The organism is Bradyrhizobium jicamae (genome assembly GCF_018130215.1).
GTDB classification, from domain to species: domain Bacteria; phylum Pseudomonadota; class Alphaproteobacteria; order Rhizobiales; family Xanthobacteraceae; genus Bradyrhizobium; species Bradyrhizobium jicamae_A.
In genome coordinates this window covers 54932-110445 of record NZ_JAFCKQ010000013.1, presented here as the reverse complement: position 1 = coordinate 110445, position 55514 = coordinate 54932, and the positions used below count along the sequence as shown (strand labels likewise).

General features: G+C 64.8%; 56 protein-coding genes (2 of these 56 running past the window's edge). 36 read left to right on the top strand and 20 right to left on the bottom strand.

Features of this window, described 5'->3' with window-relative positions:
* Window positions 1-619, bottom strand: partial view of a thioredoxin family protein gene (locus JQ586_RS16960; RefSeq protein ID WP_212395740.1) — the 5' portion only. The gene continues 143 nt to the left of window position 1, outside the view; only the first 619 of its 762 coding nucleotides appear in the window; the start codon lies at window positions 617-619; its stop codon lies off the left edge, out of view.
* A 160-nt stretch (window positions 620-779) separates the two neighbouring features.
* A complete protein-coding gene (acnA, locus tag JQ586_RS16955; RefSeq protein ID WP_212395739.1) occupies window positions 780-3500 on the bottom strand; it encodes an aconitate hydratase AcnA in 2721 nt (906 codons plus the stop codon).
* A 238-nt stretch (window positions 3501-3738) separates the two neighbouring features.
* Here acnA and ccmA point away from each other — a divergent pair, with 238 nt between their 5' ends.
* The 5 genes from ccmA (at window position 3739) to JQ586_RS16930 (ending at window position 6648) form a co-directional block, all read left to right on the top strand.
* Window positions 3739-4341 carry a heme ABC exporter ATP-binding protein CcmA gene (gene ccmA, locus JQ586_RS16950; RefSeq protein WP_212395738.1) on the top strand — a complete coding sequence of 201 codons (603 nt, stop codon included), beginning with the start codon at window positions 3739-3741 and terminating at the stop codon, window positions 4339-4341.
* Window positions 4338-5006: a heme exporter protein CcmB gene (gene ccmB / locus JQ586_RS16945; RefSeq protein ID WP_212395737.1), complete on the top strand. Its 669-nt coding sequence runs from the start codon at window positions 4338-4340 to the stop codon at window positions 5004-5006. The genes ccmA and ccmB overlap by 4 nt, the downstream gene beginning before the upstream one ends.
* A gap of 76 nt (window positions 5007-5082) precedes the next feature.
* A complete protein-coding gene (locus JQ586_RS16940; RefSeq protein WP_212395736.1) occupies window positions 5083-5874 on the top strand; it encodes a heme ABC transporter permease in 792 nt (263 codons plus the stop codon).
* 4 nt (window positions 5875-5878) lie between these two features.
* Complete coding sequence (gene ccmD / locus JQ586_RS16935) at window positions 5879-6058, top strand: heme exporter protein CcmD (protein WP_212395735.1); 180 nt, start codon at window positions 5879-5881, stop codon at window positions 6056-6058.
* Complete coding sequence (locus JQ586_RS16930; RefSeq protein WP_212395734.1) at window positions 6055-6648, top strand: DsbE family thiol:disulfide interchange protein; 594 nt, start codon at window positions 6055-6057, stop codon at window positions 6646-6648. Before ccmD ends, JQ586_RS16930 begins: the two co-directional genes overlap by 4 nt.
* Here JQ586_RS16930 and JQ586_RS16925 read toward each other — a convergent pair.
* Window positions 6645-7247, bottom strand: coding sequence for a septation protein A (locus JQ586_RS16925; RefSeq protein ID WP_212395733.1), 603 nt, complete (start codon window positions 7245-7247; stop codon window positions 6645-6647). The genes JQ586_RS16930 and JQ586_RS16925 overlap by 4 nt on opposite strands.
* Window positions 7247-8194, bottom strand: a complete 948-nt coding sequence (gene ftsY / locus JQ586_RS16920) for a signal recognition particle-docking protein FtsY (RefSeq protein WP_212395732.1) — start codon at window positions 8192-8194, stop codon at window positions 7247-7249. The genes JQ586_RS16925 and ftsY overlap by 1 nt, the downstream gene beginning before the upstream one ends.
* 49 nt (window positions 8195-8243) lie before the next feature.
* On the opposite strand from ftsY, the gene JQ586_RS16915 reads away from it, so the two are divergent.
* From JQ586_RS16915 to JQ586_RS16905, 3 genes are all read left to right on the top strand, one after another.
* Window positions 8244-8945 carry an RluA family pseudouridine synthase gene (locus tag JQ586_RS16915; protein WP_212395731.1) on the top strand — a complete coding sequence of 234 codons (702 nt, stop codon included), beginning with the start codon at window positions 8244-8246 and terminating at the stop codon, window positions 8943-8945.
* A 111-nt stretch (window positions 8946-9056) separates the two neighbouring features.
* The gene (locus tag JQ586_RS16910) at window positions 9057-10196 is read left to right on the top strand and encodes a DUF2336 domain-containing protein (protein ID WP_212395730.1); all 1140 of its coding nucleotides are present in this window, start codon (window positions 9057-9059) and stop codon (window positions 10194-10196) included.
* A gap of 908 nt (window positions 10197-11104) precedes the next feature.
* Window positions 11105-12400 carry an MFS transporter gene (locus JQ586_RS16905; protein ID WP_212395729.1) on the top strand — a complete coding sequence of 432 codons (1296 nt, stop codon included), beginning with the start codon at window positions 11105-11107 and terminating at the stop codon, window positions 12398-12400.
* 230 nt (window positions 12401-12630) lie between these two features.
* On the opposite strand, the gene JQ586_RS16900 is transcribed toward JQ586_RS16905, so the two are convergent.
* From JQ586_RS16900 to dapF, 3 genes are all read right to left on the bottom strand, one after another.
* Window positions 12631-12948, bottom strand: a complete 318-nt coding sequence (locus tag JQ586_RS16900; RefSeq protein WP_212395728.1) for a hypothetical protein — start codon at window positions 12946-12948, stop codon at window positions 12631-12633.
* Between the two features lie 144 nt (window positions 12949-13092).
* Window positions 13093-14358 carry a tRNA (N(6)-L-threonylcarbamoyladenosine(37)-C(2))-methylthiotransferase MtaB gene (gene mtaB / locus JQ586_RS16895; protein WP_212395727.1) on the bottom strand — a complete coding sequence of 422 codons (1266 nt, stop codon included), beginning with the start codon at window positions 14356-14358 and terminating at the stop codon, window positions 13093-13095.
* A 5-nt stretch (window positions 14359-14363) separates the two neighbouring features.
* Window positions 14364-15248 carry a diaminopimelate epimerase gene (gene dapF / locus JQ586_RS16890; RefSeq protein WP_212395726.1) on the bottom strand — a complete coding sequence of 295 codons (885 nt, stop codon included), beginning with the start codon at window positions 15246-15248 and terminating at the stop codon, window positions 14364-14366.
* Window positions 15249-15431: 183 nt separating this feature from the next.
* On the opposite strand from dapF, the gene JQ586_RS16885 reads away from it, so the two are divergent.
* Together JQ586_RS16885 and JQ586_RS16880 are read left to right on the top strand one after the other, a co-directional pair.
* Complete coding sequence (locus tag JQ586_RS16885; RefSeq protein ID WP_212395725.1) at window positions 15432-16142, top strand: GyrI-like domain-containing protein; 711 nt, start codon at window positions 15432-15434, stop codon at window positions 16140-16142.
* Window positions 16143-16147: 5 nt separating this feature from the next.
* Window positions 16148-16912: an SIMPL domain-containing protein gene (locus JQ586_RS16880; protein WP_212395724.1), complete on the top strand. Its 765-nt coding sequence runs from the start codon at window positions 16148-16150 to the stop codon at window positions 16910-16912.
* Between the two features lie 145 nt (window positions 16913-17057).
* Here JQ586_RS16880 and JQ586_RS16875 read toward each other — a convergent pair whose 3' ends face one another.
* A complete protein-coding gene (locus tag JQ586_RS16875; RefSeq protein WP_249147682.1) occupies window positions 17058-18038 on the bottom strand; it encodes an MBL fold metallo-hydrolase in 981 nt (326 codons plus the stop codon).
* Between JQ586_RS16875 and JQ586_RS40515 the strand changes: the two genes are divergently transcribed.
* The 4 genes from JQ586_RS40515 to rimM all read left to right on the top strand — a co-directional run bounded on the left by JQ586_RS40515 (window position 18037) and on the right by rimM (window position 20994).
* Window positions 18037-18201, top strand: a complete 165-nt coding sequence (locus JQ586_RS40515; RefSeq protein WP_249147681.1) for a hypothetical protein — start codon at window positions 18037-18039, stop codon at window positions 18199-18201. The genes JQ586_RS16875 and JQ586_RS40515 overlap by 2 nt on opposite strands.
* Window positions 18202-18489: 288 nt before the next feature.
* Window positions 18490-20037, top strand: coding sequence for a signal recognition particle protein (gene ffh / locus JQ586_RS16870; protein WP_212395722.1), 1548 nt, complete (start codon window positions 18490-18492; stop codon window positions 20035-20037).
* A gap of 85 nt (window positions 20038-20122) precedes the next feature.
* Complete coding sequence (rpsP, locus tag JQ586_RS16865) at window positions 20123-20455, top strand: 30S ribosomal protein S16 (protein ID WP_212395721.1); 333 nt, start codon at window positions 20123-20125, stop codon at window positions 20453-20455.
* A gap of 17 nt (window positions 20456-20472) precedes the next feature.
* A complete protein-coding gene (rimM, locus tag JQ586_RS16860) occupies window positions 20473-20994 on the top strand; it encodes a ribosome maturation factor RimM (protein ID WP_212395720.1) in 522 nt (173 codons plus the stop codon).
* Window positions 20995-21001: 7 nt separating this feature from the next.
* Here rimM and gcvA read toward each other — a convergent pair whose 3' ends face one another.
* Entirely contained in the window at window positions 21002-21913 is a 912-nt protein-coding gene (gcvA, locus tag JQ586_RS16855) for a transcriptional regulator GcvA (protein WP_212395719.1), read from the bottom strand.
* A gap of 169 nt (window positions 21914-22082) precedes the next feature.
* Here gcvA and JQ586_RS16850 point away from each other — a divergent pair, with 169 nt between their 5' ends.
* From JQ586_RS16850 to JQ586_RS16815, 8 genes are all read left to right on the top strand, one after another.
* A complete protein-coding gene (locus JQ586_RS16850) occupies window positions 22083-23285 on the top strand; it encodes an MFS transporter (protein WP_212395718.1) in 1203 nt (400 codons plus the stop codon).
* Window positions 23286-23420: 135 nt separating this feature from the next.
* Window positions 23421-24503 carry a zinc-binding alcohol dehydrogenase family protein gene (locus JQ586_RS16845; RefSeq protein ID WP_212395717.1) on the top strand — a complete coding sequence of 361 codons (1083 nt, stop codon included), beginning with the start codon at window positions 23421-23423 and terminating at the stop codon, window positions 24501-24503.
* Between the two features lie 9 nt (window positions 24504-24512).
* On the top strand, window positions 24513-25256 hold the full coding sequence (trmD, locus tag JQ586_RS16840; RefSeq protein ID WP_212395716.1) for a tRNA (guanosine(37)-N1)-methyltransferase TrmD: 744 nt from the start codon (window positions 24513-24515) through the stop codon (window positions 25254-25256).
* 109 nt (window positions 25257-25365) lie between these two features.
* Window positions 25366-25746 carry a 50S ribosomal protein L19 gene (gene rplS, locus JQ586_RS16835; RefSeq protein WP_212395715.1) on the top strand — a complete coding sequence of 127 codons (381 nt, stop codon included), beginning with the start codon at window positions 25366-25368 and terminating at the stop codon, window positions 25744-25746.
* Window positions 25747-26113: 367 nt separating this feature from the next.
* Window positions 26114-27520 carry a 3-isopropylmalate dehydratase large subunit gene (gene leuC, locus JQ586_RS16830; protein ID WP_212395714.1) on the top strand — a complete coding sequence of 469 codons (1407 nt, stop codon included), beginning with the start codon at window positions 26114-26116 and terminating at the stop codon, window positions 27518-27520.
* 201 nt (window positions 27521-27721) lie between these two features.
* Window positions 27722-27931 (top strand): hypothetical protein, encoded by a 210-nt coding sequence (locus tag JQ586_RS16825; protein ID WP_212395713.1) that lies wholly within the window; start codon window positions 27722-27724, stop codon window positions 27929-27931.
* Window positions 27932-28061: 130 nt separating this feature from the next.
* Entirely contained in the window at window positions 28062-28355 is a 294-nt protein-coding gene (locus tag JQ586_RS16820) for a DUF1330 domain-containing protein (protein ID WP_212395788.1), read from the top strand.
* Window positions 28356-28567: 212 nt separating this feature from the next.
* Window positions 28568-30265: a methyl-accepting chemotaxis protein gene (locus tag JQ586_RS16815; protein WP_212395712.1), complete on the top strand. Its 1698-nt coding sequence runs from the start codon at window positions 28568-28570 to the stop codon at window positions 30263-30265.
* Between the two features lie 65 nt (window positions 30266-30330).
* Here the strand turns inward: JQ586_RS16815 and JQ586_RS16810 are convergent, their stop codons facing one another.
* Entirely contained in the window at window positions 30331-30660 is a 330-nt protein-coding gene (locus JQ586_RS16810; protein ID WP_212395711.1) for a hypothetical protein, read from the bottom strand.
* A 102-nt stretch (window positions 30661-30762) separates the two neighbouring features.
* On the opposite strand from JQ586_RS16810, the gene JQ586_RS16805 reads away from it, so the two are divergent.
* From JQ586_RS16805 to JQ586_RS16795, 3 genes are all read left to right on the top strand, one after another.
* Window positions 30763-31164, top strand: coding sequence for a metallopeptidase family protein (locus tag JQ586_RS16805; RefSeq protein WP_212395710.1), 402 nt, complete (start codon window positions 30763-30765; stop codon window positions 31162-31164).
* Window positions 31165-31387: 223 nt separating this feature from the next.
* Window positions 31388-31990: a 3-isopropylmalate dehydratase small subunit gene (leuD, locus tag JQ586_RS16800; RefSeq protein ID WP_212395709.1), complete on the top strand. Its 603-nt coding sequence runs from the start codon at window positions 31388-31390 to the stop codon at window positions 31988-31990.
* A 96-nt stretch (window positions 31991-32086) separates the two neighbouring features.
* Entirely contained in the window at window positions 32087-32875 is a 789-nt protein-coding gene (locus JQ586_RS16795) for a hypothetical protein (RefSeq protein ID WP_212395708.1), read from the top strand.
* 39 nt (window positions 32876-32914) lie between these two features.
* Here JQ586_RS16795 and JQ586_RS16790 read toward each other — a convergent pair whose 3' ends face one another.
* A complete protein-coding gene (locus tag JQ586_RS16790) occupies window positions 32915-33787 on the bottom strand; it encodes a CoA ester lyase (RefSeq protein ID WP_212395707.1) in 873 nt (290 codons plus the stop codon).
* A gap of 140 nt (window positions 33788-33927) precedes the next feature.
* Here JQ586_RS16790 and JQ586_RS16785 point away from each other — a divergent pair, with 140 nt between their 5' ends.
* On the top strand, window positions 33928-34593 hold the full coding sequence (locus tag JQ586_RS16785) for a carbonic anhydrase (RefSeq protein WP_212395706.1): 666 nt from the start codon (window positions 33928-33930) through the stop codon (window positions 34591-34593).
* A gap of 43 nt (window positions 34594-34636) precedes the next feature.
* Here the strand turns inward: JQ586_RS16785 and JQ586_RS16780 are convergent, their stop codons facing one another.
* Together JQ586_RS16780 and JQ586_RS16775 are read right to left on the bottom strand one after the other, a co-directional pair.
* On the bottom strand, window positions 34637-35185 hold the full coding sequence (locus JQ586_RS16780; protein ID WP_212395705.1) for a TIGR00645 family protein: 549 nt from the start codon (window positions 35183-35185) through the stop codon (window positions 34637-34639).
* 22 nt (window positions 35186-35207) lie between these two features.
* Window positions 35208-36242, bottom strand: a complete 1035-nt coding sequence (locus JQ586_RS16775; RefSeq protein ID WP_212395704.1) for an aspartate-semialdehyde dehydrogenase — start codon at window positions 36240-36242, stop codon at window positions 35208-35210.
* A 115-nt stretch (window positions 36243-36357) separates the two neighbouring features.
* Between JQ586_RS16775 and JQ586_RS16770 the strand changes: the two genes are divergently transcribed.
* Complete coding sequence (locus JQ586_RS16770) at window positions 36358-37149, top strand: hypothetical protein (RefSeq protein WP_212395703.1); 792 nt, start codon at window positions 36358-36360, stop codon at window positions 37147-37149.
* A 175-nt stretch (window positions 37150-37324) separates the two neighbouring features.
* Window positions 37325-37729 carry a hypothetical protein gene (locus JQ586_RS16765; RefSeq protein ID WP_212395702.1) on the top strand — a complete coding sequence of 135 codons (405 nt, stop codon included), beginning with the start codon at window positions 37325-37327 and terminating at the stop codon, window positions 37727-37729.
* Window positions 37730-37884: 155 nt separating this feature from the next.
* On the opposite strand, the gene leuB is transcribed toward JQ586_RS16765, so the two are convergent.
* Entirely contained in the window at window positions 37885-38997 is a 1113-nt protein-coding gene (leuB, locus tag JQ586_RS16760) for a 3-isopropylmalate dehydrogenase (RefSeq protein WP_212395701.1), read from the bottom strand.
* 159 nt (window positions 38998-39156) lie between these two features.
* Between leuB and JQ586_RS16755 the strand changes: the two genes are divergently transcribed.
* Window positions 39157-40020 (top strand): EamA family transporter, encoded by an 864-nt coding sequence (locus JQ586_RS16755; RefSeq protein WP_212395700.1) that lies wholly within the window; start codon window positions 39157-39159, stop codon window positions 40018-40020.
* Window positions 40021-40137: 117 nt separating this feature from the next.
* Window positions 40138-41316, top strand: a complete 1179-nt coding sequence (locus JQ586_RS16750) for a YbfB/YjiJ family MFS transporter (protein ID WP_212395699.1) — start codon at window positions 40138-40140, stop codon at window positions 41314-41316.
* Window positions 41317-41384: 68 nt separating this feature from the next.
* Here the strand turns inward: JQ586_RS16750 and JQ586_RS16745 are convergent, their stop codons facing one another.
* The 3 genes from JQ586_RS16745 to JQ586_RS16735 all read right to left on the bottom strand — a co-directional run bounded on the left by JQ586_RS16745 (window position 41385) and on the right by JQ586_RS16735 (window position 43549).
* Window positions 41385-42170 (bottom strand): molybdopterin-dependent oxidoreductase, encoded by a 786-nt coding sequence (locus JQ586_RS16745; RefSeq protein WP_212395698.1) that lies wholly within the window; start codon window positions 42168-42170, stop codon window positions 41385-41387.
* Between the two features lie 11 nt (window positions 42171-42181).
* Window positions 42182-42814 carry a cytochrome b/b6 domain-containing protein gene (locus JQ586_RS16740; protein WP_212395697.1) on the bottom strand — a complete coding sequence of 211 codons (633 nt, stop codon included), beginning with the start codon at window positions 42812-42814 and terminating at the stop codon, window positions 42182-42184.
* A 180-nt stretch (window positions 42815-42994) separates the two neighbouring features.
* Entirely contained in the window at window positions 42995-43549 is a 555-nt protein-coding gene (locus JQ586_RS16735) for a fasciclin domain-containing protein (RefSeq protein WP_212395696.1), read from the bottom strand.
* A 320-nt stretch (window positions 43550-43869) separates the two neighbouring features.
* On the opposite strand from JQ586_RS16735, the gene JQ586_RS16730 reads away from it, so the two are divergent.
* Window positions 43870-45270 (top strand): MFS transporter, encoded by a 1401-nt coding sequence (locus JQ586_RS16730; RefSeq protein ID WP_212395695.1) that lies wholly within the window; start codon window positions 43870-43872, stop codon window positions 45268-45270.
* Window positions 45271-45372: 102 nt separating this feature from the next.
* Here the strand turns inward: JQ586_RS16730 and JQ586_RS16725 are convergent, their stop codons facing one another.
* Window positions 45373-46134, bottom strand: a complete 762-nt coding sequence (locus JQ586_RS16725) for an SDR family oxidoreductase (protein WP_212395694.1) — start codon at window positions 46132-46134, stop codon at window positions 45373-45375.
* Window positions 46135-46220: 86 nt separating this feature from the next.
* Between JQ586_RS16725 and JQ586_RS16720 the strand changes: the two genes are divergently transcribed.
* The 5 genes from JQ586_RS16720 to JQ586_RS16700 all read left to right on the top strand — a co-directional run bounded on the left by JQ586_RS16720 (window position 46221) and on the right by JQ586_RS16700 (window position 51787).
* A complete protein-coding gene (locus JQ586_RS16720) occupies window positions 46221-47750 on the top strand; it encodes a malonyl-CoA synthase (protein WP_212395693.1) in 1530 nt (509 codons plus the stop codon).
* A 599-nt stretch (window positions 47751-48349) separates the two neighbouring features.
* Window positions 48350-48748 carry a succinate dehydrogenase, cytochrome b556 subunit gene (gene sdhC, locus JQ586_RS16715; protein WP_212395692.1) on the top strand — a complete coding sequence of 133 codons (399 nt, stop codon included), beginning with the start codon at window positions 48350-48352 and terminating at the stop codon, window positions 48746-48748.
* A 14-nt stretch (window positions 48749-48762) separates the two neighbouring features.
* Window positions 48763-49137, top strand: a complete 375-nt coding sequence (gene sdhD, locus JQ586_RS16710; RefSeq protein WP_212395787.1) for a succinate dehydrogenase, hydrophobic membrane anchor protein — start codon at window positions 48763-48765, stop codon at window positions 49135-49137.
* Between the two features lie 3 nt (window positions 49138-49140).
* Window positions 49141-50982, top strand: coding sequence for a succinate dehydrogenase flavoprotein subunit (gene sdhA, locus JQ586_RS16705; protein WP_212395691.1), 1842 nt, complete (start codon window positions 49141-49143; stop codon window positions 50980-50982).
* A gap of 19 nt (window positions 50983-51001) precedes the next feature.
* A complete protein-coding gene (locus JQ586_RS16700; RefSeq protein ID WP_212395690.1) occupies window positions 51002-51787 on the top strand; it encodes a succinate dehydrogenase iron-sulfur subunit in 786 nt (261 codons plus the stop codon).
* A gap of 25 nt (window positions 51788-51812) precedes the next feature.
* Here the strand turns inward: JQ586_RS16700 and JQ586_RS16695 are convergent, their stop codons facing one another.
* A complete protein-coding gene (locus JQ586_RS16695; RefSeq protein ID WP_212395689.1) occupies window positions 51813-54554 on the bottom strand; it encodes a bifunctional acetate--CoA ligase family protein/GNAT family N-acetyltransferase in 2742 nt (913 codons plus the stop codon).
* A gap of 115 nt (window positions 54555-54669) precedes the next feature.
* A protein-coding gene (locus JQ586_RS16690; protein WP_212395688.1) for a ferrous iron transporter B crosses the window boundary here: on the bottom strand, window positions 54670-55514 show its final stretch. Its footprint extends 1033 nt past the window's final position; the window shows 845 of its 1878 coding nt (coding positions 1034-1878); its start codon lies beyond the right edge, outside the window; it ends in the stop codon at window positions 54670-54672.

Here is a 55514-nt window from a genome sequence, read left to right as displayed (position 1 = left end):
AGTCACCGACCTTCAGGAGATTGCGCACGACGTTGTGGTAGGTGATCTCGCGCCCGCGGTTCTCGCCGCGTCCGATCGAGATCGGTACCGCCTTCGAGATCGAGCAGATCCAGACTTCTCCGCGCGCCGCCGCCGGCGACTTGGCCGCTGCCACCGAGACGTTGATCTGCTTGCCGGTCAGCGTCATCGTCACCGGCACCGACATCACGCCGGCGCTCTTGTCGGTGTCCTTGATCGCGCTCTCGATGCTGGCCCGATCGCTGCCGATCACGTGCGCCGATCCATTGATCACCGCCTGCGGCGTGTAGACGTCGCGATCGCCGCGCACATGCGAATAGGCCTTCTGCCGCGCGCTGAAGCGCGAGTCGGCCAGGGTGTCCTTCCAGCCGAGATAATCCCAATAGTCGATCGGCATGCTCAGCGCGATGACGCTGGGATCTTTCGCGAGCTCACCGATGATCTTGTCCGCGGGCGGACAGGAGGAGCATCCCTGCGAGGTGAAGAGTTCGACGACAGCACGCGGATCGGCGTGAGCGGGTCGGATGATCGCGACGATTGCGCAGATACCAAGTGCGCTGGACCATCGCGAGATACAGTTATAGGCCATCATCGCTGTCATACTGCGAACCAGTGGTGATGATTTCCATCCGTATTTGTACGGAGCATGAAGTTGTCCCTTGAACTGCGTGCCCCAAACGCAAGAAAGCGGCCTTTTTCATAGGCCGCCTTCTTTTTAGCCGCTACTCACTAAGCAGTGAGGCGTGGATCACAAATCCGCGTTAGGCCGCCAGCTTCCGCAGCACGTAATGCAGGATGCCGCCGTTGCGATAGTAGTCGAGTTCGTCGAGCGTATCGATGCGGCAGAGCAGCGGGACTTCCTTCTTGCCACCATCGGCGGTGACGATCTCGGCCGTGAGCGTCTGGCGCGGCTTCAGATCACCCTGGAGCCCGCGAATCGTGACCTTCTCGTCGCCCTTCAAGCCGAGCGACGACCACGATGCGCCTTCCTGGAAGGTGAGCGGAAGCACACCCATGCCGACCAGGTTGGAGCGATGGATACGCTCGAAGCTCTGGCAGATCACCGCGCGTACGCCGAGCAGGCGCGTGCCCTTCGCGGCCCAGTCGCGCGACGAGCCATTGCCGTATTCGGCGCCGGCGAACACCACCAGAGGCACGCCCTCGGCCTGGTACTTCATCGCGGCGTCGTAGATCGACATCTGCTCGCCGTCTGGCCAGTGCTTGGTCAATCCGCCTTCCGGAATATTTCCGTCGGCGCCCTTCAGCATGAAATTCTTGATGCGGATGTTGGCGAAGGTACCGCGCATCATCACCTCGTGGTTGCCACGCCGCGTGCCGTACTGGTTGAAGTCGGCGGGGCGCACCTGGTGCTCGCTGAGGAACTTGCCGGCGGGCGAGGTCAGCTTGATCGAACCGGCCGGCGAGATGTGGTCGGTGGTGATCTTGTCGCCGAACATCGCGAGGATGCGCGCATCGACCACGTCGCGGATCGGCTCCGGCTCCTTCTTCATGCCCTCGAAGTAGGGCGGGTTCTGCACATAGGTCGAGCTCATGTTCCAGCGATAGGTCTCGCTTTCGGTGGTCTTGATCTTGCGCCAGTTGGTGTCGCCCTTGAACACGTCGGCGTACTTCTTCTTGAAGATCGTCGCGGTGACGAACTTCTTCATGAAGGCGTTGATCTCCTTCGCCGTCGGCCAGATGTCCTTCAGGAACACCGGCTTGCCGTCCTTGCCGATGCCGAGCGGCTCGACCGCGAGGTCCTTGGTCACGGTGCCGGCAAGTGCATGCGCGACCACCAGCGGCGGCGAGGCGAGATAGTTCGCTTGCACGTCGGGCGAGACGCGACCTTCGAAGTTGCGGTTGCCCGACAGCACGGCCGCGGCGACGATGCCATTCTCGTTGATCGACTTCGAAATCTCCTCCGGCAGCGGACCGGAGTTGCCGATGCAGGTGGTGCAGCCGAAACCCACGAGGTTGAAGCCAACCTTGTCGAGATCGGCCTGCAGGCCCGAATTCGCCAGATATTCCGCCACCACCTGGCTGCCCGGCGCGAGCGAGGTCTTCACCCACGGTTTTGCCTTCAGACCCTTGGCGGCCGCGTTGCGGGCGAGCAGGCCGGCGCCGATCAGGACGCTCGGGTTCGAGGTATTGGTGCAGGAGGTGATCGCCGCGATCACGACGTCGCCATGGCCGAGATCGAAGTCGCGGCCCTCGACGGCGTAGCGCTTCTGTTCACCCTCGGGCTTCTTGTACTCGCCGACCAGCGCGGTGGCGAAGCCGGACGAAACCGCCGGCAGCGCGATGCGGCCCTCGGGACGCTTCGGTCCGGCCATCGACGGCACGACGTCGGCGAGGTCGAGGGTCAGCGTGGTGGTGAACACCGGATCGGCCGACTTGGCGGTGCGGAACAGGCCCTGCGCCTTGGCGTAGGACTGCACCAGCTTGACGCGATCGGCCTTGCGACCCGACGTCTTCAGGTAATCGATGGTCGCGGCATCGACCGGGAAGAAGCCGCAGGTCGCTCCGTATTCGGGCGCCATGTTGCCGATGGTCGCCTTGTCCGCGACCGATAGGAAATCGAGGCCAGGGCCGAAGAACTCGACGAACTTGCCGACCACGCCCTGCTTGCGCAGCATCTGGGTGACCGTGAGCACGAGGTCGGTGGCGGTGACGCCTTCCTTGAGCTGGCCCTTGAGCTTGAAGCCGACCACTTCAGGCAGCAGCATCGACAGCGGCTGGCCGAGCATGCAGGCTTCCGCCTCGATGCCGCCGACGCCCCAGCCGAGCACGGCGAGGCCGTTCACCATCGTTGTGTGCGAGTCGGTGCCGACGAGCGAATCCGGATAGGCGACCTCGAAGGTGCCGGTCTTCTTGCCGACCGTCATCTTCTCCTTCTTGGTCCACACCGTCTGCGCGAGATATTCGAGATTGACCTGGTGGCAGATGCCGGTGCCGGGCGGCACCACCGAGAAGTTCGAGAACGCCTTCTGGCCCCACTTCAGGAACTCGTAGCGCTCCTGGTTCTGCTTGTATTCCTCGACGACGTTCTTGCCGAACGCCTTGTTGTCACCAAAGAAGTTGACGATGACCGAATGGTCGATGACGAGATCGACGGGCACCAGCGGGTTGATCTTCTCGGCATCGCCGCCGAGCGACTGCATCGCGTTGCGCATCGCCGCGAGATCGACCACCGCCGGGACGCCGGTGAAGTCCTGCATCAGCACGCGCGCCGGGCGGAAGGCGATTTCATGCTCGAGCTGGCGCTTCTTCAGCCACTTCGACACCGCGACGATGTCATCCTTCTTGACGGTGCGACCGTCCTCGTTGCGCAGCAGGTTCTCCAGCAGAACCTTCATCGAGTATGGCAGCTTCGAAATGCCCTTCAGTCCGTTCTTCTCTGCCGCGGGCAGGCTGTAATAGACGTAGGTCTTGCCACCGACCTTCATGGTCTTGCGGCATTTGAAGCTGTCGAGCGAGGTCATGCGAGGGATCCCAATTGTCAGTTATACCCGGCAAGGGTATTTTAACACCGTCGACCGACTTAGGCCCAAGGAGTGGGCTGGATGGCTTGCGGCCGCCGATAGTGTGCTGCATCAAGTTCCGGGCTTATAGAATCTTTCTAGAAGCACCGCCACACCGACGAACACGCGACGGCGTCGCGCGACCCAAAAATTCTCACGCGGTAGCCAAAGGTTTCAGAGGGCTGTGACAGGGAGAAGCATGCGGCTCTCGGGGCGAAATCTGAAATGCGTGCGCGGCGGCCGCGAGGTGTTTTCCGGACTTGAGTTTTCGGCCTCCTCCGGCGAGGCGCTGGCCGTCACCGGTCCCAACGGCGCGGGCAAGACCTCGCTGCTGCGCGTGGTCGCGGGTCTGCTGGTCCCTGCAGACGGGGCGGTCGCGCTCGAGGGCGGCGAGGCCGAGTTGAGCCTGTCTGAACAGGCGCATTATCTCGGCCATCGCGACGCGCTGAAGCCGGCATTGAGCGTGCTGGAGAATCTTTCCTTCTGGCGGGAATTCCTCGGCGGCAGGCCGGAGGACGCGGGGCAGTGCCTGGCGTCCGTGGCACTGGATCATGCCGCGCATCTGCCGGCGGCCTATCTCTCCGCCGGCCAACGCCGCCGCCTGTCGATCGCACGTCTGCTCTCGGTGCGGCGGCCGGTCTGGCTGCTGGACGAGCCGACCTCGGCACTGGACGCGGCCGGCCAGGACCTGTTCGTACGGCTGATGCGCGACCATCTCGGCGGCGGCGGCATCATTGTCGCGGCCACCCATCTGCCGCTCGGGATCGAAACGCGCAACCTCCGAATGGAGGGCGCCAAATGAGCGCGCTTGCCGCCTTGATCCGCCGCGACGTCAGGATCGCGCTCCGCGTCGGCGGCGGGGCGCTGATCGGCGTACTGTTCTTCCTCACCGTCACGGTGCTGATGCCGTTCGCAGTCGGGCCGGACCTGGCCCTGCTGTCGCGGCTTGGCCCCGCCATCCTCTGGCTGGGCGCGCTGCTGGCGAGCCTGCTCACCCTGGATCGCCTGTTCACGGCCGATCACGAGGACGGCTCGCTCGACCTGATCGTGATGAGCCGGACGCCGCTGGAACTGGCCTGCGCGGCCAAGGCGCTGGCGCACTGGCTCGCCGCGGGCCTACCCTTGATCATCGCGACGCCGGCGCTCGGCCTGCTGCTCAATCTCGACGGCGCCGCGACATTCGCGGTGGCGCTGACGCTGCTGGCGGGAACCCCGGCCCTGACCTTCACGGGGATGATCGGCGCGGCATTGGCCGTGACGATGCATCGTGGCGGGCTGTTGCTGGCGGTATTGGTGCTGCCGCTGTCGATTCCGGTGCTGATCTTTGGTGTGGCGGCGTCGCAAGCGGCGATCTCGGGCCCCCTGTCGTTCGGAACGCCGTTCTCGATCCTCTGCGCATTGTCCCTGATCAGCTTCGTGATCGGGCCATTTGCCGCAGCCGCGAGCCTCCGGCACGGGCTGGACTGACATCGTGTCAGATCAATTCTTGACGAGGGGATTTCGGCCAATTGCCTGCGACACGTCAGACGATTATCAGGGTGCCATGACGCTGACCGACCTTGCCAATCCAACCAGGTTCCTGGCGCTGACCACGCGCATCCTGCCGTGGCTGGCCGGTGCGACCACGGTCCTGCTCGCGATCGGGCTGTACCAGTCGGCGATGGCGCCCGATGACTACCAGCAGGGCGCCACGGTGAAGATCATGTTCATCCATGTGCCGAATGCCTGGCTGTCGATGTTCGTCTGGGGCGTGATGAGCGTGGCCGCGCTCGGCACGCTGGTGTGGCGCCATCCGCTCGCCGACGTCGCCGCGAAGGCTGCCGCGCCGATCGGCGCCGCCTTCACCTTCCTTGCGCTGGTGACCGGCTCGCTGTGGGGCCGGCCGATGTGGGGCACCTATTGGGAATGGGACGCGCGTCTGACCTCGGTGCTGATCCTTTTCCTGATGTATCTCGGTCTCATCGCCCTGTGGCGCTCGGTGGAGGATCCCTCGCGCGCGGCGCGGGCGGCGGCGATCCTCACCTTGGTCGGTGCGATCAACATCCCGATCATCAAATTCTCGGTCGACTGGTGGAACACGCTGCACCAGCCGGCCTCCGTTTTCCGCATGGGTGGACCGACGCTCGACAAGGCGTTCCTGTGGCCGCTGCTGGTGATGGCGCTCGCCTTCTCGCTGCTGTTCATCACTTTGCATCTGGCGGCGATGCGCAACGAGATCCTGCGCCGCCGCGTGCGCAGCCTGCAGATGATGCAGGCCAGCCGGGTCGCGTTTTCCAGCGAAGTGGGCGCCGGTTCGCGTGACGGGCACGCGTCAAACGAAATCGGGGCGGCGTGAAGCGATGTCGCTCGGTCCCTATGCCTCCTTCATCGTGACGTCCTACGCGCTGGTTGCCGCCGTCGTGGTACTGCTGATCGTCTGGATCATCGCCGACTACCGCCGGCAGCAGGCGCGGCTGCAGGAACTCGAGGCCAGCGGCGTGACGCGCCGCTCCGGCCGAAGCACGGTGGACGTCCGATGAGCGAGCAGGCGACAAGTCAACCGCCGCAGGGCCGCCGCTGGCTGCTGGCGCTGCCGCTGATCGTCTTCCTCGGGCTCGCAGGCCTGTTCCTGCTGCGGCTCTATGGCGGCGACCCGTCCAGAATTCCATCCGCGCTGATCGGCCGGCCGGCGCCGCAGACGCCCCTCCCCGCGCTGGAAGGGCTCGTGAAGGACGGCACGCAGGTGCCGGGGCTCGACCCTGCCGTGTTCAAGGGCAAGGTCAGCGTGGTCAATGTCTGGGCGTCATGGTGCGTGCCCTGCCACGACGAGGCGCCGCTGTTGACGGACCTCGGCACGGACAAGCGCTTCCAGATCATCGGCATCAACTACAAGGACTCGCCCGACAATGCGCGGCGCTTCCTCGGCCGCTATGGCAATCCGTTCGGCATCGTCGGCGTCGACGGCAACGGCCGCGCCTCGATCGAATGGGGCGTCTATGGCGTGCCCGAGACTTTCGTGGTCGGGCGCGAGGGCAAGATCGTCTACAAGCTGGTCGGCCCGGTGACGCCTGACAACGTCACCACGGTGCTCAAGGCCGAGATCGAGAAGGCGCTCGCGACCGGGAGCTAGTGATTCCGCACGTCGCCGGCTTCGGCCTCGCTGGTCTCCAGCGACATCGGCTCGAGGTGATAGCGCTTGGTCAGCGGCATCTGGGCGATGGCGAAGACCATAGTGATCGGCGTCACGCCGAACACCTTGAAGTTCACCCAGAAATCCGTGGTCTGCGTCCGCCAGACGATTTCGTTCAGGATCGCCATCCCTGCAAAGAACAGCGCCCAGCGCAGGGTGAGGATGCGCCAGCCCTGCGGCGTCAGGTTGAACATCTGGTCGAACATGATGGCAATGAAGGAGCGACCGAACAGCAGCCCGCCGCCGAGCACCGCCGCGAACAGGCCGTAGATGATGGTCGGCTTGACCTTGATGAAGGTCTCGTCGTGCAGCACCAGCGTCAACGTGCCGAACACCAGCACGATCGCACCCGTCACCAGCGCCATGATCGGGACATGCTTCGTCACCACGTATGACGCGATGATCGCCGCCACGATCGCGACCATGAACGCACCGGTCGCCACGAACAGATGGTATTTCGCATTGGCGATGAAGAACACGAGCAGCGGCCCGACCTCGGTCGCCAGCTTGAACAGCGGATGCGGTTGCGTCTTGTCCATCAGCCCTCAATTCCAGCAATTGCCTTGGCAAAATCCTTCGCCGTGAATGGCGCGAGATCCTCGACGCCTTCACCGACGCCAATGAAATGCACCGGCAGTTTGTGCTTCTCCGACAGCGCGACCAGGATGCCGCCGCGCGCGGTGCCGTCGAGCTTGGTCATGACGAGGCCGGTGACGCCGGCCGTACGATGAAACGCCTCGACCTGCGACAGCGCATTCTGTCCGACCGTGGCGTCGAGCACGAGCAGCACCGCATGCGGCGCCGACGCGTCGACCTTGCGGATGACGCGCACGACCTTTTCGAGTTCGTTCATCAGTTCGGACTTGTTCTGCAAGCGGCCGGCGGTATCGATCAGCAGCACGTCGCGCTGCTGCTCCTTCGCCGCGGTCAGCGCGCTGAAGGCAAGGCTCGCGGAATCCGAGCCCTGCGCGCCCGCAATCACCGGCGACCCGGTGCGCTCGCCCCAGACCTTGAGCTGCTCGATCGCCGCGGCGCGGAACGTGTCGCCGGCGGCAAGCATCACCTTGCGGCCCTCGGCGGAGAATTTCGCCGCAAGCTTGCCGATCGTCGTGGTCTTGCCCGAGCCGTTGACGCCGACGACGAGGATGACGAACGGCTTCTTCGATACATCGATCTCGAGCGGCTTCGCCACCGGGGAGAGCACCTTCTCGACCTCGGTCGCGACCACCTCCTTGACCTCGTCGGCGGAGATCGCCTTGTCGTAGCGGCCCTTGCCGACCGCGTCGGCGATGCGCACCGCGACCTCGGTGCCGAGATCGGCGCGCAGCAGCACATCCTCGATGTCATCGAGCATGGCGCGATCGAGCTTGCGTCTGATGACGAGATCGGCGACCGCAGTCCCGAGCGCACCGGAGGTCCGCTTCAGGCCGCCCTTCAGCCGCTGCCACCAGCTCAGTTTTGGAGTTCCCGCAGTGGTATCGTTCATGGCGCCGGTGTGTTAGCCGTTTCCCCCAACAAACGAAAGTCTCGACGAATTGATCGATGTTCCCCCTTTGACCGCGGATGAAATCCAGGCTCGGGTGCTCCACCGCGACGGGCTGATGCTGGTCGTCGACAAGCCCGCCGGACTGCCGGTGCATCGCGGCCCGAAGGGCGGGCCCAATCTCGAGGCATCGTTCGATGCCTTGCGGTTCGGCCTGCCGCGGCCGCCGGTGCTGGCGCATCGGCTGGACAAGGACACCTCCGGCTGCCTGGTGCTCGGCCGCCACCGCAAGGCGACCGCTTCGCTGGGACTGCTGTTCAAGCACGGCAAGATCTCGAAGACCTACTGGACCGTCGTCGAGGGCGGACCGGCCGCGGACGAGGGCACCATCGACATGCCGCTCGGCCGCCTCAACGCCGAGCGCGGCTGGTGGCAAAAGCCGGACCCGGAAGGGCAGAAGGCCGTCACCAACTGGAAGGTGCTCGGACGCGCGCAAGGTCTCGCCTGGCTTGCGATGGAGCCGGTCACCGGGCGGACCCATCAGCTTCGCGTGCATTCCGCCGCGGCCGGCTGGCCGATCGTCGGCGACAACATCTATGGCAACGGCCCGCGCTTCGGCGAGCCGATCCTGCACCTCCACTCGCGCGAGATCGGTATCCCGATCTCCAGAAACAAGCAGCCGGTGCGCGTCGTTGCGCCGGCACCAGCCCACATGCAGGAGCGGCTGCGCGCCTGCGGCTGGAATGGCGAGTAGCGGTATCCGGAAAATTACGGACACTCATCTCCTTTACGGAACATTCAGCCCGATCGGATAGACCTGCAACCCGGCTTAGAACAAGCGATCGGGACGGGCTCAGGACGAGCAATGCTTCATGCTGGGCAAGCGATTGTCGACGAGGTCGACGCAGCGATCGGCCTCGGCTCGACCGAGAAATGCGTGGCAACCGCCAGGCGCGTCACCGACCTCTTCCTCGCCTCCGCCGGCAACTTCAACAGCGAGCAGGTCGAGCTGTTCGACAACGTGCTCGCGCGACTGGTCAAGACCATCGAGCTCCGCGCGCTCGGCGACATCAGCGCCAGGATGGCGCTTGCCGAGATCAGCGAGCAACTGGCACCGATCGCCCAGGCGCCGCCCGCGATCGTCCGCCACCTTGCAAGGCATGACGAGGTCAGGGTCGCGCGGCCGATCCTGCAGGAATCCTCGCGCCTGAGCACGGAAGACCTGGTCGAGATCGCCAAAACCAAGAGCGAGCAGCATTTGCTCGCCGTGGCCGGCCGCTGGTGGCTGAAAGAGGCGGTCACCGATGCGCTGCTGGCGCGGCGCTTTGCCAGCGTGAGTCGTCGCGTGGTCAACAATCCCGGCGCCAAGGTGTCGACGGGTGGATACGTGATCATCCTTGCCCAGGCCGAATCGGATCCGGACCTCGCTGTCGAAACCGGAGTTCGCGCAGACCTGCCGTCCGAGCTTCGCCTGCAGCTGCTCCACGAGGCCACCGAGGAGGTGCGCAGCCGGCTGCTGGAACGCGCGCCGGCGCACTTGTTCGAGGAGATCCGACACGCGATCGCGGCAGTCGCCGCCGGTGTGGAGCGCGACATGTCGCGGGTGCGCGACTTCACGGCCGCCAGGCGCCATGTCGCAAAGCTGAAGGACAGCGGCGAGCTCAACGAGGCCATGCTGCTCGGCTTCGCCCGCCAGCGAAAATACGAAGAGACCGTCGTCGCGCTGGCGCATCTCGCACATTCCAGCATCGAGGTGATCCGGCCCCTGATGCAAAGCCTGCGCAGCGAGGGCCTGCTCGTGCCCTGCCGGGCCGCGGGGTTGAGCTGGGAGACCACCGCCGCGGTGATGGAATGCCGCTATTCGACCGGAGCGATGGGCCCGGCCGAACTCGCCAAGGCGAAGAGCCAGTTCGTCAAGCTGACGCGCGACAACGCCGATCGCTTGCTTCGATTCTGGCAGGTCCGATCGACCCAGCCGCCGCATACCGGCGGGCGCGGTCACTGACGACAGATCGCTTGGTTCGCAATGACGGGGCGGGTTCTGATTCAAATGTCAAACAGCAGCGAGGATGTGATGCGGCATTCTCGCGACATGATTTGCCCGAGCTTTGCATCTCGTTTCGCCCTCTCTTGATTAGAGGGCGCAGGGAAAGCCGGGTGCCGATCGCACCCATGGGCCCCGAGCAACAAAGGTAGCTCGGGGGTAGGACCACAGGTGAAACCGGAAACACTCCGGCTTTCCCTGCGCGATGGGTTACGGCTTATACGTGCTCGCCCCGGCGAGACTGGGCTTTTTTGTCACCGTCCTCGCGAAGACGCTTTCCGCATCTTGCGACGAGACACCTGCCACTAGGGCGTCAGGCCTGCACGACTTCGCCGTCCGCCTCATGCATGCTCGTCAGCCACGCATTCGGCGTCCACCGCATCCCACCGCAACACTCGTGACGATCGCGACGCGCCCCTCAGGCGGGTGAGACGGGCGGAATTGAACATCTGATTTGGGTCAAGCGCGAAGCCGAATCTTGCCCGTCGGGTTAATTTGCCGCACGTGTTCGCCAAGATCGTGATGCGGCTCGCCGGCTTGTTGCAGCGCGTGGCCTGGCAGCAACCGGACGACAAGCGGGCCTGCAGGGAAAGGCAGGCGGCATTGGAAAGCCGACAGCAATCCTTACTCTTTGCTACGCCCGTCGGTGAGGACTAAGCTGTCGCATCAAGTCTGACGGTCGCAAGCGGGGACGTGCCGAAAATCCCCGTTCATTCGTTGGGCAGGGCTGCTGCCGTCGGCAGGCATGATCTCCCTGGAGATTGCCGCCTCTTTTGGCGCTCCACTCGCATTTTCATCCTTGTTCGTATGCGTGCCGCTTTCCCAGCGGCCGCAATTTCTTTTGAGCAGGCCAACAAATGGAGCATCCCATGTCTGGCACACTCAATTCCTCATTGAAAATTGATTCCTCTCCGGAACGCCCCTGGTGGAAAGAGCCCACCAAGGATCAATGGCTGGCGTGGATTGCAGCCTGGCTCGGCTGGACCCTCGACGCGTTCGACTTCACGATGTTTTTGCTGATCATGGTGCCCATCTCGCAGGAATTCCACGTTCCGTTGACTGAAGTCGCGTTTGTGCTGTCGGTGACATTGTGGCTCAGGCTGGTCGGCGCCGTGGGGGCGGGCTGGCTCGCCGACCGCATCGGTCGCAAGATCCCGCTGATGATCTCGATCCTCTGGTATTCGCTGAGCAATTTTGCAGCCGGCTTCTCGCCAACATTCACCTATCTCTTCATTTTCCGCGCGCTGCTTGGCATCGGCATGGGCGCAGAATGGCCGGCCGGCGCGGCGTTGGCGATGGAGACCTGGCCGGTACGTTCGCGGGGCTTCATGGGCGGCGTCCTGCAAGGCTCGTGGGGCCTGGGCTTCATGCTGTCGAGTGCGGTCTATGGCCTGTTCTACAGCTATATCGGCTGGCGCGGCATGCTGTGGGTCGGCGTCCTCCCCGCGCTATCAGTTCTCTATGTCCGCAAATACGTCAAGGAGCCGCCCATTTGGCTCGAGAACAGGCGCCGCCAGCGCGTCGAGCAACGCGAGGTTCGTGCTCCCCTCGTCTCCATCTTCAAACGTGGCGTTCTCGCCAACACCTTGACGGCCTGCGTTTGGCTTGCCGGCGGCTTCGTCGCCTATTACTCCGTCAACGCGCTGTTTGCGACGTATCTGCAGAAGGAGTTGCACCTCGCCCCAGGGCAGGTCGCGACCCCGATCTTCTTCGGCAATCTCGGCGTGTTCCTTTCGACGTGCGGCTGGGGTTGGTGGTCCGACCGCTTCGGCCGGCGCGCGGCGATCATCATTCCTGCGCTGATCGCTCTTCCGCTCGCACCGCTCTACCTGCTCTCCTCCGATTTTCTATGGATCGCGTTGGGTTTCATCGCGCAGGGAATGTGCGCCGGCGGCGGCATGCATGGGCAGATGGTGCCCTACTTGAACGAGCGCTTCCCGACCGAGATTCGGGCGACCGCAGCTGCGTTCTGCTACCACCAGGGGGCCATTTTCGGCGGCTTCGTGCCGCTGGTGCTAACGTTTGTCGCTGAACATTTCGGCACGGGATTGGCCATGCCGATGATTGCCGGCACATGGATCGGTTGCGTCGCCTGGACCGCAGCGGCTTTCTACGGGCCCGAGACCAAGGGTAAGGTCCTGGTGCCTGATCTGGTCGTCGCCTGAGCCTGGCTGCATAAAGCACGGCTGCGCTTCGCCGTGCGCCCTATCCAGCCCGGTACCGCCCCACGGCAAGCTGCTACGCAGCTTGCCGAAGCATCGAAGTGTTGTGTCGCGCGTCCCGACGCCCGTGAAGAACCAGACCGCAGCCAACGAGGAGTTGCGAAATGAGTCGAGACACGCCGGGAACACCTTCGGGTGACCACTGCGCCGAAGAACATTCAATGTGAGCCGGTCTACTGGCACACCGGCGCGATCAGTTTCGGATCAGCTGGTCTTGATGTCCAATATCCCCGCTGACCGAACTCGTTTTCGTTTGTCGAAGGAACACAAACGTAGCTCGTCTGGCCGATGCAGATGGGCGAGCCGATCGAGTAGATCAGGTTCTCGTAGATGCAATAATTGCCGATCCCGGACGGCAGATCGGTCGGCGGCGTTGTGGAGCCCCCGACAAAGGGCTGCGGAAAAGCACTCGGCGCCTTGTCCTGTGCCGCGGCCGCATGAAAGGAAATCAAGGAAATCAAAAGCGTCAGACTTGCGACGAAGCGCAGCATGATCCCTCCGGTGAACGAATGTCGTCGAAGCGTCGAGCGACCTCCAGCGGCAATTCCCCTTGGTGTTGGTATGGTCCGGACATGGTGGTCGCGCCGAAACCACTAGATCAGCTCAGGCTTTGTGCTCTCCACAAGTCACCGCACTCACGTGGTGAGACGTGCGCCGTCATGACCGACCATGGTGAGCCGACGCACCATGCCCGGGACTTCACCCTCGATCGAAACAGGCAGGAAATGCTCGGTACGCCCCTGCCTGTTGCTTTCGATCAGCACCTCGCGCGTCGCGCCAACCTCGGTTGCAAGCCGCCGTTGCAGTGCGGCGTCGCCGGCAGCGCGCAAGCGCCTCGCCCGTTCCTTGATCACGCCGCCCTCGACCTGCGGCATCCGCGCCGCGGGCGTTCCCGGGCGTTTCGAATAGGGAAAGACGTGCAGGAAGGTGAGATCGCATTCCTCGACCAGGTCGAGCGAGCGCCAGAACATCTCCTCGGTCTCGGTCGGAAAGCCCGCAATGATATCGGCGCCAAGGGCGACGTCCGGCCGGAGCCGGCGCACCTGGGCGCAGAAGCCGATCGCATCCTTGCGCGAATGCCGGCGCTTCATCCGCTTGAGAACCATGTCGTCGCCGGATTGCAACGACAGATGCAGATGCGGCATCAGCCTGGCATCGCTGCCGATGATGTCGAGCAGGTCGCGGTCGGCCTCGATCGAATCGATCGACGAGATGCGCAGCCGCTTCAGCTCCGGCACATGCCGCAGGATCTGCCGCACCAGCTGGCCGAGCTTCGGTGCAGCAGGCAGGTCGGCACCGTAGCTCGTGAGATCGACGCCGGTCAGCACGATCTCAGCATGGCCTCGCTCCACCAGCGCACGGACCTGGTCGACCACCGCGCCCATCGGTACCGAGCGCGAATTGCCGCGGCCATACGGGATGATGCAGAACGTGCAGCGATGGTCGCAGCCGTTCTGCACCTGCACGAACACCCGCGGCAGGCCACGCTCGAACCCATCGAGCAAATGCGGCGCCATTTCGGTCACCGCCATGATGTCGGCGACCGCGATCTTCTCGCTCCGCGCAACACCGAACGATTCGTCCAACGCCAGGCGCGCTGCACGCCAGGCTTCGCCGCGCATTTTCTCGTCGTTGCCGACGACGCGGTCGACCTCGGCCATGTCGGCGAACATCCCGGCCTGGGTCTGCGCGGCGCAGCCGGTGACGACGATGCGCGCCGCGGGGCGCTCGCGCTTCAGCCTGCGGATCGACTGCCGCGCCTGCGCCACCGCCTCGTTGGTGACCGCGCAGCTGTTGATGACGATGGCATCGCCAAGCCCCGCCTGCTCCGCCTCGCGCCGGATCACCTCGGATTCGAAGGCGTTGAGGCGGCAGCCGAATGTGACGACGTCGACGCCCATCGCGATCAGGCGACGCTGGCAAACAGGGCCGGATCGAACCGGCCCTCGTATTCGAACTCGGCGGTGCCGGTCATCAGCACGTGATCGTCGCGCTCGCGCCATTCGATGCCGAGCTTGCCGCCGGGCAGTGTCATCTCGACGATCCGGTTGGTGCGCTTCAGCCGCGCCGCGGCCACCGCGGTGGCGCAGGCTGCCGAGCCGCAAGCCCTGGTCAGGCCCGCGCCGCGCTCCCAGGTGCGCATCGTGATGTGGTCGCGGTCGACGATATGGGCGAGCGTGATGTTGGCCCGCTCCGGGAAGATCGGATGGTTCTCAAGTAACGGCCCGAAACGTTCGAGGTCGTAGGCGTTGACGTCATCGACCCAGAAGATCGCATGCGGGTTGCCCATCGAAACCACCGACGGCGAATGCAGCACGGGATTGTCGATCGGCCCGACCTGCAGCTCGATGTAGCGGGTGTCGCGAAACTCCTCGGCCAGCGGGATATCCTGCCAGCCGAACTTCGGCGCGCCCATGTCGACGGTGTAGAGATCGGGTGCCGGACCCTGCCAGCAATTGAGCAGGCCGGCGCGGGTCTCGAACGTCACTGCGCTCTGGCCGGTCCGCTCGAACACCCGCCGCACCACGCAGCGCATGCCATTACCGCAGGCACCGGCTTCCGAGCCGTCACTGTTGTAGATCTTGATGAACGCCTCGGTGCCCTGGAGCCGCGGCGGCTGCAACACCATCAGTTGGTCGTAGGGCACGCCGGCGGGCGAGGCCACCGCGCGCGCGTCCTCCGCCGTCACCTGCGCCGCCAGATTCCCCATGGAATCGCGCAGGTCGACGACGACGATCTCGTTGCCGATGCCGTTCATCTTCGCGAATGCGTGGTTGGCGAGAGCGCTCATCGATTTTCCCAATTTCTGCCCGCTTATATGGCGAGTGGTGGCTGATTGGCCAGTACGGATGGGCCCATGACGCATCTGTCATGGGACGAAAGCAGAACTCGCGTGTTAGGAATATCGCACCTTGCGGACCGTGCACCGGGACAGATCGCGCGGCCGCGCGAGGATGGGGATGGAGAATACCGAATGAACCGAATCAGCACGTTCCGCGCGGCCATGGTCGCGCTGCTCCCATTGGCTGCGATCATGCTTGCGAGCCCGGCGCCGGCCCAGTCGCCCGCAGCCTCGCCCACCCCGGCGCCGGCCGTGAGCCCGGCGCCCGCCCCCGCGCCGTCGGCGACCGCGACCCCGGTTCCGCCGCCGGCCGAGACCAAATCACCGGCCGACAGCCCGGCCGCGTCCCAGACACCTGCGCCGGCCGCGCCCGTGCAGACCGCCGATCCGTTCGGCGAGCCGTTCACGCTGGAGCCGAAGAAGGTCGTCATGCTGAAGGGCACGGCCAATTGGGATTCGGCCTTCGACGCCCTGATCGAGGCCCTCAAGCAACTCTCCGCGCTGCTCGACAAGCAGGGCGTCAAGGCGACCGGCAATCCAATGATCGTCTACACCTCGACCGACGACACCGGCTTCACCTTCATCGCCGAAATGCCGGTTGACCAGGACGTGAAGAACCTGGGCAAGGGCATGAGCATGGGCAATTCGCCCGACGGCAAGGCGCTGAAATTCGTCCATCGCGGCTCCTACGACAACATGGACAACACCTATGAGGCGATCACCAATCACCTCGACGACAAGAAGCTCGAAGCCAAGGACACCTTCATCGAGGAATATATCACCGATCCCCTGAAGACCGCCGAAGACAAGCTTGTGATCAACGTCTACGTACCCCTGAAGTGAGCCGGATGACTCATCGCCCTTCTCTCGGCCTTTCTCTCGGCCTTTCTCTTGGCCTTCCCCCTGGCCTTTCCTTCGCTGCCGCTCTCCTCGCAACCACCCTGCTCGCTGCGCCTGCGCTCGCCGATAACGACTTCCCGCCCGCGATTTCGGTCACCGGCACTGCGACGATCTCGGCGCCGCCCGACGAGGCGCAACTCGACGCCGGTGTCACCACCGACGCCAAGACCGCGCGCGAAGCCGCCGACGCCAACAATGCAACGATGGGCAAGGTGCTGGCCGCGCTGAAGGGCGCAGGAATCGCGGAGAAGGATTTTCAGACGTCACGATTGTCGCTTCAGCCGCAATACGCCAACCGCCCCGCATCGTCACCGACGACACCGCCCGGCATCGTCGGCTATCACGCCAGCAACCGCGTCACGATCAAGCTGCACGACGTCAGCAAGGTCGCCGCCACCATCGATGTGCTGGTCGGTGCCGGCGCCAATGACATCGGCGGGATCAGTTTCTCGGTGTCGCAGGCCTCGAAACTGCTGGACGACGCACGCGAGAAGGCGATCGCCGACGCCCGCCGCAAGGCCGAGATCTATGCCAGGGCCGCCGGCGTCACGATCGGTGCCCCCTTGAGCATTTCGGAGTTCGGCGCGGCTCCGGCGCCGATGTTCCACGCCAAGATGGCCACGGCCGGCTTCGCTGCGCCGACGCCTGTGGCACAGGGCGAGGAAACGCTCTCGGTCACCGTGAACGTGTCCTGGGCGATCAAGGAGAAGTAAAGATTGGCGTCCCGGCGAAAGCCGTGACGACAGCCTTGGCAAGCGTAGCCCGGTTGGAGCGGAGCGAAATCCGGGAAGGCCCTTCCACGGAATGGGTGGCCCCGGATTGCGCTGCGCTTCATCCGGCTACTCAACGCATCGACAGTTAAATCTCGAACACCTGCCCGGGCTTCAGCGTCACGAATTGCTCGCGCGGCAGCTTTGCGGCGTCGAGCGCTTCGCCAAGTGCAATCGCCGGCGCGTCGATCGCCTCGTCGGTCAGCTGGAACGTGCCGTGATGATGCGCCAGTGCCTGGGCGGCGCCGCAATCGGCGAGCGCCTTCACCGCGTCCTCCGGATTCATGTGCTGGTCGCGCATGAACCAGCGCGGCTCATAGGCGCCGATCGGCAGGATCGCGAGCCGCAGCGGACCATGTGCCTCGGCGACGCGGCGGAAATGCCGGCCGTCGCCATAGCCGGAATCGCAGACGATGTAGAGCTTGCCGGCCGGCGTCTCCAGCACGAAACTCGCCCACAGCGCCTTGTTTCGGTCGAACAGCCCGCGGGCCGACCAGTGCCGCGTCGGCACCAGAGTCGCGGCAATGCCGTTGCCGAGTTCGACGCGCTGATGCCAGTCGAACGCCTCGGCCTTGATCGCGGCATCCGCCTCGCGCATCGTGATGTCGTTGCCGAGCGGCGTGACCACGCGAGGGCCGAACGTCGCCGCGAGCTTCGACAGCGTCGCGACGTCGAGATGGTCGTAATGGCCGTGCGACACCAGCACGACGTCGATCCCTGGCAATTTCTCGAAAGCGATTCCGGGATCGTTGTGCCGCTTCGGCCCCGCGAAGCTGAATGGCGAGGCCCGCATCGACCAGACCGGATCGACGAGGATGTTGAGGCCTGCGGCCTGGATCAGCCAGCTGGCGTGACCGACGAAAGAGAGCCGCACCCTGGCGCCGTCGACACGCGGCGGCGGCGTATCGGCATGGGGGCTCGGCACCCATTCCGGCCAGACGAAACGCTGCCGGCCGCCGCCGAACTGCCAGCGCAGCACCTCGCCGAGCGACTTCGGCGGCGATCCGTCCGGGTCAAAGAAGTGCAGGCCGTCGAAATGGTCGGAGACGGGGCCGTCATAGGTTTTCATGGATGACATCCAGATCGACGGGACGCCGATCGCCGCGGCAATTCCGGTCAGGCTAGCGAGGAGTCGGCGGCGGGTGACGGGCAAGCAGGTTCCCAATGGCCGGGCGGAAGGCTTCGTCTATATGGGTGGTGCGGGCCAATTCGGAACAATTGCGGGAAAATAATGCAATTTCAGTAGCTTAATGTCTAACTCCGGTCGAAAGCGGTCAATCTTTCCTTGACTTCCGATCCCCGGCAGCGTTTAACGCCGCCACTTTCTCGGAAAGATCCGTCTTTTCGACCCGCCGACCGGCCCTTCGAGGCCGGAGGTCAACGCCCGACAGCGCGATGCGCCCTCGGGCGCGAAAGTGTTTGGACCATCGTCTTGGCACGGTGCCAAGGCAGACTATGTCGTCATCACCCGCGGGCGACGACGTGAACTTGGCGCCTGCTTCAGGCAAAGGACAACGGCATTGTTCGACAATCTGTCGGAACGGCTTGGTGGCATTCTCGATCGTCTGACGGGGCGCGGTGCGCTGACCGAAAAGGACGTCGATGCCGCGATGCGCGAGGTGCGCCGCGCGCTGCTCGAGGCCGACGTCGCGCTCGAGGTGGTCCGCAGCTTCACGGACCGGGTCCGCGAGCAGGCGATCGGCGCCACTGTCGTGAAATCGGTCACGCCGGGCCAGATGGTGGTGAAGATCGTCCATGACGAGCTCGTCGCCACGCTCGGCTCCGACGGCCAGACCATCGACATCAACACGGTGCCTCCGGTTCCGATCATGATGGTCGGCCTACAGGGCTCCGGCAAGACCACCACCACCGCGAAGCTGGCGCGGCGCCTGGTCCAGCGCGACAAGCGCAAGGTGCTGATGGCCTCGCTCGACGTCTACCGCCCGGCGGCGATGGAACAGCTCGCGGTGCTCGGCCGCGACCTCGACATCCCGACGCTGCCGATCGTCGCCGGCCAGATGCCGCCGCAGATCGCGAGGCGCGCACTGGAGGCCGGCAAGCTTGGCGGCTACGACGTCGTGCTGCTCGACACCGCCGGCCGCACCACGCTCGACGAAGAGATGATGAAGGAGGCGGCCGAGATCAAAGCCGCCGCCAATCCGCACGAAGTGCTGCTGGTCGCGGACAGCCTCACCGGTCAGGACGCGGTCAACCTCGCCCGCGCGTTCGACCAGCGCGTCGGCCTCACCGGCATCGTGCTGACGAGGGTGGACGGCGATGGCCGCGGCGGTGCCGCGCTGTCGATGCGCGCGGTCACCGGCAAGCCGATCAAGCTGATCGGCACCGGCGAAAAGACCGATGCGCTGGAGGATTTCCATCCGAGCCGCATCGCCGGCCGCATCCTCGGCATGGGCGACGTGGTCTCGCTGGTCGAGAAGGCCGCCGCGAATATCGACGCCGAAAAGGCCGCGCGCACCGCCGAGCGGATGCGCAAGGGCCAGTTCGACCTCAACGACATGCGCGAACAGCTGCAGCAGATGGCGAACATGGGCGGCATCGGCGGCCTGATGGGCATGATGCCCGGCATTTCCAAGATGAAGAACCAGATCGCCGCGGCCGGCATCGACGACAGGATCATCAAGCGCCAGGTCGCGATCATCGACTCGATGACGCGCCAGGAGCGCAAGAACCCGGACATCCTGAAGGCGAGCCGCAAGAAGCGCATCGCGGCCGGCGCCGGCCAGAACGTCGAGCAGATCAACAAGCTCCTGAAGATGCACCGGAACATGGCCGACATGATGAAGGCCATGGGCTCGGGCAAGCGCGGTCCGCTCGCCGGCATCGCACAGGCGATGGGCTTTGGCGGCGGCATGAAGCCGCCCTCTCCGGAGGAGATGAAGGCGCTGGCCGAGAAGATGCAGGGCGGCGCCGGCGGCGGCCTGCCCAACCTGCCGAAGGATCTTCCCGCCAGCCTGCGCGGAGGCCTGCCGAACGTACCGGGTCTGACCGGGCTTAGCGGCAAGCCGATGCTGCCTGGCCTCGGCGGCTTCCCGGGCAAGAAGAAATGAGGAATTCGTCGCGACGGATCACCAGCATCCGGCGCGGCGCGGAATACCAATCAACCGAACACACCGTCTTTCGAAGGAGAACTGAATGTCCGTTGTTATCCGCCTCGCGCGCGCAGGCACCAAGAAGCGTCCGGTCTATCACGTCGTCGTCGCCGACTCGCGCTTCCCGCGCGATGGCCGCTTCATCGAGCGTCTCGGCCACTTCAACCCGCTGCTGCCGAAGGACAGCGAGGCACGCCTGAAGCTCGACATGGACAAGGTGAAGGCCTGGCTCGCCAAGGGCGCACAGCCGTCGGACCGCGTGACCCGCTTCCTCGACGCCGCCGGCGTCGTGAAGCGCGAGAAGCGCAACAACCCCGAGAAGGCCGTGCCGCGCAAGGAGCGCAAGGCGCAGGCCGAAGCCGCCGCCAAGGCTTAAATCGAACGGCGACGGCGGTGACCGCACCGGTCTGTGTCGCCCGCATCGGCGCTGCGCACGGCGTGCGCGGCGCCGTCAGGCTTTGGACCTTCACCGAAGACCCGCTGGCCGTGAGGGATTACGGCCCGCTGATGACCAAGGACGGCACGCGCCGGTTCGAGGTCACGCATCTGCGCGAGGCCAAGGATCATCTGGTGGTGACGCTGAAAGGCGTCGCTACCCGCGATGACGCCGAACGGCTCAACGGCCTCGAGCTCTACGTTCCGCGCGAGCGGCTGCCCGAGACCGACGACGACGAATACTACCATGCCGACCTGATCGGGCTCGCTGCTGTGACCGCGGCGGAGCAGCCGCTCGGCAAGGTGATCGCGATCCACAATTTCGGCGCCGGCGACATCATCGAGATCGCCCCGCCGCAGGGCGCGACCATGCTGCTGCCTTTCACCAACGCCGTGGTGCCAACGGTCGACCTCGCCGGCGGCCGCGTCGTGATCGAGCTGCCGCAGGAGATCGACGGCGACGATCCGTCGGCGGCGTGATCGCTTTTCAGCCTGTCGTCCGGCCCTGCTGCTCGAGCCAGTCGCAGAACACCGCGCTGTGCGGATCGTTGCTGCGGCCGGCGGGAAAATACGCGAAATAGCTCCGCGCCGGCAGGCTGACTTGCGGAAACGGTGTCACCAGGCGCCCGGCCGCGAGGTCGTCCGCGATCAACGCCGTCGGCCCCATCGCGACGCCGAGACCATCGAGCGCGGCCTGGATCGTCAGGTAGAAATGATCGAAGGTCAGCGACGCCGCGGGCTCGAGCGCCGATTGACCGGCCTCGGCGAGCCAGTCGCGCCACAGCCGCGGCATCGACGTGACATGCAGCAACGTGTGACGCGACAAGTCGGCCACATCGGCCAGCGGCAATTGCCCGAGCAGCGACGGGCTGCACACCGGCAACCGCCGCTCGGACAGCAGGAAGCGCGATGAGAAGCCGTGGAAGGTATCCGGACCGCCACGGATCACGACGTCGAACGGATCAGGCAGAGCGTCGACCGGGTCGTTCGAGGTGCTCAGGCGCACCTCGATGTCGGGATGCTCGGCACGAAACCGGCCCATCCGCGGCAGCAGCCAGCGCAGGCTGAACGTCGCGAGCGCGTTGACGCGCAGCACGGCCACCGCCGCATCGCCGCGGCGCTCGCGATGCTGCTGCACGGCAGCCGAGATGCGATCGAGCGCCGGCGCCACCTCGGCCAGCAGCGCCGCGCCAGCCGGCGTGAGCACCACCCGTCGCACCGATCTGCGAAACAGAGCTGGCGCCCCCAGCCACTCCTCCAGCAGCCGGATCTGCTGACTGACCGCGCCATGGGTCACGCTGAGCTCGGCGGCGGCTTCCTTGAAGCTGCCGAGCCGCGCGGCGGCCTCGAAGGCGCGGACCGCGTTGAGCGGCGGAAGGCTGCGACGTGGGACGAACATGCCCCCTCATATCAGATTTTCTAACTCATGATCCGAATATTACTGATTTGTGACAACACCCTGCGAAGCGCATAGTGACCGCAAATAATTATCCTTGCTCTGTTTTCAGACACAGGCACCCGATGCGCCACAATCCGTCCTTTAGATTTCCTGGCAGTGGACGCCGGCAATGAACCAGACCGCAATCACCGAAACGTCCCGCACCGAGCGCGCCCCGGCTGCCCGCACGCTGGCGGTCGCCGGCCTGAACCACGCGCTCCACGATGGCTACACCGACCTGATCTACGTGCTGCTGCCGGTCTGGCAGGCCGAGTTCGCCTTGAGCTACGGGCTGCTCGCTTTGCTGCGCGGGCTCTATGCAGGCGCCATGGCCGGGCTGCAGATCCCGGTCGGCCGGATCGCCGAGCGGGTCGACGGCAAGCTCATCCTGATGCTCGGCACGGCACTGTCCGCGCTCGGCTATCTGCTCGCCGGACTGTCCGGCGGCATCCTGGGGCTGGCGTCGGCGCTGGCGCTGTCAGGCGCGGGCTCGAGCACCCAGCACCCGATCGCATCTGCCGCCGTCTCGCGCGCCTATGGCAAGGCAGCGCGCGGGCCGCTCGGCATCTATAATTTCAGCGGCGATCTCGGAAAGGCCGCGATTCCCGCGCTGACCTCGATCCTGCTCGTGATCATGTCGTGGCGGCACACGCTGCTGCTGCTGGCTTTCGCCGGCGTGCTCGTTGCCGGCTGCGTCGCGCTATGGATGCCGTCCCTCGGCAAGGGACGCGCGAGCAAGTCGACTGCCGCTTCGCCGCATGCGGGCGCCCGCGCAGGCGGCTTTCACTGGCTGCTTGCGATCGGAATTCTCGACACCGCGGTCAGGATGGGATTTCTCACCTTCCTGCCGTTCCTGCTGCGCGACAAGGGAGCGTCGCTGCCGACCAGCGGCTTCGCGCTGGCGCTGGTCTTCATTGGCGGTGCGGCCGGCAAGTTCACATGCGGCTGGCTCGGCGAGCGCGTCGGCACGCTGCGCACCGTGCTGCTCACCGAAGGCGGAACGGCGGCGCTGATCCTCGCCGTGCTTGTGCTCCCGCTGACGCCTGCAGTCGTGCTGTTGCCGCTGCTCGGCGTGATGCTCAACGGCACATCATCCGTACTCTACGGAACAGTGCCCGAGCTCACCCCACCGCATCAGACCGAACGCGCTTTCGCCCTGTTCTACACGGGAACCATCGGATCGGGCGCGATCGCGCCAGTGTTGTATGGCCTGCTTGGTGATGCCCTCGGTCCCTCGCTCGCAACCGCGGCAACCGCAGCAACCGCGCTCGCGATCTGTCCGCTGGCCATCGCGCTGGCGCGGCATCTCGCCGAAGACCCAACGACGGCGTGACGCATGACGGGCCTGGGCCCGCAGCCCGGATCGAGCGTGGCGAAATCCGAAACCGCTCCTCATTGCTTGCGTGATTCCCTGATTGCGCTTCGCTCCGCCCAGGCTACTTAAGCAATGGTGTCACGGAGCATCCCAATGACGAGCACTCACAAGGCCTGGCGACTGCATGCGCGCAACGATCTGCGCTTCGAGGATGTCGAGACACCGAAGCCCGCACCCGATGGCGTCGTGGTTCGGATCGAAGCCGGCATGGTGCTGTCCTACACCAACAAGCTGTTGTCGGGCGCACTGCCCTACAGCCTGCCGCCGATGCCGTTCGTGCCGGGTACCAATGCGATCGCGCGCGTCGTTGCGACCGGCGGGAACGTGACCCATGTGCAGAGCGGTGACCGCGTCTTCCTCAGCCCGCATCTGCGCGGCGACGTGCCGGATCGTGATCCGCCGCAGATCCTGATCGGCCTCACCGCGACCGTGACGACGCCGGAGGCGTTCGCCTTGCAGGCACGCTGGCGCGACGGCGTGTTCGCCGAAGCAGCGCATTGGCCGGCGGCCTGCGTCACGCCGCTCGCGAATCTCGACGACAGACCGGCAACCGAGTTGATTGGCCTCGCCAAGCTGATCGTGCCGTTCGGCGGCTTGCAGCGCACCGGGCTGCGTGGCGGCCAGACCATCATCGTCAACGGCGCGACCGGCTATTTCGGCTCGGGCGCGGTGATGCTCGCGGTCGCGATGGGCGCCGGCCGCGTCGTCGCCGTCGGTCGCAAGCAGGCGGCGCTCGACGAGTTGCGCGACGCCTTCGGCCCCCGCGTCATTCCGGCCGTCGTCACCGGTGATGCGGCCGCCGACCTTCCGATCATCCGCCGCGCCGCCGGCGGCACTGCGGATGTCGCGCTCGATCTGCTCGGCGCCGCGAAGAGCACGTCGACCACGCTGTCGAGCCTGCGTGCGCTGCGCCGCGGCGGCCGCATGGTGTTGATGGGCAGCGCCGAGGTGCCGCTCGAGCTCTCGTTCCGCGAGATGCTGGCCAATGACTGGGAGGTGGTCGGGCAGTTCATGTACGAGCGATCAGCACCGGGCCAGCTTGCCGGCCTCGCCGCCGAAGGCCTGCTGGACCTGCGCAAGATCAACGTCGCGACATTCGGTCTCGCAGACTTCCGCCGCGCGGTGGATGCCGCCGCGATGATGCAGAGCCTCGACCTCACGGCCGTGGTGCCTTAACCAGAGGCCATGACATCCGAGCCGACACCATCCGAGCCCGCAGCATGGCGCGCGACCGTGCTGACACTGTTCCCGGACATGTTTCCGGGGCCGCTCGGCGCCAGCCTCGCCGGCCGGGCGCTGACCGGTGGCCTCTGGGCACTGGAGACACGCGATATCAGGGCATCGGCGACCGACCGGCATCGCAGCGTCGATGACACGCCTGCCGGCGGCGGCCCGGGCATGGTGCTGCGGGCCGACATATTGGCCGCCGCGATCGATGCCGCCGCCATCGCGCCCGACCGCCCGCGCCTCTTGATGAGCCCGCGAGCTCGGCCATTGACCCAGGCAAGGGTGCTGGAACTCGCGGCCGGGCCGGGTCCGCTGATCGTTTGCGGCCGGTTCGAAGGTATCGACCAGCGGGTGATTGAGGCCCGCGCGCTCGAGGAGGTCTCGATCGGTGACTATGTGCTGTCCGGCGGCGAGATCGCCGCAATGGCGCTGATCGACGCCTGCGTGCGGCTTCTGCCGGGGGTGATGGGCAAACAGGCCTCCGGAACCGAGGAGAGCTTCTCCGCAGGACTACTGGAATACCCTCAATATACCCGCCCGCAGGAGTTCGAGGGCCGCCAGATCCCGGAAGTCCTCATTTCCGGCGACCACGCCAAGGTCGCGGCCTGGCGGCTGGCCCAATCGGAGGCGCTGACGGCGGCCCGCCGGCCTGATCTCTGGGCCGGAAAGGCCGACAGGACAAAAAAAGCGACAGACGGGTGACAAACCCCGAGCTTTGCCTTATACGAGCGCCAAATCCGCAACACGCGCAGGATAGATGGACGTTTGCGCAGCCCGCCGAAGGCTGGGCGCGCCGCCGATGGAGATTTCAATGAACCTCATTCAGCAGCTCGAAAAAGAGCAGTTCGACAAGCTCGCCGCCACCAAGGAAATTCCGGAATTCGCCCCCGGCGATACCGTGATCGTCAATGTGAAGGTGGTCGAAGGCGACCGCACCCGCGTGCAGGCCTATGAAGGCGTCTGCATCGGCCGTTCCGGCCATGGCCTCAACGAGAGCTTCACCGTGCGCAAGATTTCCTACGGCGAGGGCGTCGAGCGCGTCTTCCCGGTGATGTCGCCGATGATCGACTCGATCAAGGTGGTGCGTCGCGGCAAGGTTCGTCGCGCCAAGCTGTATTACCTGCGCAATCTGCGCGGCAAGTCGGCCCGCATCGTCGAGAAGCAGGACCGTCAGACCGCCGTCGGCGAGTAATCCACCCCGCAAGGGATGTGACCAGAAGCGCGGGGCCCGGCTCCGCGCTTTTTTGTTGCGGCATGCCTATATCGAGCACCGCCCTCACTCGTCATGCGCGGGCGTGACCCGCACATCGGTCGATTGTCGCGGGCACGAGCCCTGTGATAGAAATTTAGAATGGTTCCGGATCAAGCAAGCCAGCCCTGCCAGCGCGTCGTGATCGACGATCGCTCGCGGCTGCCCGGCCGGTTCTTCGGACGCTTTGCGACCTCAGCGACGTCAGAGCTTAGGCGCGCAGCATAACGCTGCCTGAACCCTCTCGCCTGCTCGCGCGCCATCGCGCTCAAAGCCATCGACCACTGAATTTCTCCTGGAGCTCAAGCTCATGTCCAAACCGACCACGCTGTACGACAAGATCTGGAACGACCATCTGGTCCACGAAGCCGAGGACGGCACCTGCCTGCTCTATATCGACCGCCATCTGGTACACGAGGTGACCTCGCCACAGGCATTCGAAGGCCTGCGCGCCTCGGGCCGCAGGGTGCACGCGCCGGAGAAGACGCTGGCCGTCGTCGACCACAACATCCCGACCACCGACCGGTCGAAGCCGAACCCCGACCCCGAAAGCATCGAGCAGATGCGGGTGATGGCGGAGAACGCCAAGGAATTCGGCATCGAGTACTACAACGAGTTCGACAAGCGTCAGGGCATTGTCCACGTCATCGGCCCGGAGCAGGGTTTTACGCTACCCGGCACCACGATCGTCTGCGGTGACAGCCACACCTCGACGCATGGCGCGTTCGGCGCGCTCGCCCATGGCATCGGCACGTCGGAGGTCGAGCATGTGCTGGCGACGCAGACGCTGATCCAGAAGAAGGCCAAGAACATGCGCGCGGTCGTCGACGGCAAATTGCCCGAGGGCGTCACCGGCAAGGACATCATCCTGGCCATCATCGGCGAGATCGGCACCGCGGGCGGCACCGGCTACGTGCTGGAATATGCCGGCGAGGCGATCCGTGCGCTGTCGATGGAAGGCCGCATGACGGTCTGCAACATGTCGATCGAGGGCGGCGCCCGCGCCGGCCTGGTTGCGCCCGACCAGAAGGCGTTCGACTTCCTGCGCGGCCGGCCGAAGGCGCCGCAGGGCGCCGCATGGGATGCCGCGATGCGCTACTGGGAAACGCTGCGCTCCGACGACGGCGCGCATTTCGACCATGAGATCCGGCTGGACGCGGCCAAGCTGCCGCCGATCGTCACCTGGGGAACAAGCCCTGAGGACGTGATCTCCGTGAACGGCTATGTACCGGATCCCGACAAGATCGAGGACGAGGCCAAGCGCCTCTCCAAGCATCGCGCACTGAAATATATGGGCCTCGCCGCGGGCACGAAGATCACCGACATCAAGCTCGACCGCGTCTTCATCGGCTCCTGCACCAACGGCCGCATCGAGGATCTGCGCGCCGCCGCCAAGATCGCCGAGGGCAGGACGGTCAACGCCAATGTCAACGCGATGATCGTGCCAGGCTCGGGCATCGTGAAGGAGCAGGCGGAAGCCGAGGGCCTCGACAAGATCTTCATCAAGGCCGGCTTCGAATGGCGTGAGCCGGGCTGCTCGATGTGCCTTGCGATGAACCCGGACAAGCTGAAGCCGGAAGAGCGTTGCGCCTCGACCTCGAACCGCAACTTCGAGGGCCGCCAGGGCTTCAAGGGCCGCACCCATCTGGTTTCGCCTGCGATGGCCGCAGCGGCCGCGATCGCCGGACACTTCGTGGACGTCCGCGACTGGCGATGAGCGCGAGAGCCTCGGTTCTGATTGCATCAGAGCCGAGACTCCCGATTCTTGTTCGACGCGTTTGCTCCGTGCGAACCGGGTCCGGTTCGCGCGAAAACGCCACGGCCTTGCTTCAAGCTGGAGCCGTTGCGGAAACGGCCCGTTAACGCACGACACGCAAAGTGGCTCCTTGCGGAATCAAGCCTTCGCGAGGAGCCGGACGTGGCCGATAAACCCGAATTCGTCGATATGATCCGCGATGCGACGCGACAGAAGCGCCGAAGGGCCGTGCCGCGCGTCATCGATCCGCTTCCCGAGGTGAAGGAAACCTCGCGCCTCAGCCACTGGCCGCCGGACCGCTGGACACAGTGGCGCATGGAAAATCTGACGCCGTGGAAGATCAAGCCCTGGAAGCTCAAGGACTGGGACTAGGATTGGCGTCGCATCAATTGGAAAAACCGGGCGCCCTTCGGGCGCCCGTTTCCTTTCCGGGTTCCCCAACTGTATTGATGCTTGCCGCATGAGCGCCCGGCTCCAATCAATCGTCCGGAAGGAAGTCGCCGTGACCGTCTATGTGATCGTGCAGCTCAGGATGACTGACCGCGCAGCCTATGACCGCTACCAGGCGCGCTTCTTCGATGTGTTCAGAAAGTTCAACGGACGGCTGCTGTCGGCCGACGAGCAGCCCGAAGTGCTCGAAGGCAGCTGGGATCGGGACAAGCTCGTGCTGATGTCCTTCCCGGATGCCGCGTCATTCCGCGCCTGGTCGGAGTCGCCCGAATACATCGAGATATCCAGAGATCGCAAGGCCGGCGCACAGGCGATCGTGCTGCTCGCCAATGGCTTCACACCCTGACGCTTCGCGCCCGGATGCCGTCAGCCGGACTCGCGTGAACCCTTTGCTAAGGGTTGGTCCGTAAAATTAACGGACAATCAACCAGAAAATTCAGGACTTCTTTCGTTTCCATGGCGCGGCCAGCAGGCCGGGCCGTGGCGTCGCGTCCTCACATGTGGCTCGTTTCGGCCGGGTGGGCCGACGAAACCAGCAGCAGCATCGCCGGACCAGAAATGACCCTCAAGTTTCAGAATCTGCCCATCATCGCCAAGATCGCGGTGCCCGCCGCCATTATCGCGCTGGTCGCCATCGGCATCGTCGTCCAGGCCTCGCTGGCACTGAGCCATCTGTCGGCGACTGCATCCGATCTCGTGGACGGCAATGCCCGCCGAGTGCAGTACAGCCTGGAAGCGGAGAGCAATTTCAACAGCGCTGCCGTCAGCGAGAAGAACGTCATCCTCAGCGCTTCCGACGCCAAGGCCGTCGCCTCCAACGTCGAGAGCTACGACAAGGCGACGGACGCCACGCTTGCGGCGATCGACCGCCTGGCGGCCGTCACATCGGATGCCGGCCAGCATCAGCTGATCGACACGCTGCGCAGCGCCGTCAGGGACCGCCGCGAGGCCAGCGCAAAGGTGTTCGAACTGGTGAGCGCGGGCAAGCTCGAGGACGCCTTTGCCTATTCGCGCAATGTCGCGGCCAGGCATCGCCAGATCGCGATGGAGGCGGTCGCCAGCCTGATATCAGCCAATGTGAAGGGCATGCAGGCCGCCCGTGACCAGGGCGTCGCCACCGCCGACCAGACCCGCCTGGTGCTGCTGTTCGGCGCCGCTGCCGGGCTGCTGTGCGCCTTCAACATCCTCGCCTGGATTGCGTTCAGCCAGATCGCGCGCCCGCTGTCGCGCATGACCGAGGAGATGACGAAGCTGGCCGCGGGCGATCTCGATATCGCCGTCGTCGGCGATGACAGGAGCGACGAGGTCGGGGGCCTGGCCAAATCGCTGCGCGTGTTCAAGGAGAATGCGATCACGGCACGCCGCCTCGAAGCCGAGCAGCGGGAGGAGCAGTTGCGCAAGGAGGCCCGGCAGCGGGCCGTCGATGGGCATATCGTGACCTTCGACAATCAGATCTCGGACGCGCTGAATGCCCTGACCGCCGCGTCGACCGAGATGCATGCGACCGCCGGAAGCATGTCGGCGACGGCGGAAGAAACCAGCCGGCAGGCGACCTTCGTCGCCACCGCATCCAACGAGGCTTCGGTGAATGTGCAGACGGTCGCGGTCGCAACCGAGGAGTTGCACGCCTCGATCAGCGAGATCACCCGCCAGGTGACGCAGGCGGCCGAGACCGCGAGAGCGGCGGTGGACGAGACCAATCGCACCAATGCGACCGTCGAGAGCCTTGCCGCTGCCGCACAGCGGATCGGCGAAGTGGTTTCGCTGATCCAGAGCATCGCCTCGCAGACCAATCTCCTGGCGCTGAACGCAACGATCGAGGCCGCCCGCGCCGGCGAATCCGGCAGGGGCTTTGCCGTCGTCGCCAATGAGGTCAAGGCGCTCGCCACCCAGACCGCCAAGGCGACGGAGGACATCTCCTCGCAAATCGCCAACATCCAGCAGGAGACCAGCGATGCGGTCAGCGCGATCAGGACGATCGGCGGCACCATCGGGCGCGTGAGCGAGATTGCCGCGGCGATCTCGGCTGCCGTCGAGGAGCAGAGCGCGGCGACCCGCGACATCTCGAAGAACATCCAGGAAGTGTCGCGTGGTACCAGCGAGGTGTCGGCGAATGTCGGCAGCGTCAACGAGGCTGCCGGCGAAACCGGAACGGCGGCCACGCAGGTTCTGACCGCCGCCGACGATCTCAGCCACCAATCGGCGAAGCTGCGCAGCAACGTCAGCGCGTTCCTGGAAAAGATCCGCGCTGCCTAATGGATCGGCCGGCGGGATTTGCCTGATCTTTCGGAAAACCGCTACACGCTTTTCCGGATCATGCTCTAGCCCGGCCGCCAGTGGCAGTTCATGCGCGGCGTGATCACGGTGCCGCTCGGCCGGTATTCCTGCACATAGGTCGCAGTGCATTCGCGCACTGCGTTCGGGCCGGGATTGTAGCGCGGGATGACGTCCGGCTCCCAATGTTCCGGTGTCGAGCGGTAGATGGGCACGCGACGCAGCCGCCGGCGCGGCACCACCATGTCGCTCTCGGTCGATTGCGCTGCATGGCCCAAACGCGCCTCTGCCGAGGCAGATTGCGCCTGCGCGTCCGCCGCCGGAAGCAGAATCCCGGCTGATGCCGCCAGCAGCGCTACCGCCATGATCCGCTTCATCACGCCCTTCCAAAGCCCGTTGCCGGGCCGCACGGTCTCCCATTGCGCCGCCAAGGTCAACTGCGCTGGCGAAGCCTGCCGCACTCGCGCTAAAGGAGTGTCATGTGGACCACAGCCAAAGCCCCTTCGCTCGCCGAAATGGAGGCGATGGCGCACGAGGTTTTCGAGCGCCTGCCGGAAACGTTCCGGGCCCTTTGCGAGGGCTTGATCATCCGCGTCGATGATTTCCCGACCGACGAGGTGCTCGACGACATGCAGGCCGAGAGCGAGTTCGACCTGCTCGGCCTGTTCCACGGCATCGGCCTGCCGCACCAGAGCCAGGGCGACGTGGCCCGACTGCCCAACCTGATCTGGCTCTACCGCAGGCCGATCCTGGACTACTGGGCGGAGCACGACGAAACCCTCGGCCATATCGTCCGCCATGTCCTGATTCACGAAATCGGGCACCATTTCGGCTTGTCGGACGCCGACATGGAGGCGATTGAGGCCTCGGCGGGCAACTAGAGCAGATCCGGAAAAGTGTGTAGCGGTTTTCCGAAAAGATGGTGCTCAAGCAAAGAGCTAAAGCGCGATGACGATTCAGCCTTATCTCATCGCGCTTTAGAGCCGTTCCCGTTCGATCCAATCGGAACGGGGGCTCCAGCTCTGCAGAAATGGCCCTTTTACGGCTGTCACATTCAGGATACACATCCGGCCCTATCCCTCATTTGACCGGGACGTGCATCCGATGGACAAGTTCACCACGCTGGAAGGCGTTGCGGCGCCGCTGAAGATCATCAATGTCGACACCGACATGATCATTCCGAAGCAGTACCTCAAGACCATCAAGCGCACCGGCCTTGGCAAGGGGCTGTTCTCGGAGCAGCGCTACAAGGATGACGGCAGCGAGAATCCGGATTTCGTGCTCAATCAGCCTGCCTATCGGAATTCGAAGGTGCTGGTCGCCGGCGACAATTTCGGCTGCGGCTCGAGCCGCGAGCACGCCCCCTGGGCGCTGCTCGACTTCGGTATCCGCTGCGTGATCTCGACCTCGTTCGGCGACATCTTCTACAACAACTGCTTCAAGAACGGCATCCTGCCGATCCGCGTGTCGCAGGAGGACCTCGACAAGCTGTTCGACGACGCCGAGCGCGGCGCCAACGCGACACTGACCATCGACCTCCCCAACCAGGAGATCCGTGGTCCCGACGGCGGCAAGGTGAAGTTCGAGATCGACCCGTTCCGCAAGCACTGCCTGATCAACGGTCTCGACGATATCGGCCTGACGATGGAGAAGAAGAGCTCCATCGACGCCTATGAGAGCAAGCTCAAGGAGCGCGCCTGGGCCTGATGCCACCCTTTGGTCAAAGCCCCGGTGCCGCTGGCGGCGCCGGGGCTTTTGCTTGCCCTTCTGCCATCGCCGCAAAACCACTCATGGCTGGCGCGCATGCTACCTGACGTCGTCACCTTCTGGCACGGCCCGATGGATGCGTTGCGCCAGACCTGCCTGCGCTCGCAGCTGGCGGCCGGGCACAAGGTGACGGTCTACAGCTTCGATCCGATACCCGGCCTGCCCGATGGCATCGGCAACGCCGAGGCCGAGGCCGTGCTGCCGCATGCATTCTCCGAAAAACTGCGCCCGCCGCAGCCGGACGGTTCATGGCGCGACTGGACCATCCTGCAATTCAGCGACTTCTTCCGCATGAAGCTGATGGCGCAACGCGCCGGTCTCTGGCTCGATGCCGATGTACTGCTCCTGAAGCCGGTCGAGATCGATCCCGCCAAACCCTATTTCGCCTGGGAGCGGCCGCGGCAGCTTGGCAATTCCGTGCTGTATCTGCCGTCGGAGGATCCGATCGTCCGCGCGTTCGAAGCGTTGATGGCGCAGGCCGAGCTCACGCCGGACTGGCTCGCGCTGCGCCACCGCCTGACCTTCGCGCTGCGCCGGCTGCGCGGCAAATCGAACCGCCTGTCCGACATCCGCGTCGCGATCTACGGCCCCGCCGCGATCACCGCCCTCGCCCGCCGCGAAGGCGAATTGCGGCACGCACTGCCGAAGCAGTCGTTCTACGCGGTGCACGCCGAGCCCGGACTGTTCTTCGAGCCGTCGGATTTTTCCAGATACCTCGATGATCCCGAGATCATCGGCCTGCACATCTCGCCGAAGGGACGTGGCAAGGAGGCACCGATTCCGGGCAGCCTGTATGCCTGGGCGGCGGAGAGGTTCAAGGCCTAAACCCGTCCCACCCTCTCCTGTTGCGGGAAAAGGAAGCGTCTACTTCCCCATCGCGGCGATCGCATCTGCGATCGCGATCGTGCGCCGGGCCATCTCCGCATGCAGACGCTCCACCATGCGGCCGTCGAGCTGGATCGCGCCGCGCGATGCATTCTCCGGCTTCTCGAATGCCGCGATGATCTTGCGCGCCTCGGCCACCTCCGCCTCCGGCGGCGTGAAGATGGCGTTGCAGGCGTCGATATGGCTCGGATGGATCAGCGTCTTGCCGTCGAAGCCAAGATCGCGTCCCTGCGCGCATTCCTCGGCAAAGCCATCGATGTTGCCGATGTCGCCATAGGGCCCGTCGAGGATCTCGAGGCCGTGCGCGCGGGTCGCCAGGATGCAATGCGTGATCATCGGGATCATTGCCGCGCGGCCCGGCTTCATCCGGATCCGGGTTTCGCGCGCGATGTCGTTCGGACCGAACACGAAGCCGGCGAGCCGGGTCTTGGGATCCTGCGATGCCGCGGCGAGCCTGTCGGCGTCGAGCACCGCGCGAGCGGTCTCGATCATGGCCCAGACCCGGATCGAGGCATCGGCGGTGCCGAGACGACCCGCAACGGCATCGAGGTCGCCGACGGTCGAGATCTTGGGAACCAGGATGCCGTCCGGCTGCGCCTTGCCGGCCATGGCAATGTCGTCGACCCACCACGGACTGTCGAGCGCATTGATGCGGATCAACACCTCGCGCTTGCCAAACCCCCTGGCGGCGACCGCCTGGGCGATCTGGTCGCGCGCCGCCGCCTTGGCGTCGGGAGCAACGGAATCCTCGAGGTCGAGAATGATACCGTCGGCCGGCAGCGTCCGGGCCTTCTCCAGCGCCCGCGCATTCGATCCCGGCATGAACAACAGGCTGCGGCGCGGACGGGTCATCGGCAGGTCTCCTCAGGAACGGGTTCGGCCGGCGTCTATTGTCTAGGCAGCGCGCAGTCGGACTCCAGTGCTGCCGTATCACTTCAGGCCACGCACCGGAAGACTTGTTCCCGTCATCAGCATGTGGTTAGCCAGAGGTCATGAAATTCTTTCCGAAGCGGCTGATCGAGGGCTACGAGACGTTTGCAACCCAGCGGCTGCCGACGGAGCAGTCGCGCTACCGGGAGCTTTCGGAACGCGGCCAGTCTCCCGAAACCATGGTGATCGGCTGCTGCGATTCCCGCGTCTCGCCGGAAGTGATCTTCGACGCCGGTCCCGGTGAGTTGTTCGTGGTCCGGAACATCGCCAACCTGGTTCCGGTCTATCAGCCCGACAGCAACGCCCACGGCGTGTCGGCCGCGCTGGAATATGCCGTGACCGTGCTCAAGGTGAAGCACATCGTGGTGCTGGGCCATGCGCAATGCGGCGGCATCCGCGCCTTCGTCGACAAGATCCAGCCGCTGACGCCGGGTGATTTCATCGGCAAGTGGATGCAGATGTTCATCAAGCCGGGCGAGGTGGTCGAACAGCGCCCGCATGAGAGCATGCAGGACTTCGTCGTCCGCATCGAAAAGGCCGCCGTGTTCCGCTCGATCGAGAACCTGATGACCTTCCCGTTCGTGCGTGAGCGGGTCGAGCGCGGCGAGATGCAACTGCACGGCGCCTATTTCGGCGTCGCCGGGGGCTCGCTGTTCGTGCTCGATCGCGTCGCGAAGGAATTCCTCAACGTGCAGGCGAGCGAACAGCGATTGGCGAGCAGCGAATAGGGACGGCACTATTCGCCATTTCGCTGCTCGCTGTTCGCGGGCTTCATTCGTGATCGCCGCTGCTCCAGCGATCGGAGATCGCGAGCAACAGCGCCGAGATCACGAACACGAGGTGCACGGCGACGAGCCACGTCATCTTCGTCGCGTCGAAGACAGTCTCGATGTTCAGGAACGCTTCCAGCACGTGGATCGCGGAGATCGCGACGATCGACGCCAGAAGCTTCTGCTTCAGCCCGGCAAAATCGATCTTGGTGATCCAGATCGGCCAGTTCGGGTTGCCCGACGTATCGATGCGCGAGACGAAATTCTCGTAGCCCGAGAACACCACGATCAGGACGAGATTCGCGACCAGGGTGACGTCGATCAGCGACAGCACGTCGAGGATCACTTCCGACGATTTGTAGCTGGGCGCATGCACGACGAACTCCAGGAGCATGCGCACGAATTTTATCAGCAGCACGGCCAGCGCCAAGACCAGGCCGACATAGAACGGCGCCATCAGCCAGCGGCTGTTGAACAGTACATATTCGAAGCCGCGCATGATGCGCGGCGTCGCCGGATTTGGCGGGGCGGAAGCCGGTTGTTCGGACATGGTTCCGGCTCCCTGCTGCGCCCTATGCCGCTTTTTTCTTCGCCGTGATCAGCTTGCGGTTGATCAGGACTTCCGCGATCTGCACGGCGTTGAGCGCCGCGCCCTTGCGCAGGTTGTCCGAAACGCACCAGAACGACAGGCCGTTCTCGACGGTGGCGTCCTCGCGGATGCGGCTGATATAGGTCGCGTCCTCGCCGGCCGCTTCATAGGGCGTGACGTAGCCGCCCGGCTCGCGCTTGTCGATGACGAGGCAGCCCGGCGCATTGCGCAGGATGTTGCGCGCCTCGTCCGGCGAGATCGGATTGGCGAACTCGACGTTGACGGCTTCGGAGTGGCTGACGAACACCGGCACGCGCACGCAGGTCGCGGTGAGCTTGATCTTGGGATCAAGGATCTTCTTGGTCTCCGCCATCATCTTCCACTCTTCCTTGGTGTAGCCGTCCTCCATGAAGACGTCGATGTGGGGGATGACGTTGAAGGCGATGCGCTTCGGGAACTTGTTGTTGACCAGCTCGTCATTGGTGTAGACGGCCTTGGTCTGCGAGAACAGTTCGTCCATCGCATCCTTGCCGGCGCCCGACACCGATTGATAGGTCGAGACCACGACGCGCGTGATGGTCGCCTTGTCGTGCAACGGCTTCAGCGCGACGACGAGCTGGGCGGTCGAGCAGTTCGGATTGGCGATGATGTTCTTCTTGGTGAAGCCGGCGGCCGCATCCGCATTCACCTCCGGCACGATCAGCGGAACGTCCGGGTCCATGCGCCAGGCCGACGAATTGTCGATCACGACCGCACCGGCGGCGCCGATCTTCGGCGACCATTCCTTGGAGACCGAGCCGCCGGCCGACATCAGGCAGATGTCGACGTCGGAAAAATCATAATGCTCGAGCGCCTTCACCTTCAGGGTGCGGTCGCCGTAGGAGACCTCGACGCCGACGCTGCGGCGCGACGCCAGCACGACAACCTCGTCGGCCGGGAATTTGCGTTCGTCGAGAATGTTGAGCATTTCGCGCCCGACATTGCCGGTCGCTCCGACCACCGCGACTTTGTAACCCATCGTTCACTCTCCGACGAAAAAGCCCGTTCCCACGACCAACGGCAAGGGAAGAGGCAGCGCTTCTATGCGAGAAAGCCCATCAAGACAACGTTAGCGTTACCGTTCGAGCGTTTTGATGCGTCTGTTTCGCCCCGGTCCGGCCGTCCCCCATCATACGAAGATTCCGTCGGCGCTGACGAGTTTCGTCGACGAGGTCTATGCCACGTTCTCCGGGCTGCTTGCCTACGCCGCCGCCCTCGCTCTGTTCGGCGGTCTCGCCGTCTATCTATGGCAGCAGCTGCCGGACGCAACGGCCGCGGGGCCCGCTACGGTGAGTTGGAGCCCGGCCGGCCGTTCGGCGCCGGCTTTCGCCATCGGCCAATCGGATCCAATATATAAAACAAAGACTTACGAAATCTTCCGTCACCCCGAGGGCGGCCGCAAGGATGTTTTCCGCTGGACCGGCACCGAGCCCGACGCAACCGCCGAACTCGAGCTCTACCGCCCAGGCGGCGAGCAACCAGAGCCTGCAGCCGCCGCAATCGCCGGGCAGCTTGATCCGGCCCAACCGCGCGAGCTCGAGGCCGCCGGGATCATCGACAGCAAGTTCGGCAGCGTGGCGCTGCTGCGACCGGAGCCACGCGACGGCGGCCGAACCTGCCTAGCCTTCCTCAAGCAGGTCGAGACGCCGAATCTCCGGATTTCCGGCTGGACCTGCCAGGGTGACAGCCTTCCGGCCCAGCGCGCCGCGATCGGCTGCATGCTGAACCGGCTGACGCTGCTGGCCGTCGGCAATGATCCCAAGCTGGCCGAGCTGTTCGCGCGGGCCGAGCTGAAGCGCAGGGACTGCGCACCCTCCGGCCAGCCCGCGTTGTCATCGGACTGGGTCATGGGCAGCGAGAACCCGAAATTGCGCGGCCCCCTTTGATGGCGGCACCGTGGCAAGACACTGGTTTTCATGAAACTTTTGCGCCTTGATCCGCATTATGTCTGGCGGTGTGGCGCAATTGACCTAGTGACGTCGCAACCATCGCGGCTAGAATGGGTTCCGATCGATTTGGCGACGCGCCAGCCCCGCACGGGGCCGCAATGACGAGGATGCGATGACCTTGAAATTCCCTGCCGCGAACAAGCTCGTGGTTCTGCTTGCCGCGGCCGCCGTCACCGCAACCGCGTTCGGCATGACCTCGGCCAGCGCGCAGACTCCGGCCAAGCGCAAGCAGCAGGAGCAATATGACCGCGACGGCCGCCGCTATTACGGCGCGCAGGGTCCGAACCGCGTCTATCAGCAGGGCCCGCGCACCCGCGTCTACGTCACGACCCGCTCATGGCTCGATGCCGGTACCGAAGTGCTGCCAGGCGACCGCAAGTTCACCGACTACGCGTTCCCGCCCGAGATCGGTTATCCCTCGTTCGCGCGTGAAAACAACAACCGCCCGATCGACCGCCAGCCGCTCAGCCCGCCGGCCGATCTCGGCGGCTATCCGCGGACCTTCCCGCTGTACTGAGAATTTCGGCGATCAGCCGATGTGGAAATGGCCGGGCGCGAGCCCGGCCATTTTTGTTTTGGTCGTCATTCCGGGGCGATGCGCAGCATCGAACCCGGAATCTCGGGAATCCGGGTCTGGTGCTTGCGCATCCTCCCGGAATGACTTCACAGCCGTCACGCGTGCAGCTTCTGCAATTCCTTCAGGATCGCCTCGCCCATCTGCGTCGTGCTCGCCGGCGTGGTGCCGTCCGACTTGATGTCGGCGGTGCGCAGGCCGCTGGCCAGCACCGCGGCGATCGCGGCGTCGACCTTGTCGGCGAGATCGCCCATATCGAAGGAATAGCGCAGCGCCATGCCGAACGAGGAGATCATCGCGATCGGATTGGCGAGGCCCTTGCCTGCGATATCGGGCGCCGAGCCGTGCACCGGCTCGAACAGCGAGCGGCGCTTCTTCGTCTTGGCATCGACCTTTCCGAGCGAGGCCGACGGCAGCATGCCGAGCGAACCGGTCAGCATCGCCGCGATATCCGACAGCATGTCGCCGAACAGATTATCGGTGACGATGACGTCGAACTGCTTCGGCGACTTCACGAGGTTCATGCCGCCGGAATCGGCGAGCTGATGCTCCAGCGTAACATCCTGGTATTCGCGCGCATGCACCTGGGTCATCACCTCGTTCCAGAGCACGCCCGACTTCATGACGTTGCGCTTCTCCATCGACGTCACCTTGTTGCGGCGCTTGCGCGCGAGTTCGAAGGCGACACGACCGATACGCTCGATCTCGTAGGTGTCGTAGACCTGGGTGTCGATCGCGCGCTTCTGGCCATTGCCGATATCGGTGATGGTCTTCGGCTCGCCGAAATAGACGCCGCCGGTGAGCTCGCGCACGATCATGATGTCAAGGCCTTCGACCGCCTCGCGCTTCAGGCTCGAAGCATCCGCCAGTGCCGGATAGCACACCGCCGGGCGCAGGTTGGCGAACAGCTCGAGATCCTTGCGCAGCCGCAGCAGGCCGGCTTCCGGGCGCACCTCATAGGGAACCGAATCCCATTTCGGACCGCCGACCGCGCCGAAGATCACCGCATCGGCCGCGATGGCCTTGGCCATGTCGCCTTCCGAGATCGACACCTTGTGCGCGTCATAGGCCGAGCCGCCGACCAGCCCGTGCTCGGTCTCGAATTTTGCGATCCCCTGCGCATTCAGCCAGTCGATCAGGCGCTGCACCTCGCCCATCACTTCGGGGCCGATGCCGTCGCCGGGGAGAAGCAGCAGTTTATGGGTCGCCATGGTCGTTACCTCACTCAATCGGGCATGCCCGCTATCGTCAGGCGCGAGTGCTAAAACGCCCGGCGCGGATTGGCAAGGCGCCCCGAACGGGCCCAAAATGCCCGTGAACGTCAAACCGCGCCGGCAAGCGCCAACAAGACTGCTCCCAAGACAGCCTTCATGACCGCAGCCATCCTCTACGCCTTCGCTTCGGCCATTTTCCTCGGCGCCGGGGTGGTGCTGGCGCAGCTTGGCTTGCGCACCGTCGAGCCGCTGTCCGGCGCCGCGATCAGCGTCCCCTCCTTCACCTTGCTGTTCCTGCTGCTGTCGCCGCTGATCCTGCACGGCGAACCGGTGGTCTGGCGCGGACTGCCGATCTTCATGGCGATCGGTTTGTTCTTCCCGGCCTCCCTGACGCTGCTGACCTTTGCGTCGAACCGGGCGCTCGGACCGGTCGTCACCTCGACGCTCGGCAACCTCGCCCCGCTGTTCGCGGTCACGGCCGCCGTCGTCCTGCTGCACGAGCCGTTGCAGGGACAGCAGTTCGTCGGCCTGATCGTCGCAGTCGCGGGGGCCGCGATCATCACGGTGACCCGGCCGCGCGACCTCGGCCACTGGCGGAGCTGGGCCCTGCTGCTGCCGCTCGCCAGCGCGCTGGTGCGCGGCGTGGTGCCGCCGATCGCCAAGCTCGGGCTCGCGATCTGGCCGAGCCCGCTCTGGGCGTGCCTCGTCGGCTACATCATGTCCTCGCTGGTGGTGCTGACGGTGCAGCGGATACGCAAGGGCAGCTTCATGGTGCAGGCGCCGCGAGAGGGACGATTGTGGTTCGCGCTGACCGGGATCAGCAACGGACTCAGTGCGCTCAGCCTGTTCGCCGCCGTCCGCAACGGCCCGATCACGCTGGTAGCGCCGCTCGCCGCGATCTACCCGCTGGTCACGGTGGCGCTCAGCGCGACGATGCTCAAGCATGTTGAAATCAACGCGCGGATCGTAACCGGAACCGTATTGACCGTCGTCGGCGTCGCCCTGGTGCTGATCGGTTAGATCATGATGCGATCCACATCAGCTCCAATTGCCCGTTTCGCAAGACAGTGTTGCGGCCGAGGGCGCTGGGCAGACACGCCGCGGCCTGTCACACTGGCGTCGTTTCCGGAGTAGATTGTGAGAGCCCCTTCCCCGTCCTACGCGCATCCCGCGCGTCTGATCCTCATCCTGTCGCTGGCGCCGACCGTGGGTCTCGGCATCGGCCGTTTTGCCTATTCGCTCGTGCTGCCCGACATGCGCGACTCCCTGGCCTGGTCCTATTCGGCCGCGGGCTTCATGAACACGATCAATGCCGCCGGTTATCTGGTCGGCGCGCTGTTCGCCTCGCGCGTGATCCAGCGCTTCGGACTTGCGAGATCGGTGCGCTGGTCGACGCTGGCCTGCGTGCTGTCGCTGGCGCTGTGTGCGGTCTCGGGCAATTTCGTGTTGTTGAGCTTTGCGCGCGTGCTGGCCGGCCTCGCCGCTGCGGTTGGCTTCGTCGGCGGCGCCGCGCTGGCGGCGACCATCGCGCAGTCGCGCCCCGAGCGCGCGAATTTCCTGCTCAGCCTGTTCTACGCCGGACCCGGCATCGGCATCCTGTCATCCGGCCTGGTCGCGCCCTTCGTGCTGCAGGGCTTTGGTGCGGGATCGTGGTGGATCGTGTGGTGGGCCATGACGCTGCTCGCCGGCCTCATGACCGTGCCGCTGCTGCTCGCACCATTCCATGCGGACAGCATCACCGGCGGCATTGTGCGGACGGAATTCTCGATCATGCCTGTCCTGATCTACCTCACGGCCTACTTCCTGTTCGGCGCCGGCTACATCGCCTACATGACGTTCATGATCGCCTATGTTCGCGATGGCGGCGGCGGCGCCGCGGCGCAGAGTGCGTTCTGGAGCCTGATCGGCGTCAGTGCCTTCGTGACGCCCTGGGTCTGGCGCCGCGTACTGGCGCTCGACCGCGGCGGGCTCGCGACCACGATCATCCTCGGCGTCAACGCGCTCGGCGCCAGTCTACCGATCTTCGGGCATTCGCCGATCTTGCTCGCGATCTCGGCGCTGGTGTTCGGCGTCGCCTTCTTCGCGGTAGTCGGCTCGACCACCGCCTTCGTGCGCTACAACTACCCCCCTAAAGCCTGGCCGACCGCGATCGCCGCGATGACCATCGCCTTCGGCATCGGCCAGACCCTCGGCCCAATCGTGGTCGGCGCGATCACAGACGCTGTGGGCAGCCTGTCATTTGCGCTGAACGTCTCGGCCGCGATGCTGGCGCTCGGCGCGGTGCTGTCGGCGTTTCAGAGGAAGGTGAAATCCTGAGTCATTCCGGGGCGATGCCTTGGATTCCGGGTCTGGTCCTTCGGACCATCCCGGAATGACGCGTCGCGTCAGCTCCCGCTGAACGAATTGTAGCCCTGGTCTTCCCAGTAGCCGCCCTTGTAGTCGTTGGTGACTTCCATCGAGATCACGTATTTCGGGTTCTTGAAGCCGAGCTTGGTCGGCACCCGGATCTTCATCGGATAACCATAGGCGCGCGGCAATATCTCGTCGGCGAATTTGAACGTCATCTGGGTCTGCGGATGCAGCGCCGAACGCATGTCGAGCGGCGAGTTGTAGCCGTCCTTGTCGGCGCACTGGAACCAGACATATTTCGCGCGCGTGTCGGCGCCGACGAGCTTGAGGAAATCGCGCAAGGGCGTGCCGGTCCAGCTGCCGATCGCGCTCCAGCCCTCGACGCAGATGTGACGTGTCACCTGCTTGACCTCAGGAAGCCTGTAGAGTTCATCGAGCGTCCACGGCTTCTTGTTCTCGACCAGCCCGCGTACCTCGAGCTTCCAGTCCTTCCCGTCGATCTCGGGCGCATCGTCGAGATCGTAATAGCCGTTGAACGGGAACGGCTTGGTGATCATGCTTTCGGGAAAGGTCGGCGCCAACGCATCCGGATTGAACATCCAGGCCTGCACGGCGTCGTTGAACTTGGAGACCTTCTTCAGCATCTCCTCCGCCGACGACGAGTCGACCACGTCGCAGCCAGCCAGAAGCGTCAGCGCGCCGAGGCTGGCGCCGGTCGTGAGGAAGCGGCGCCGCGTCGGATCCGGCATCGTCTTGATGGCATCACGGACCAGCAGTTTCTTGTCGACACCCGGGATGAGGAGCTTGCGCAGGCGACCCATGACCAATCTCCTCAACGACCGATGATCATCGCGCGCAGGCTCTTCGGCACCAGCACCGCGAGCGCGACATGGATAACCAGGAAAGCGACGATCAGCGCCATGCAGGTGAAGTGAACGTAGCGCGCGACGTCGTAGCCGCCGAACAGCACCGACAGCCAATAGAGCTGCACCGGCTTCCACATCGACAGGCCGGACAGCACGATGACGACGCCGACGGCGATGATGCCTGCATAGAGCAGCTTCTGAACGGAATTGTATTTGCTGAGATCGTTATGCGACAGCTTGAAGGTCAGCGCCGCCCTGGTGTCCGAGATCACGCCGCCCGGGGTGATCGGCAATAGCTTGCGGCGGAAGCGGCCGGTCGCGAATCCAAGCGCCAGATAGATCAGTCCGTTGACCATCAGCAGCCACATCGCCGCAAAGTGCCAGAGCAGCGCGCCGCCGAGCCAGCCGCCTAGTGTGAATTTGGAAGAGAAGGAGAAGTTGAACAGCGGCGAGGCATTATAGATCTGCCAGCCAGACATGATCATCAGGATCATCGCCAGCGCGTTGACCCAGTGCAATACGCGGACCCAGCCCGGCTGGATCACCTTCGTCTGCGTCGCGGTCGCTGCATGATCGTCACTGACGGCAAGGCTCGACATGGCTCTTCTCTACTCGGAATCGATACTGGTTTATACGCCGGGAACCGCCATTCCGTTACAGGATCGGGTGCTATCAATTCGATGCACGCCGCCTATCGCGGTCACAAAAATGCGAGCCGGGCGAGGCTCCGGCTCGCTGTTTCGCGTGTGCTGCCCGGGATTGAACCGGGCCGGGCGGTGTCAGGTCGCCGGCAAAAGCACGGTGTCGATCACATGGATGACGCCGTTCGACTGGTTGACGTTCGAGATCGTCACCATCGAGGTGCCGCCCTTGGCGTCGACGATCCAGACCTTGCCGTCCTGATGCTTGACGGTGAGTTCCTCGCCCTCGACGGTCTTCAGCATCTTGCCGTCGGTCAGGTCCGACGCCTCGAGCTTGCCGGGCACCACATGGTAGGTGAGGATCTTGGTCAGGGTCGCCTTGTTCTCGGGCTTGACGAGATTGTCGACAGTGCCGGCCGGCAGCTTGCTGAAGGCGGCATTGGTCGGCGCGAACACCGTGAACGGACCCTTGCCTTCCAGCGTCTCGACCAGGCCGGCCGCCTTCACTGCGGCGACGAGGGTGGTGTGGTCCTTGGAATTGACGGCGTTCTGGATGATGTTCTTGGATGGGAACATCGCGGCGCCGCCGACCATCACGGTCTTCTCCGCGGCGCTGGCCGGCGCGGCGACGGTTGCGGTGAGCGCCAGCGCGCTGAGGGCGGCGGCAGCAAGATAGGCAATACGCTTCGACATGGAAGGTCTCCGGTGTGATGTGACCGGCGGAAATCGCCGGGATGATGGGGTCAACAACCGCGCTTGTGTTGGTTGATCGCAGCGCCGTCGTTGACCGATCTACGGGAGGTTTTGCGCGGGGTTTCCAAAGATAATTCTTTGTGATTCCTGAAACCGGCCGCGACGCTTTGCGTAGCTCGCACCCTTGCGCGCTGGCGACGACAATTCCGTTGCACGGAACGGGCAAGTGCGCTGCCGCGAGCAATTTGCTTGCCTACATCTTCTGATCGGCTCAGCCTCGACCTGCCGTGCAACGTCGCGGCAGCGTCGGGGAGGCGATCATGAGCAGCATCACAGCAGATGGCCGAGCAGCCCCTGCGCTGGACCATGCAGGCAGCGACATCGGCCCGCTCGAGCAACACCATCTGCAGTATGCCAATTACCGCGCTGTCGCCGGCGACGGTGAGTTGACCAAGACCCATTGGCACATCGCCACCGCCAACGCGCTCGGCTGGGGCTTCGACGGCATGGACGGCGTGATCTTCGGGCTGGTCTCCCCGATGGTGATCAAGGAATTCTCGCTGAGCCTGCCGGAATTTCGCTCGGGCATGCAGATCGCGCTCTTCGTCGGCATCGCCGGCCTGTATTTCTGGCCGTGGCTGGCGGATCGGTTCGGCCGACGCACGCTGCTTGCCGTCAACATCGCGCTGTTTTCGCTTTTGATGCCGGTGGCGGCGCTGTCGCCGACATTCGCGATCTTCGTGGTCGCGCGCTCGCTGCTGTTCTTCGCGCTCAACGGCGAATGGTCGCTCGGCTCGATGCTGGTGGCCGAAACCTGGCCGGCCCGGCTGCGCGGACGGGTGATCAGCATCACGCGATCGGCCTGGTGTCTCGGCGCTTCGCTCGCCGGCGCCATCACCGGACTTGTCGCCACCAATTTCGGCTGGCGCGTCGCGGTAATGGTGCCGGGCGTGATCGCGCTGCTCGCGATCTATGTCCGCTCCACCTGCCCGGAATCGCCCTACTGGGTGCGTGCACAAGACCGCAAGCGGCGCATCTCGGAGACGCTGTCGCGCGGCGGCACGGTCAGCGATGACGACAGCGCCTGGTTCGGCAAGGCCAAATCGGTCGGCATCAGCCAGGTGTTCATGCCCGACGTGCTGCCCGCGACGCTCGTCGCGCTGTTCGTGGCCTGCGCCAGCACCTGCATCTACGGCACGGTCGGCGCCTGGATGCCGCTCTATCTCGCGACCGAGAAACACTGGTCGACGACTGAATACAGCCTGTTCTATGTATTCTATGGTCTCTGCGGCTTCCTCGGGCTTTGCGTGGTCGGATGGCTGATCGACAGGATCGGCCGTCGGCTCACCTTCATTGTGACGCTGATCGAAGGCGCGATCTTCATGACTCTCTGGGTCTATTCCGAAGACCGTGTCCTGCTGTGGGCGTTCGGGCTCGCCTGGTGTCTCGGCTTCCTCGGTTTCTGGGGCCCGAGCACGACCCTGACCGCCGAAATCTTTCCGACCCGCATCCGCGGCGCAGCCAATGGCGTGGTCTGGGCGATCGCGTACTTCGTCGGATTCGTGTTGTTTCCATTCGTCACCATCGCGCTGCAGCAGCACACCGGTTCGTTTGCGCTGGCGTTCCTCTGCATCCCCGTGCTGATGATCGCGATGGCGATCGGCGTCTTCCTGTTCGTGCCCGAGCACTCCGGCAAGGAGCTGAACGAGATCATCGAGTGATCCTCGTAGCCCGGACGAAGCGCAGCGAAATCCGGGACAGGCTCTCCGCGGAAAGACCATCCCGGATTACGCTTCGCTCCATCCGGGCTACGAATCGCGAGCCTAATCCCTGTTCGCCGGCGTCTGGATGAAACCGCGGTTGTGCGTCGGGCTGATCAGGATCTCGTTCATGCAGACGCGCGCGGGCATGCTGGCGACGAAGGCGATGGTGCGGCCGAGATCCTCGGGCTGCAGCATCTTCGCCTGCTCGGCTTCGCTGGGCACGACGGGGCGCTGGTTCAGGATCGGCGTTGCCACCTCGCCCGGCGACAGGCAGCAGGCGCGCAGGCCGTTGACGCATTCGTCCATGTTGAAGGAATGGGTCAGCGCCAGCACTGCGTGCTTCGTCGTGGTGTAGGCCGGGCCCGGCATCTTGGAAACGTGACGGCCCGCCCAGGAGGCGACGTTGATGATGCAGCCATCCTTCTGCTTGCGCATCGTCGGCAGCACTGCGCGCATGCAATAGAGCACCCCGTTGAGATTGATCTCGACGAGCTTGTCCCAACCTTCCAGTTCCATGTCGGCCCAGCTTCGCTTCGGAACATTGATGCCGGCGCTGTTGACCAGAAGGTCGATGCGGCCGTGCCCGGCGACGATCTGCCCGGCGGCGGTGTTGACGTCGGCCTTGCTGCTGACGTCGAGCGGGATGGCTTCCGCCTTGCCGCCCTTTTTCGTGATGTTCGCCACCACGCGATCGAGTTCTCCCCTGCGGCGGCCGGAGACCACCACCGTCCAGCCATCCGCCGCGAGGAATTCCGCCCCGGATTCGCCTATGCCGGTACCGCCGCCGGTCACCCAGGCCACACGTTTCCCGTGATTTGTCATGCAAACTGTCTCCGTTGCTTTCCGAAGGGCGTTTTTGCTAATGCAGCCAGACGCTTCCGGCCCTTTCGCCCCTCGGGGGATGTTGCATGAACACGACCGCCAACGCCAACCTGTTTTCCCGCCTGTTCGACGGCCTCGACGATCCCAACCGGCTCGCGATCGAGCAACCCGACGGCAGCCATATCTCCTACGGCGACCTGATCGCGCGCGCCGGGCAGATGGCGAATGTGCTGGTCGGCAGGGGCGTCAAGCCGGGCGACCGCGTCGCGGCGCAGACCGAGAAATCGGTCTCCGGTCTCGTGCTCTATCTCGCCACCGTGCGCGCCGGCGGCGTCTATCTGCCGCTCAACACCGCCTATACGCTGAACGAACTCAAATACTTCATCTCTGATGCCGAACCGGCGCTGGTGGTCTGCGATCCGGTCAAGCTGGAAGGCATCAAGGCGATCGCAGCGAAGGTCGGCGCCAAGGTCGAGACGCTCGACGCCAGCGGCAAGGGTTCGCTGACCGAAGCCGCCGACAAGGCGGGCAAGGACTTTGCGACCGTTCCGCGCGGCAATGACGACCTCGCCGCGATCCTCTACACGTCGGGAACCACCGGCCGCTCCAAGGGCGCGATGCTGTCCCACGACAACCTGGCATCGAACTCGTATTCGCTGGTCGATTACTGGCGCTTCACCGACAAGGACGTGCTGATCCACGCGCTGCCGATCTATCACACCCATGGCCTGTTCGTGGCCAGCAACGTGACGCTGTTCGCGCGCGCCTCGATGATCTTCCTGCCGAAGTTCGATCCGGACCTGATCATCAAGCTGATGGCGCGCGCGACCGTGATGATGGGTGTGCCGACCTTCTACACCCGCCTGTTGCAGAATCCCGGGCTGAACAAGCAATCGACCGGGCACATGCGGCTGTTCATCTCAGGCTCCGCGCCGCTGCTCGCCGACACGCATCGCGAATGGTCCGCCCGCACCGGCCACGCCGTGCTCGAACGCTACGGCATGACCGAGACCAACATGAACACGTCCAATCCCTACGACGGCGAGCGCGTTCCCGGCGCAGTCGGCCGGGCGCTGCCCGGGGTTTCGGTGCGCGTCACCGACCCCGAGACCGGCAACGAACTCGCGCCTGAGTCAATCGGCATGATCGAGGTGAAGGGCCCGAACGTCTTCCAGGGCTACTGGCGGATGCCCGAAAAGACCAAGTCCGAATTCCGTGACGACGGCTTCTTCATCACCGGTGACCTCGGCAAGATCGACGACAAGGGCTACGTCCATATCCTCGGCCGCGGCAAGGATCTGGTGATCTCGGGCGGCTTCAACGTCTATCCGAAGGAGATCGAGAGCGAGATCGACGCCATGCCAGGCGTGATCGAGTCGGCCGTGATCGGCGTGCCGCATGCCGATTTCGGCGAAGGCGTCACCGCCGTCCTGGTCTGCAACAAGGGCGCCGATGTCAGCGAAGCTGCGGTGCTGAAGGCGCTCGACGGCCGGCTCGCGAAATTCAAGATGCCGAAGCGCGTCTTTGTCGTCGACGAGCTGCCGCGCAACGCGATGGGCAAGGTGCAGAAGAACATTCTGCGCGACAAGTACAAGGATATCTATTCGAAGACGTAGCAGCGTATGTCCGGCGATCTCCGCAGGTGGCGGCATTGCGAGGTCAGGTCGAAGAACCGGTGAGGCCGCTATCGGCCGCCGACGAGCCGGGCTCGAGATTTCGCATATCCGGTCGGCTTTGGATGCGCGGCTCGGTCACGACCACCACCTGAGGGCGCGGTCATCGCGGCGGGTCGATTGTCGGGGGAGCGAGGGCTCCGGTCGCTGGCGTTCGCAACGTCCAATCATCGAGCGCAACGCCGAGATGACGGCGTCTAATTCCACCCTTGGGAGCATGCACGTTCCGCCTAAGATCAAGGCATGGTTGATTATCTGATCCGGCGAGAAGGCGGTCTCGAGGCGTTCGGCGCTGCACCGGAGCGCCATTGGAAGGGCTCAAATATAAGCTAAGAATATCGATTCACTTCTTAGTTCATGTGACGCCTCTTCTGGTATACCAGCCTGCGGATCAACCAGATTTCGGCAATGCTAACAATGAACTTCGGTTCGACCGAAGGCTATTTGGCCGTTGCGCGGAGTGATCCGACTCCGTAAATAGAATTCATCTACCGCGTTCCCCGATGGGCCGGCCGCGGTCCCACAACAACATAAAGCCGCCGATGACCGCCAGGATCGAACGACCGCTTTCGCCCCATTTGCAAACCTATCGCTGGACCCTGACGATGGCCCTGTCCATCGTCCACCGCGCCACCGGTATTGCGCTCTATTTCGGCACCCTGCTGCTCGCCTGGTGGCTGATCGCAGCGGCGTCGGGTCCGACCGCCTACGCCAACGTCCAGGCCTTCACCGGCAGTGTGATCGGCAAGCTGATCGTGTTCGGCTACACATGGGCGCTGATGCACCATCTGGTCAGCGGCATCCGCCACTTCGTCTGGGATCTCGGCTACGGCTTCAAGGCCAATGAGCGAGAGGCGCTGACCTGGGGCGCGCTGGTCGCCGGCGTCTCGCTGACCGTGCTGATCTGGATCATCGCCTATGCCGTGGGAGGTGGACGATGAGCGGCCCGTCATCGATGCGCACGCCGCTGGCGCGCGTCCGCAATCTCGGCGCCTCGCATTCCGGCACGGGTGACTTCTGGCGCCAGCGCCTCACCGCGGTGTCGATGGTGCTGCTGATCGTGCCCGTGATCACCGTCGTGATCATGCTGATCGGCCGCAACCAGGCCGGCGCGGCGCAGATCCTCGGCTCGCTGCCGATCGCCGTGATCCTGCTGCTCTTCATCATCGCCAGCACCTGGCACATGAAGATCGGCATGCAGGTCGTGATCGAAGACTACGTGCACAACGAGAAGCTGAAGCTCGCCAGCGTGATGGCCAACAACTTCTTCTGCTTCGCGGTGGCGCTGACCTCGATCTACGCAATCCTCAAATTGTCTTCCGGAGTATGACCCATGGCCGCTGAAGGTAACGGCAAGGCCACCAACGGCAGTGGCCCGGCCACGAACGGCAAGGCCTATCCGATCGAAGACCATACTTACGACGTCGTGGTGGTCGGCGCCGGCGGCGCGGGCCTGCGCGCCGTGGTCGGCTGCTCGGAGGCCGGCCTGCGCACCGCCTGCATCACCAAGGTGTTCCCGACCCGCTCGCACACGGTCGCGGCGCAGGGCGGCATCTCGGCGTCGCTGGGCAACATGCATCCGGACAACTGGCGCTGGCACATGTACGACACCGTCAAGGGGTCGGACTGGCTCGGCGACCAGGACGCGATCGAATACATGGTGCGCAACGCTCCCGACGCCGTCTACGAACTCGAGCACTGGGGCGTGCCGTTCTCGCGCACCGAGGACGGCAAGATCTATCAGCGCCCGTTCGGCGGCATGACCATCGACTACGGCAAGGGCCAGGCGCAGCGCACCTGCGCCGCCGCCGACCGCACCGGCCACGCGATGCTGCACACGATGTACGGCCAGTCGCTGCGCCACGCGGCCGAGTTCTTCATCGAATTTTTCGCCATCGACCTGATCATGGACGACCAGGGCGTCTGCCGCGGCGTGATCGCGCTCAAGCTCGACGACGGCACGCTGCATCGCTTCCGCGCCCAGACCACGATCCTGGCCACCGGCGGCTATGGCCGCGCCTATGCTTCCTGCACCTCGGCCCATACCTGCACCGGCGACGGCGGCGGCATGGTGCTGCGCGCGGGCCTGCCGCTGCAGGACATGGAGTTCGTCCAGTTCCATCCGACCGGCATCTACGGCTCGGGCTGCCTTGTCACCGAGGGTGCCCGCGGCGAAGGCGGCTATCTCGTCAACTCCGAGGGCGAGCGCTTCATGGAGCGCTATGCCCCCTCGGCCAAGGACCTCGCCTCGCGCGACGTCGTCTCGCGCGCGATGACCATCGAGATCCGCGAGGGCCGGGGCGTCGGCAAGAAGAAGGACCACATCTTCCTGCACCTCGATCATCTCGATCCGAAGGTGCTGCATGAGCGCCTGCCCGGCATTTCCGAATCCGCCAAGATCTTCGCCAATGTCGACGTCACCCGCGAGCCGATCCCGATCGTGCCGACGGTGCACTACAACATGGGCGGCATCGCAACGAACTATCACGCCGAAGTGCTGACCAAGCGCAATGGCGACGACAATTCGGTGGTGCCGGGCCTGATGGCGATCGGTGAAGCGGCCTGCGTGTCGGTGCACGGCGCCAACCGGCTCGGCTCCAACTCGCTCATCGACCTCGTGGTGTTCGGCCGCGCGGCGGCGCTGCGCCTCGCCGAGAAGCTGACCGCGAACGCCAAGCAGCCGGAGCTACCGCAGGATTCGGCCGACCGTGCGCTCGGCCGGCTCGACCATTTCCGCCATGCCTCGGGCGACACGCCGACCGCCAAGCTGCGCGACAGCATGCAGCATGTGATGCAGAACAATTGCGCGGTGTTCCGTACCGGCGAGGTGCTGCACGAGGGTCAGAACCTGATCCACAAGGTCTATGGCGGCGTCGGTGACATCTCGGTGGCCGACCGCTCGCTGGTATGGAATTCCGACCTGGTCGAGACGCTCGAATTCGACAACCTGATCGCGCAGGCGGTGGTGACGATGGATTCGGCGGCGAACCGCACCGAAAGCCGCGGCGCGCATGCCCGCGAGGACTTCTCGGCGCGCGACGACAAGAACTGGATGAAGCACACGCTGGCGTGGCTCGATCCCGCCGGCAAGACCACGATCGACTACCGCCCGGTGCACGATTACACGATGACCAACGACGTGCAGTACATCCCGCCGAAGGCGCGGGTCTACTGACAACGAAGGCTGAGCAAGCATGGTTGAATTCGCACTTCCGAAGAATTCGAAGATTTCCGGCGGCAAGACCTGGCCGAAGCCTTCCGGCGCGACCGAGACGCGCGAATTCCGGGTGTATCGCTGGAACCCGGATGACGGCAAGAATCCGAGCGTCGACACCTACTATGTCGACACCCACGATTGCGGGCCAATGGTGCTGGACGGCCTGATCTGGATCAAGAACAACATCGATCCGACGCTGACCTTCCGCCGCTCCTGTCGCGAAGGCGTCTGCGGCTCCTGCGCGATGAACATCGACGGCCAGAACACGCTCGCCTGCACCAAGTCGATGCACGACGTGGCCGCCGGCGGCGCGGTGAAGATCAACCCGCTGCCGCATCAGCCCGTCGTCAAGGACCTGGTTCCCGACCTCACCAATTTCTACGCCCAGTACGCCTCGATCGAACCGTGGCTGAAGACCAGCACGCCGACGCCGCAGAAGGAGTGGAGGCAGAGCCACGAGGACCGCGAGAAGCTCGACGGACTCTACGAGTGCATCCTGTGCGCCTGCTGCTCGACCTCCTGCCCGAGCTACTGGTGGAACAGCGAGCGCTTCCTCGGCCCCGCCGCGCTGCTGCAGGCGACCCGCTGGGTCACCGACTCCCGCGATGAGGCAACCGGCGAGCGGCTCGACAATCTCGAGGATCCGTTCCGCCTCTATCGCTGCCACACCATCATGAACTGCGCCAAGGCGTGCCCGAAGGGCCTCAACCCCTCCGAAGCGATCGCCGAGCTCAAGCTCAAGCTGGTCGAACGCCAGATCTGATCAGGCACGCGAGCCGCGTCGATCATCATCGATGGGGTCGGATCAGGATATCTGATCCGATGGCGTCGACGGTGGATCGATCGAGTTCGAGCACGACGTCGACGATGCTGGGATCGGCCGGATCCATGGTGACCGTGAACCCGAGATCGCGGCACATGCCCAGCATCGTGGTGTTCTCGGTCAAGACCTGACCGGACAGGCGCTGCAATCCCTCCGATCGCGCATAGTGGATCAGGAGCTGCATCAGGGCCCATCCTAGGCCTTTGCCCTTGAGGTCGGACTGCAGCAGGATCGCGTACTCCGCATTTTCATACAGCGAGTCCGAATGCAGCCGAACCGCTCCCATCATCTGGCCTGTCTTCGGATCCAGCGCCACGAAGGCCATCGCGCGCGCGTAATCGAGCTGGGTCAGGCGCGCGATGAACGCGTGCGAGAATTCCTTCATCGCATGGAAGAAGCGCAGCCTGAGATCTTCGGCGGTGACGCGCCGGAAGAAGCTGTCGACCATCGGCTCATCCTCCGGACGCATCGGCCGCACCATCACATGCGATCCGTCTCTCAGGCCGAGTTCTCCCTCCCATTGCGATGGGTACGGCCTGACGGCGAGCCTGGTAAGACCCGCGAACAGTCGCGCCGGCTTGCGGATCGCCACGCGCGCATCGAGCGCGAGCACGCCCGTCTCGTCCGCGAGCATCGGGTTGATATCGAGTTCGGCAACTTCGGGAATGTCCGCCGCCATCTGCGCCAGCTTGACCAGAGTGAGCGGCACGACGTCGGGCGCTACGGCAGGCACATCGCGATAGCCGCCGAGCAACCGTGAGACGCGAGTGCGACCGACGAGGTCACGCGCAAGATTGATGTCGAGCGGCGGCAGCGCCAGCGCCTTGTCGTTGATCACCTCGACCGCAGGGCCGCCCCGACCGAATACGATCACCGGACCGAAGGTCGGATCGTCGGCGATACCCAGGATCAGTTCGCGCGCCGCCCGCCGCACGATCATCGGCTGGACCGTCACGCCTTGCAGGTCGGCGTCCGGCCGCGCGCTTCGCGCCCGCGCCAGGACGGTCCTCGCGGCTTCGACGACGGCCTCTTTCGAGCGGAGGTCGAGGATGACCCCGCCGACATCGGACTCGTGTCTGATGTCGCGCGAGCGCACCTTGACCACGACTGCCGTTCCCTCGGCCAGGAACGACGCCGCCTTCTCCGCGGCGTCCTCGGCGTCACGGGCGGCAACGGTTGGAACGATCGGAATACGATAGGCCTCGAACAAGGCGACGATCTCGGCGGGATCGAGCCACGACCGCCCTTCCGATAGCGCTTTTGCGACCACGTGCCGCGCCGCCGCCGTCTCCGGCGTGAACACCGATGCGATGCTCGGCGGGGTCGCGGCGAGCGCCGTGGAGGCCTCGCGATAGCGCACCAGATACATGAAAGCACGCACCGCATCGTCTTCAGTCGGGAAATGCGGGATGCGGGCCGCTTCGAAAGTTGCGCCGGTGCGCTCGTCGGCGCCGACCCACGCCGCAAGCACCAGCGCCGCGACGGCACTCCGCGTTGCCCTGCGTTCGCGAACACACTGCGCCACCGCCTCGGCAATCTGTCCGGCCGGTGCCACCGCCGTTTCCACATTCGCAACCAGGATGGCGTCGCTGTCGGCATCCTCGAGCAGCGCCGAGAGTGCGGACACGTAGCGGGCTGCATCGGCGTCGCCCGAGATGTCGACAGGATTGGCGCGCGACCAGCCCTGCGGCAAGACCTCGTCGAGCCGTGCGATCGTCTCCGCCGTCAGCACCGCGGGAGCGCCTCCGAACCCGGCCAACCGATCGGTCGCGAGAATCCCGAGCCCGCCGCCGTTGGTCAGGATCGCCAGCCGGTTGCCGCGCGGGACGAAGCCGCGACCAAGCAGTTCCGCGCAATCGAACAGTTCGCGAAGGTCATACACCCGCAGCATGCCGGCACGGCGGAAGGCGGCGTCGTAAACGGCATCCGAGCCCGCCAGCGCGCCGGTATGGGTCGCAGCCGCCCTTGCCCCCTGCGCCATCCGCCCCGACTTGACGATGATGACGGGCTTCAGCCGCGCCGCGGCCCGCGCCGCGGACATGAACTTGCGGGCATCCTTGACCGCTTCAAGGTAGATCAGGATCGCCCTGCTGTGATCGTCCAGCGCGAAATAGTCGAGCAGATCGGCGACATCGACATCGAGCTGGTCGCCGATCGAGACGATGCCGGAGAAGCCGAGCCGCCGCTCGGCCGCCCATTCGATCATCGCGGCTGCGACGGCGCCGGACTGCGAAATCAGGGCCACGTTTCCGTCGGAGGGGTGATGCGCCGCAAAGCTCGCATTGAGTTTTGCGCGCGGCACCATCAAGCCGATGCAATTGGGTCCGATCAAGCGCATGCCGTGCATGCGCGCCGTCTGCCCGGCGGTCTCCGCAAGCGAGCCCGCATCGTGGCCGAGACCGGCCGAGAGGATTACCGCGCCGGCGACACCGGCCGCGCCCGCCTCCGCCACGATCTCCGGAACCGCATCCGCCGGCGCACTGATGACGACGAGGTCCGGAACGAAGCCGAGCGACGCCAGATCCGGAACGGCCGGCACGCCGCTGACGTCGCCATATCGCCGATTGACGACCCCGAGCCTGCCGGCGAAGCCGCCCGCCTTGACGTTTCTGAGCACCGCTGCGCCGAGCGACGACGAGCGCGGGCTGCCGCCCATGATCGCCACGCCTCGTGGAAAAAATATCCGTTCCAGGCCAAAGGTCGACATTGCACGATCTCGCTGAAAACGAGCGCAGGCGCCTGCCGCAGTGCCCTCGAAGCAACTCCGCTCTTCGTTCTACAGTTGCAGTTTTGAGCCGAAATGACGGATTCCCGTGGCTCGACTATTGGATGCCCAGCGCCTGCGCCAGGTGGAAGGTCAGCAAGCTCGCGGCATAGGCCAGCGCAAGCATGTAGACGAACGTCACCACCATCCACTTCGCACTGCCGGTTTCGCGGCGGATCACCGCCAGGGTCGAGGCGCATTGCGGGGCGAAGATGTACCAGACCAGCAGCGACAGTGCCGTCGCCAGCCCCCATTTCTGCGCCAGCACCTGGCCGATCTGGTCCGCCGCTTCCTTGCCGCCCTCGATCGAATAGACGGTGCCGAGCGCCGCGACTGCGACCTCACGCGCCGCCATGCCCGGGATCAGCGCCACCGCGATCTGCCAGTTGAAGCCGATCGGCGCCAGCAGCGGCTCGAGCGCGTGGCCGATCATCGCGGCAAAGCTGTAATTGATCGCCGGTCCAGGGGATCCATCGGGCGCAGTCGGGAACGACGCCAGGAACCAGATCAGCACCATCATCGACAGGATCGTGGTGCCGGCGCGATACAGGAACGCCTTGGCACGATTGAGCACGCCGATCGCGATGCTCTTCAGCTGCGGCACCTTGTAGTCGGGCAGCTCCAGCATGAACGGCGCCGGCGCGTGGTCGCGCCACAGAAAGAACTTTGCGACGGCCGAGACGGTCAGCGCGCTGGTGATGCCGGCGGCATAAAGGCCGAACATCACGAGCCCTTGCAAATTGACCCAGCCCCACAGCCTCGTTGCCGGAACGAAGGCCGAGATGATCAGCGTGTAGACCGGAATCCGCGCCGAACAGGTCATCAGCGGCGCGATCAGGATCGTGGTCAGCCGGTCGCGGCGATTGTCGATCACCCGCGTCGCCATGATGCCCGGGATCGCAC

Excerpts from the sequence above, each read along its gene's own strand:
- sdhC (WP_212395692.1), top strand. The coding sequence starts at position 48,350 with ATGACCGCCAGGATCGAACGACCGCTTTCGCCCCATTTGCAAACCTAT.
- dapF (WP_212395726.1), bottom strand. The coding sequence starts at position 15,248 with ATGAGCGCTCTCGCCAACCACGCATTCGCGAAGATGAACGGCATCGGC.
- rplS (WP_212395715.1), top strand. The coding sequence starts at position 25,366 with ATGAACCTCATTCAGCAGCTCGAAAAAGAGCAGTTCGACAAGCTCGCC.
- JQ586_RS16775 (WP_212395704.1), bottom strand. The coding sequence starts at position 36,242 with ATGGGTTACAAAGTCGCGGTGGTCGGAGCGACCGGCAATGTCGGGCGC.
- ccmB (WP_212395737.1), top strand. The coding sequence starts at position 4,338 with ATGAGCGCGCTTGCCGCCTTGATCCGCCGCGACGTCAGGATCGCGCTC.
- JQ586_RS16745 (WP_212395698.1), bottom strand. The coding sequence starts at position 42,170 with ATGGGTCGCCTGCGCAAGCTCCTCATCCCGGGTGTCGACAAGAAACTG.
- rpsP (WP_212395721.1), top strand. The coding sequence starts at position 20,123 with ATGTCCGTTGTTATCCGCCTCGCGCGCGCAGGCACCAAGAAGCGTCCG.
- JQ586_RS16730 (WP_212395695.1), top strand. The coding sequence starts at position 43,870 with ATGAGCAGCATCACAGCAGATGGCCGAGCAGCCCCTGCGCTGGACCAT.
- JQ586_RS16900 (WP_212395728.1), bottom strand. The coding sequence starts at position 12,948 with ATGCTGCGCTTCGTCGCAAGTCTGACGCTTTTGATTTCCTTGATTTCC.
- JQ586_RS16785 (WP_212395706.1), top strand. The coding sequence starts at position 33,928 with ATGAAATTCTTTCCGAAGCGGCTGATCGAGGGCTACGAGACGTTTGCA.
- JQ586_RS16910 (WP_212395730.1), top strand. The coding sequence starts at position 9,057 with ATGCTTCATGCTGGGCAAGCGATTGTCGACGAGGTCGACGCAGCGATC.
- leuB (WP_212395701.1), bottom strand. The coding sequence starts at position 38,997 with ATGGCGACCCATAAACTGCTGCTTCTCCCCGGCGACGGCATCGGCCCC.
- JQ586_RS16940 (WP_212395736.1), top strand. The coding sequence starts at position 5,083 with ATGACGCTGACCGACCTTGCCAATCCAACCAGGTTCCTGGCGCTGACC.
- trmD (WP_212395716.1), top strand. The coding sequence starts at position 24,513 with ATGACATCCGAGCCGACACCATCCGAGCCCGCAGCATGGCGCGCGACC.
- acnA (WP_212395739.1), bottom strand. The coding sequence starts at position 3,500 with ATGACCTCGCTCGACAGCTTCAAATGCCGCAAGACCATGAAGGTCGGT.
- sdhD (WP_212395787.1), top strand. The coding sequence starts at position 48,763 with ATGCGCACGCCGCTGGCGCGCGTCCGCAATCTCGGCGCCTCGCATTCC.
- JQ586_RS16930 (WP_212395734.1), top strand. The coding sequence starts at position 6,055 with ATGAGCGAGCAGGCGACAAGTCAACCGCCGCAGGGCCGCCGCTGGCTG.
- JQ586_RS16850 (WP_212395718.1), top strand. The coding sequence starts at position 22,083 with ATGAACCAGACCGCAATCACCGAAACGTCCCGCACCGAGCGCGCCCCG.
- JQ586_RS16925 (WP_212395733.1), bottom strand. The coding sequence starts at position 7,247 with ATGGACAAGACGCAACCGCATCCGCTGTTCAAGCTGGCGACCGAGGTC.
- JQ586_RS16765 (WP_212395702.1), top strand. The coding sequence starts at position 37,325 with ATGACCTTGAAATTCCCTGCCGCGAACAAGCTCGTGGTTCTGCTTGCC.
- JQ586_RS16795 (WP_212395708.1), top strand. The coding sequence starts at position 32,087 with ATGCTACCTGACGTCGTCACCTTCTGGCACGGCCCGATGGATGCGTTG.
- JQ586_RS16720 (WP_212395693.1), top strand. The coding sequence starts at position 46,221 with ATGAACACGACCGCCAACGCCAACCTGTTTTCCCGCCTGTTCGACGGC.
- ccmA (WP_212395738.1), top strand. The coding sequence starts at position 3,739 with ATGCGGCTCTCGGGGCGAAATCTGAAATGCGTGCGCGGCGGCCGCGAG.
- JQ586_RS16805 (WP_212395710.1), top strand. The coding sequence starts at position 30,763 with ATGTGGACCACAGCCAAAGCCCCTTCGCTCGCCGAAATGGAGGCGATG.
- sdhA (WP_212395691.1), top strand. The coding sequence starts at position 49,141 with ATGGCCGCTGAAGGTAACGGCAAGGCCACCAACGGCAGTGGCCCGGCC.
- JQ586_RS16755 (WP_212395700.1), top strand. The coding sequence starts at position 39,157 with ATGACCGCAGCCATCCTCTACGCCTTCGCTTCGGCCATTTTCCTCGGC.
- JQ586_RS16845 (WP_212395717.1), top strand. The coding sequence starts at position 23,421 with ATGACGAGCACTCACAAGGCCTGGCGACTGCATGCGCGCAACGATCTG.
- JQ586_RS40515 (WP_249147681.1), top strand. The coding sequence starts at position 18,037 with ATGGATGACATCCAGATCGACGGGACGCCGATCGCCGCGGCAATTCCG.
- mtaB (WP_212395727.1), bottom strand. The coding sequence starts at position 14,358 with ATGGGCGTCGACGTCGTCACATTCGGCTGCCGCCTCAACGCCTTCGAA.
- JQ586_RS16735 (WP_212395696.1), bottom strand. The coding sequence starts at position 43,549 with ATGTCGAAGCGTATTGCCTATCTTGCTGCCGCCGCCCTCAGCGCGCTG.
- leuC (WP_212395714.1), top strand. The coding sequence starts at position 26,114 with ATGTCCAAACCGACCACGCTGTACGACAAGATCTGGAACGACCATCTG.
- JQ586_RS16885 (WP_212395725.1), top strand. The coding sequence starts at position 15,432 with ATGAACCGAATCAGCACGTTCCGCGCGGCCATGGTCGCGCTGCTCCCA.
- ftsY (WP_212395732.1), bottom strand. The coding sequence starts at position 8,194 with ATGAACGATACCACTGCGGGAACTCCAAAACTGAGCTGGTGGCAGCGG.
- JQ586_RS16875 (WP_249147682.1), bottom strand. The coding sequence starts at position 18,038 with ATGAAAACCTATGACGGCCCCGTCTCCGACCATTTCGACGGCCTGCAC.
- JQ586_RS16695 (WP_212395689.1), bottom strand. The coding sequence starts at position 54,554 with ATGTCGACCTTTGGCCTGGAACGGATATTTTTTCCACGAGGCGTGGCG.
- JQ586_RS16790 (WP_212395707.1), bottom strand. The coding sequence starts at position 33,787 with ATGACCCGTCCGCGCCGCAGCCTGTTGTTCATGCCGGGATCGAATGCG.
- JQ586_RS16725 (WP_212395694.1), bottom strand. The coding sequence starts at position 46,134 with ATGACAAATCACGGGAAACGTGTGGCCTGGGTGACCGGCGGCGGTACC.
- ccmD (WP_212395735.1), top strand. The coding sequence starts at position 5,879 with ATGTCGCTCGGTCCCTATGCCTCCTTCATCGTGACGTCCTACGCGCTG.
- JQ586_RS16780 (WP_212395705.1), bottom strand. The coding sequence starts at position 35,185 with ATGTCCGAACAACCGGCTTCCGCCCCGCCAAATCCGGCGACGCCGCGC.
- JQ586_RS16740 (WP_212395697.1), bottom strand. The coding sequence starts at position 42,814 with ATGTCGAGCCTTGCCGTCAGTGACGATCATGCAGCGACCGCGACGCAG.
- JQ586_RS16905 (WP_212395729.1), top strand. The coding sequence starts at position 11,105 with ATGTCTGGCACACTCAATTCCTCATTGAAAATTGATTCCTCTCCGGAA.
- JQ586_RS16815 (WP_212395712.1), top strand. The coding sequence starts at position 28,568 with ATGACCCTCAAGTTTCAGAATCTGCCCATCATCGCCAAGATCGCGGTG.
- leuD (WP_212395709.1), top strand. The coding sequence starts at position 31,388 with ATGGACAAGTTCACCACGCTGGAAGGCGTTGCGGCGCCGCTGAAGATC.
- JQ586_RS16810 (WP_212395711.1), bottom strand. The coding sequence starts at position 30,660 with ATGAAGCGGATCATGGCGGTAGCGCTGCTGGCGGCATCAGCCGGGATT.
- JQ586_RS16880 (WP_212395724.1), top strand. The coding sequence starts at position 16,148 with ATGACTCATCGCCCTTCTCTCGGCCTTTCTCTCGGCCTTTCTCTTGGC.
- JQ586_RS16770 (WP_212395703.1), top strand. The coding sequence starts at position 36,358 with ATGCGTCTGTTTCGCCCCGGTCCGGCCGTCCCCCATCATACGAAGATT.
- JQ586_RS16700 (WP_212395690.1), top strand. The coding sequence starts at position 51,002 with ATGGTTGAATTCGCACTTCCGAAGAATTCGAAGATTTCCGGCGGCAAG.
- gcvA (WP_212395719.1), bottom strand. The coding sequence starts at position 21,913 with ATGTTCGTCCCACGTCGCAGCCTTCCGCCGCTCAACGCGGTCCGCGCC.